Annotated in this window: 57 protein-coding genes and 1 tRNA gene (1 of these 58 running past the window's edge); 29 read left to right on the top strand and 29 right to left on the bottom strand. The window is 56.4% G+C overall.

Annotated features, from left to right (window positions below; translation table 11 throughout):
• Positions 1-4 precede the first annotated feature (4 nt).
• Positions 5-1,102: a GTP cyclohydrolase II gene (gene ribA, locus AAC621_RS05510; protein WP_340252947.1), complete on the bottom strand. Its 1,098-nt coding sequence runs from the start codon at positions 1,100-1,102 to the stop codon at positions 5-7.
• Positions 1,103-1,275: 173 nt separating this feature from the next.
• Here ribA and AAC621_RS05505 point away from each other — a divergent pair, with 173 nt between their 5' ends.
• From AAC621_RS05505 to AAC621_RS05485, 5 genes are all read left to right on the top strand, one after another.
• Complete coding sequence (locus tag AAC621_RS05505; protein ID WP_317656769.1) at positions 1,276-1,962, top strand: response regulator transcription factor; 687 nt, start codon at positions 1,276-1,278, stop codon at positions 1,960-1,962.
• Positions 1,963-2,158: 196 nt separating this feature from the next.
• Positions 2,159-2,947 carry an exodeoxyribonuclease III gene (locus tag AAC621_RS05500; RefSeq protein ID WP_340252945.1) on the top strand — a complete coding sequence of 263 codons (789 nt, stop codon included), beginning with the start codon at positions 2,159-2,161 and terminating at the stop codon, positions 2,945-2,947.
• A 71-nt stretch (positions 2,948-3,018) separates the two neighbouring features.
• Entirely contained in the window at positions 3,019-3,921 is a 903-nt protein-coding gene (locus AAC621_RS05495; RefSeq protein ID WP_340252943.1) for a co-chaperone YbbN, read from the top strand.
• 27 nt (positions 3,922-3,948) lie between these two features.
• Complete coding sequence (locus AAC621_RS05490) at positions 3,949-4,593, top strand: LON peptidase substrate-binding domain-containing protein (RefSeq protein ID WP_340252941.1); 645 nt, start codon at positions 3,949-3,951, stop codon at positions 4,591-4,593.
• Positions 4,590-4,778, top strand: a complete 189-nt coding sequence (locus AAC621_RS05485; protein WP_340252939.1) for a Trm112 family protein — start codon at positions 4,590-4,592, stop codon at positions 4,776-4,778. Before AAC621_RS05490 ends, AAC621_RS05485 begins: the two co-directional genes overlap by 4 nt.
• Here AAC621_RS05485 and AAC621_RS05480 read toward each other — a convergent pair.
• Complete coding sequence (locus tag AAC621_RS05480) at positions 4,775-6,001, bottom strand: UbiH/UbiF/VisC/COQ6 family ubiquinone biosynthesis hydroxylase (RefSeq protein WP_340252937.1); 1,227 nt, start codon at positions 5,999-6,001, stop codon at positions 4,775-4,777. The two genes, AAC621_RS05485 and AAC621_RS05480, sit on opposite strands and share 4 nt — an antisense overlap.
• Positions 6,002-6,092: 91 nt before the next feature.
• Between AAC621_RS05480 and AAC621_RS05475 the strand changes: the two genes are divergently transcribed.
• The 4 genes from AAC621_RS05475 (at position 6,093) to AAC621_RS05460 (ending at position 12,258) form a co-directional block, all read left to right on the top strand.
• On the top strand, positions 6,093-7,445 hold the full coding sequence (locus AAC621_RS05475) for an amidase (RefSeq protein ID WP_340252935.1): 1,353 nt from the start codon (positions 6,093-6,095) through the stop codon (positions 7,443-7,445).
• Positions 7,446-7,527: 82 nt separating this feature from the next.
• Positions 7,528-8,709: an aminotransferase class I/II-fold pyridoxal phosphate-dependent enzyme gene (locus AAC621_RS05470; RefSeq protein WP_340252933.1), complete on the top strand. Its 1,182-nt coding sequence runs from the start codon at positions 7,528-7,530 to the stop codon at positions 8,707-8,709.
• Between the two features lie 8 nt (positions 8,710-8,717).
• On the top strand, positions 8,718-11,603 hold the full coding sequence (locus tag AAC621_RS05465; RefSeq protein WP_340252931.1) for a DNA translocase FtsK: 2,886 nt from the start codon (positions 8,718-8,720) through the stop codon (positions 11,601-11,603).
• Positions 11,604-11,658: 55 nt separating this feature from the next.
• The gene (locus AAC621_RS05460) at positions 11,659-12,258 is read left to right on the top strand and encodes a LolA family protein (RefSeq protein ID WP_340252929.1); all 600 of its coding nucleotides are present in this window, start codon (positions 11,659-11,661) and stop codon (positions 12,256-12,258) included.
• Here AAC621_RS05460 and AAC621_RS05455 read toward each other — a convergent pair.
• The gene (locus AAC621_RS05455) at positions 12,255-12,839 is read right to left on the bottom strand and encodes a transglycosylase SLT domain-containing protein (protein ID WP_340252927.1); all 585 of its coding nucleotides are present in this window, start codon (positions 12,837-12,839) and stop codon (positions 12,255-12,257) included. The genes AAC621_RS05460 and AAC621_RS05455 overlap by 4 nt on opposite strands.
• A gap of 191 nt (positions 12,840-13,030) precedes the next feature.
• On the opposite strand from AAC621_RS05455, the gene hspQ reads away from it, so the two are divergent.
• Positions 13,031-13,357, top strand: a complete 327-nt coding sequence (gene hspQ / locus AAC621_RS05450) for a heat shock protein HspQ (protein ID WP_317656758.1) — start codon at positions 13,031-13,033, stop codon at positions 13,355-13,357.
• A 2-nt stretch (positions 13,358-13,359) separates the two neighbouring features.
• Here hspQ and AAC621_RS05445 read toward each other — a convergent pair whose 3' ends face one another.
• The 3 genes from AAC621_RS05445 to AAC621_RS05435 form a co-directional block, all read right to left on the bottom strand.
• The gene (locus tag AAC621_RS05445) at positions 13,360-14,940 is read right to left on the bottom strand and encodes a gamma-glutamyltransferase family protein (protein ID WP_340256352.1); all 1,581 of its coding nucleotides are present in this window, start codon (positions 14,938-14,940) and stop codon (positions 13,360-13,362) included.
• Between the two features lie 211 nt (positions 14,941-15,151).
• A complete protein-coding gene (locus AAC621_RS05440; RefSeq protein WP_340252925.1) occupies positions 15,152-15,604 on the bottom strand; it encodes an ATP-binding protein in 453 nt (150 codons plus the stop codon).
• Between the two features lie 40 nt (positions 15,605-15,644).
• Positions 15,645-15,989: an STAS domain-containing protein gene (locus AAC621_RS05435; protein ID WP_340252923.1), complete on the bottom strand. Its 345-nt coding sequence runs from the start codon at positions 15,987-15,989 to the stop codon at positions 15,645-15,647.
• Positions 15,990-16,118: 129 nt separating this feature from the next.
• Between AAC621_RS05435 and AAC621_RS05430 the strand changes: the two genes are divergently transcribed.
• On the top strand, positions 16,119-16,568 hold the full coding sequence (locus AAC621_RS05430) for a GAF domain-containing protein (RefSeq protein ID WP_340252921.1): 450 nt from the start codon (positions 16,119-16,121) through the stop codon (positions 16,566-16,568).
• Between the two features lies 1 nt (position 16,569).
• Here AAC621_RS05430 and AAC621_RS05425 read toward each other — a convergent pair whose 3' ends face one another.
• From AAC621_RS05425 to AAC621_RS05390, 8 genes are all read right to left on the bottom strand, one after another.
• A complete protein-coding gene (locus AAC621_RS05425) occupies positions 16,570-17,709 on the bottom strand; it encodes a DNA recombination protein RmuC (protein WP_340252919.1) in 1,140 nt (379 codons plus the stop codon).
• Between the two features lie 3 nt (positions 17,710-17,712).
• A complete protein-coding gene (gene mutL, locus AAC621_RS05420; RefSeq protein WP_340252917.1) occupies positions 17,713-19,584 on the bottom strand; it encodes a DNA mismatch repair endonuclease MutL in 1,872 nt (623 codons plus the stop codon).
• Between the two features lie 46 nt (positions 19,585-19,630).
• Positions 19,631-20,950 (bottom strand): M16 family metallopeptidase, encoded by a 1,320-nt coding sequence (locus tag AAC621_RS05415; protein WP_340252915.1) that lies wholly within the window; start codon positions 20,948-20,950, stop codon positions 19,631-19,633.
• A 2-nt stretch (positions 20,951-20,952) separates the two neighbouring features.
• A complete protein-coding gene (locus tag AAC621_RS05410; RefSeq protein WP_340252913.1) occupies positions 20,953-22,296 on the bottom strand; it encodes a M16 family metallopeptidase in 1,344 nt (447 codons plus the stop codon).
• Between the two features lie 107 nt (positions 22,297-22,403).
• Positions 22,404-22,919 carry a DUF3035 domain-containing protein gene (locus tag AAC621_RS05405; protein WP_340252911.1) on the bottom strand — a complete coding sequence of 172 codons (516 nt, stop codon included), beginning with the start codon at positions 22,917-22,919 and terminating at the stop codon, positions 22,404-22,406.
• A 45-nt stretch (positions 22,920-22,964) separates the two neighbouring features.
• On the bottom strand, positions 22,965-23,438 hold the full coding sequence (gene lspA, locus AAC621_RS05400) for a signal peptidase II (RefSeq protein WP_340252909.1): 474 nt from the start codon (positions 23,436-23,438) through the stop codon (positions 22,965-22,967).
• Between the two features lie 10 nt (positions 23,439-23,448).
• A complete protein-coding gene (purH, locus tag AAC621_RS05395; protein WP_340252907.1) occupies positions 23,449-25,038 on the bottom strand; it encodes a bifunctional phosphoribosylaminoimidazolecarboxamide formyltransferase/IMP cyclohydrolase in 1,590 nt (529 codons plus the stop codon).
• 352 nt (positions 25,039-25,390) lie between these two features.
• Complete coding sequence (locus AAC621_RS05390; RefSeq protein ID WP_340252905.1) at positions 25,391-26,674, bottom strand: RsmB/NOP family class I SAM-dependent RNA methyltransferase; 1,284 nt, start codon at positions 26,672-26,674, stop codon at positions 25,391-25,393.
• A 91-nt stretch (positions 26,675-26,765) separates the two neighbouring features.
• Between AAC621_RS05390 and AAC621_RS05385 the strand changes: the two genes are divergently transcribed.
• Positions 26,766-26,951 (top strand): DUF1674 domain-containing protein, encoded by a 186-nt coding sequence (locus AAC621_RS05385; protein WP_340252903.1) that lies wholly within the window; start codon positions 26,766-26,768, stop codon positions 26,949-26,951.
• A 15-nt stretch (positions 26,952-26,966) separates the two neighbouring features.
• Here AAC621_RS05385 and AAC621_RS05380 read toward each other — a convergent pair whose 3' ends face one another.
• Both AAC621_RS05380 and dapB read right to left on the bottom strand, forming a co-directional pair.
• Entirely contained in the window at positions 26,967-27,329 is a 363-nt protein-coding gene (locus AAC621_RS05380; protein WP_340252901.1) for a dihydrodipicolinate reductase, read from the bottom strand.
• 56 nt (positions 27,330-27,385) lie between these two features.
• Entirely contained in the window at positions 27,386-28,195 is an 810-nt protein-coding gene (dapB, locus tag AAC621_RS05375) for a 4-hydroxy-tetrahydrodipicolinate reductase (RefSeq protein WP_340252899.1), read from the bottom strand.
• A 112-nt stretch (positions 28,196-28,307) separates the two neighbouring features.
• On the opposite strand from dapB, the gene rbfA reads away from it, so the two are divergent.
• The 8 genes from rbfA (at position 28,308) to AAC621_RS05335 (ending at position 35,793) form a co-directional block, all read left to right on the top strand.
• The gene (gene rbfA, locus AAC621_RS05370; protein WP_340252897.1) at positions 28,308-28,727 is read left to right on the top strand and encodes a 30S ribosome-binding factor RbfA; all 420 of its coding nucleotides are present in this window, start codon (positions 28,308-28,310) and stop codon (positions 28,725-28,727) included.
• Positions 28,711-29,490, top strand: a complete 780-nt coding sequence (locus AAC621_RS05365; protein WP_340252895.1) for a phosphodiester glycosidase family protein — start codon at positions 28,711-28,713, stop codon at positions 29,488-29,490. Before rbfA ends, AAC621_RS05365 begins: the two co-directional genes overlap by 17 nt.
• A gap of 33 nt (positions 29,491-29,523) precedes the next feature.
• The gene (truB, locus tag AAC621_RS05360; RefSeq protein ID WP_340252893.1) at positions 29,524-30,429 is read left to right on the top strand and encodes a tRNA pseudouridine(55) synthase TruB; all 906 of its coding nucleotides are present in this window, start codon (positions 29,524-29,526) and stop codon (positions 30,427-30,429) included.
• Positions 30,426-30,932 carry a DUF1643 domain-containing protein gene (locus tag AAC621_RS05355; protein ID WP_340252891.1) on the top strand — a complete coding sequence of 169 codons (507 nt, stop codon included), beginning with the start codon at positions 30,426-30,428 and terminating at the stop codon, positions 30,930-30,932. The genes truB and AAC621_RS05355 overlap by 4 nt, the downstream gene beginning before the upstream one ends.
• Before the next feature lie 14 nt (positions 30,933-30,946).
• On the top strand, positions 30,947-31,840 hold the full coding sequence (locus AAC621_RS05350; protein WP_340252889.1) for an alpha/beta fold hydrolase: 894 nt from the start codon (positions 30,947-30,949) through the stop codon (positions 31,838-31,840).
• Between the two features lie 491 nt (positions 31,841-32,331).
• Positions 32,332-32,601, top strand: a complete 270-nt coding sequence (gene rpsO / locus AAC621_RS05345) for a 30S ribosomal protein S15 (RefSeq protein ID WP_340252887.1) — start codon at positions 32,332-32,334, stop codon at positions 32,599-32,601.
• 252 nt (positions 32,602-32,853) lie between these two features.
• A complete protein-coding gene (gene pnp, locus AAC621_RS05340) occupies positions 32,854-34,989 on the top strand; it encodes a polyribonucleotide nucleotidyltransferase (protein ID WP_340252885.1) in 2,136 nt (711 codons plus the stop codon).
• 168 nt (positions 34,990-35,157) lie between these two features.
• Positions 35,158-35,793 (top strand): L,D-transpeptidase, encoded by a 636-nt coding sequence (locus AAC621_RS05335; protein WP_340245036.1) that lies wholly within the window; start codon positions 35,158-35,160, stop codon positions 35,791-35,793.
• Between the two features lie 36 nt (positions 35,794-35,829).
• Here AAC621_RS05335 and AAC621_RS05330 read toward each other — a convergent pair whose 3' ends face one another.
• The 6 genes from AAC621_RS05330 to AAC621_RS05305 all read right to left on the bottom strand — a co-directional run bounded on the left by AAC621_RS05330 (position 35,830) and on the right by AAC621_RS05305 (position 39,574).
• Positions 35,830-36,483 (bottom strand): peroxiredoxin, encoded by a 654-nt coding sequence (locus AAC621_RS05330; RefSeq protein ID WP_340252883.1) that lies wholly within the window; start codon positions 36,481-36,483, stop codon positions 35,830-35,832.
• Positions 36,484-36,595: 112 nt separating this feature from the next.
• Positions 36,596-37,246, bottom strand: coding sequence for an RluA family pseudouridine synthase (locus AAC621_RS05325; protein WP_340252881.1), 651 nt, complete (start codon positions 37,244-37,246; stop codon positions 36,596-36,598).
• Positions 37,247-37,253: 7 nt separating this feature from the next.
• Positions 37,254-37,469, bottom strand: coding sequence for a hypothetical protein (locus tag AAC621_RS05320; RefSeq protein WP_340252879.1), 216 nt, complete (start codon positions 37,467-37,469; stop codon positions 37,254-37,256).
• Positions 37,466-38,332, bottom strand: coding sequence for an MBL fold metallo-hydrolase (locus tag AAC621_RS05315; protein WP_340252877.1), 867 nt, complete (start codon positions 38,330-38,332; stop codon positions 37,466-37,468). Before AAC621_RS05315 ends, AAC621_RS05320 begins: the two co-directional genes overlap by 4 nt.
• A 70-nt stretch (positions 38,333-38,402) precedes the next feature.
• Positions 38,403-39,062, bottom strand: coding sequence for a ChrR family anti-sigma-E factor (locus AAC621_RS05310; protein ID WP_340252875.1), 660 nt, complete (start codon positions 39,060-39,062; stop codon positions 38,403-38,405).
• Entirely contained in the window at positions 39,059-39,574 is a 516-nt protein-coding gene (locus tag AAC621_RS05305; protein ID WP_340256349.1) for a sigma-70 family RNA polymerase sigma factor, read from the bottom strand. Before AAC621_RS05305 ends, AAC621_RS05310 begins: the two co-directional genes overlap by 4 nt.
• Before the next feature lie 337 nt (positions 39,575-39,911).
• Between AAC621_RS05305 and AAC621_RS05300 the strand changes: the two genes are divergently transcribed.
• Genes AAC621_RS05300 through AAC621_RS05285 form a run of 4 tightly spaced genes read left to right on the top strand, consistent with a single transcriptional unit; the run spans position 39,912 to position 43,978 of the window.
• Positions 39,912-41,204, top strand: a complete 1,293-nt coding sequence (locus AAC621_RS05300) for an NAD(P)/FAD-dependent oxidoreductase (RefSeq protein ID WP_340252873.1) — start codon at positions 39,912-39,914, stop codon at positions 41,202-41,204.
• 12 nt (positions 41,205-41,216) lie between these two features.
• The gene (locus AAC621_RS05295) at positions 41,217-41,981 is read left to right on the top strand and encodes a DUF1365 domain-containing protein (protein ID WP_340252871.1); all 765 of its coding nucleotides are present in this window, start codon (positions 41,217-41,219) and stop codon (positions 41,979-41,981) included.
• Positions 41,981-43,219: an MFS transporter gene (locus AAC621_RS05290; protein WP_340252869.1), complete on the top strand. Its 1,239-nt coding sequence runs from the start codon at positions 41,981-41,983 to the stop codon at positions 43,217-43,219. The genes AAC621_RS05295 and AAC621_RS05290 overlap by 1 nt, the downstream gene beginning before the upstream one ends.
• A 30-nt stretch (positions 43,220-43,249) precedes the next feature.
• Complete coding sequence (locus tag AAC621_RS05285; protein ID WP_340252867.1) at positions 43,250-43,978, top strand: SDR family NAD(P)-dependent oxidoreductase; 729 nt, start codon at positions 43,250-43,252, stop codon at positions 43,976-43,978.
• Here the strand turns inward: AAC621_RS05285 and AAC621_RS05280 are convergent.
• Both AAC621_RS05280 and AAC621_RS05275 read right to left on the bottom strand, forming a co-directional pair.
• Positions 43,975-45,117 (bottom strand): saccharopine dehydrogenase family protein, encoded by a 1,143-nt coding sequence (locus AAC621_RS05280; protein ID WP_340252865.1) that lies wholly within the window; start codon positions 45,115-45,117, stop codon positions 43,975-43,977. The two genes, AAC621_RS05285 and AAC621_RS05280, sit on opposite strands and share 4 nt — an antisense overlap.
• A 13-nt stretch (positions 45,118-45,130) precedes the next feature.
• Complete coding sequence (locus AAC621_RS05275; RefSeq protein WP_340252863.1) at positions 45,131-46,174, bottom strand: saccharopine dehydrogenase; 1,044 nt, start codon at positions 46,172-46,174, stop codon at positions 45,131-45,133.
• Between the two features lie 267 nt (positions 46,175-46,441).
• Here AAC621_RS05275 and AAC621_RS05270 point away from each other — a divergent pair, with 267 nt between their 5' ends.
• On the top strand, positions 46,442-46,969 hold the full coding sequence (locus AAC621_RS05270) for a DUF4329 domain-containing protein (protein WP_340252861.1): 528 nt from the start codon (positions 46,442-46,444) through the stop codon (positions 46,967-46,969).
• A 69-nt stretch (positions 46,970-47,038) separates the two neighbouring features.
• Here the strand turns inward: AAC621_RS05270 and ykgO are convergent, their stop codons facing one another.
• Entirely contained in the window at positions 47,039-47,164 is a 126-nt protein-coding gene (gene ykgO, locus AAC621_RS05265) for a type B 50S ribosomal protein L36 (RefSeq protein WP_012177066.1), read from the bottom strand.
• A 63-nt stretch (positions 47,165-47,227) separates the two neighbouring features.
• Positions 47,228-47,302, bottom strand: a tRNA-Val gene (locus AAC621_RS05260).
• Between the two features lie 174 nt (positions 47,303-47,476).
• Between AAC621_RS05260 and AAC621_RS05255 the strand changes: the two genes are divergently transcribed.
• Complete coding sequence (locus tag AAC621_RS05255; protein WP_340252859.1) at positions 47,477-48,361, top strand: N-formylglutamate amidohydrolase; 885 nt, start codon at positions 47,477-47,479, stop codon at positions 48,359-48,361.
• Here the strand turns inward: AAC621_RS05255 and AAC621_RS05250 are convergent, their stop codons facing one another.
• A complete protein-coding gene (locus AAC621_RS05250; RefSeq protein ID WP_340252857.1) occupies positions 48,362-49,615 on the bottom strand; it encodes a DNA polymerase IV in 1,254 nt (417 codons plus the stop codon). It abuts the gene before it with no gap.
• 11 nt (positions 49,616-49,626) lie between these two features.
• Positions 49,627-50,322 (bottom strand): orotidine-5'-phosphate decarboxylase, encoded by a 696-nt coding sequence (gene pyrF, locus AAC621_RS05245; RefSeq protein WP_340252855.1) that lies wholly within the window; start codon positions 50,320-50,322, stop codon positions 49,627-49,629.
• A 144-nt stretch (positions 50,323-50,466) separates the two neighbouring features.
• On the opposite strand from pyrF, the gene AAC621_RS05240 reads away from it, so the two are divergent.
• Both AAC621_RS05240 and clpB read left to right on the top strand, forming a co-directional pair.
• A complete protein-coding gene (locus AAC621_RS05240; RefSeq protein WP_340252853.1) occupies positions 50,467-51,240 on the top strand; it encodes a hypothetical protein in 774 nt (257 codons plus the stop codon).
• Positions 51,241-51,357: 117 nt separating this feature from the next.
• A complete protein-coding gene (gene clpB / locus AAC621_RS05235) occupies positions 51,358-53,973 on the top strand; it encodes an ATP-dependent chaperone ClpB (protein ID WP_340252851.1) in 2,616 nt (871 codons plus the stop codon).
• Positions 53,974-54,031: 58 nt separating this feature from the next.
• Here the strand turns inward: clpB and AAC621_RS05230 are convergent, their stop codons facing one another.
• Positions 54,032-54,514, bottom strand: a complete 483-nt coding sequence (locus AAC621_RS05230) for a fasciclin domain-containing protein (RefSeq protein WP_340252849.1) — start codon at positions 54,512-54,514, stop codon at positions 54,032-54,034.
• Between the two features lie 304 nt (positions 54,515-54,818).
• Between AAC621_RS05230 and msrP the strand changes: the two genes are divergently transcribed.
• On the top strand, positions 54,819-55,446 hold the 5' portion of the coding sequence (msrP, locus tag AAC621_RS05225; protein ID WP_340256346.1) for a protein-methionine-sulfoxide reductase catalytic subunit MsrP. The gene runs 278 nt beyond the window's last position; 628 of the gene's 906 nt are visible here — the first part of the coding sequence; it begins with the start codon at positions 54,819-54,821; its stop codon lies off the right edge, out of view.

Raw genomic sequence — 55,446 nt, 5'->3', positions numbered from 1 at the left:
AGGGTCACAGCAAATGTCCTGATTTCGCGGCCTTGGTCGCCAAATAATGCGCGTTATGCGCGTTTTGGCCGACATGGAGCGCCACGCGTTCTGTGACCTCTATGCCTGATTGGCGCATCATCTCAACTTTTCGAGGGTTGTTGGTCATAAGGCGCACCGAGGCAAAACCCAATTTTTGCAGCAACTCTGCCCCAAGGCGAAAATCGCGCTCATCATCTTCAAACCCAAGACGATGGTTGGCTTCGACTGTGTCGAATCCTTGATCCTGAAGGCTATAGGCGCGCATTTTATTGGCCAGACCAATCCCGCGCCCCTCTTGATTGAGGTAGAGAAGGATACCTGCGCCGTCTTGGCCCATTTGCGCCAATGCTGCGTGAAGTTGGGGGCCGCAGTCACATTTGAGACTGCCCAACACATCGCCCGTAAAGCAGGCAGAGTGTAGACGCGCTAAGACGGGTTTGTCCCGATCTGGGCGACCAATTTCAATGGCGTAATGCTCGGCGCTGCCATCATCGGGGCGAAACACATGGAGGCGCCCCGCCTCCGAGGCAACCATCGGCAGACGCGCGGCGGCTACGGCGTGAAAGGGTTGGCTTTCTGCCAATTGTGACCGCGCCACCGAGAATGGCAGAACGGTCAGCCCATGTTCCCGCGCAATCGCCACGGCATCATCCCGAAACACGCAAAGCATCGCGGGCAAAAGCTGTGCCGACTTGGCGAAATGAATGGCGGTGCGCGCGTCATCCGCCGAGCCGTGCTCTGGCCCTTGCAGGCTTTGGAACGGGCCTTTCATCGGGCGATCCAAATCATCCTTCGGGTCGGCCAGTGCCTTTAGGATGCGGCTGCCTGCATCTTTGGGCAATGCGATACGCGCGATGTCGCCCTCATAAAGTGGCAGATTCAAGGTGCGCGCCCGCCAATCGGACAGCACGATAAAGGGCGCGCCAAGCGCGCGGAAATCTTCTACCCGATCCGTGCTTGCTGTCTCTGAGGCCAATGCGATCAACCCCCTTGCGCCATCGCTAAACACCACAGGCAAGCCTGCGCGCAAATCAGCGCGGGCGCGGGCGGCGATTTCGGTGGCGGTTGGCGCAAGGCTCATCTTGTCCGTCCTGATCTTATGGTCTGGGCATTAGCTTTAGCCCCGATTGTCAGAATTTGAAACAATTGGCCACAGAACAACACAGAGCCGTGAGGATATTTTTCACACCCTTTTCAAATAGGGTATATCACACCCATGTGAGACAGGCACAATTTTGCCTTTGGAGGGCTGACATGGCGAACCTGAAAAAAATCCTACTTGTCGATGATGACGAAGATATTCGCGAGGCGTTGTCAGAACAGCTCGTGATGACTGAGGATTTCGATGTGTTCGAGGCGGGCACGGGCGCGCAAGCGATGGAAAAGGCCAAGCAGGAAATTTACGATCTGGTGATCTTGGATGTGGGCCTGCCCGATACGGATGGCCGCGATTTGTGCCGCTTGATGCGCAAGCAAGGGATCAAATGCCCGATCATCATGCTCACAGGGCATGATAGCGATGCTGATACGATCTTGGGCCTCGATGCGGGCGCAAATGATTATGTCACCAAGCCGTTCAAGTTTTCGGTGTTGCAAGCGCGCATTCGCGCGCAACTGCGCCAACACGAACAATCTGAAGATGCGATTTTCCAACTTGGGCCATATACCTTTAAGCCCGCGATGAAGCTCTTGGAGACGGAAGATAAAAAGAAAATCCGCCTCACGGAGAAAGAAACGAATATCCTGAAATTTCTCTATCGCGCACAAGAGGGGGTTGTGGCCCGTGATGTGCTGCTGCACGAGGTTTGGGGGTATAATGCGGGGGTCACCACGCATACGTTGGAAACCCATATCTACCGCTTGCGTCAAAAGATTGAACCCGATCCCAGCAATGTGCAGCTTTTGGTCACTGAAGGTGGAGGTTATCGATTGGTTGCCTAACTTGGCATCAGATTTGCACCTGTGATGTCGCACGGGGAACCTTGCGGGATTGCCCAAGCCCCCGCGCGCGCCCCGTGGTTTCTCCCTGTTGGACAGGCCCCTGCATAAGCGGGGGCCTTTTTCAGTTGCCTTCGCATTGCACCATGCCCCTCAAGCCCTTAGGAGGGGGACAGGTTTCATCAAAGGGCATGGCAAAATGGCGTTCACACTTGCAACATGGAACATCAACTCGGTGCGGTTGCGTGAAGAATTGGTGCTGAAACTGCTGCGTGAAGAAGCGCCAGATGTTTTGTGCTTGCAAGAATGCAAAAGCCCCGTTGAAAAAATCCCTACCGAAGGCTTTGCGGCGCTGGGCTACACCCACATGGTCGCACGTGGTCAAAAAGGATATAATGGCGTAGCAATCCTGTCCAAGCTGCCGCTTGAAGAGGCGGGCGCGCGGGATTGGGCTGGGCTTGGTCATGCCCGCCATGTGGCGGCGCGCCTCCCCAATGGGATGGTTATCCATAATTTCTACATTCCCGCAGGGGGCGATATTGCCGATCGGGAGGTCAACGAAAAATTTGGCCAAAAGCTCGATTTTCTGACGGAGATGCGCGATGCCTTTCGTGCGGATGCCCCGCAAAAATCTATCCTTGTGGGCGACTTGAATATTGCGCCGCGTGAGGACGATGTTTGGAGCCACAAACAGCTGTTAAAGGTGGTCAGCCACACGCCAATTGAGGTGGATCATCTGGCCCAAGTGCAAGAGGCGGGGAATTGGGTGGATGTCACCCGCAAGGATATACCCGAGGGGTTGCTCTATAGTTGGTGGTCGTATCGCGCTCGTGATTGGGACGAGGCGGATAAAGGCCGCCGTTTGGATCACATCTGGGCCACCGCAGATATTGCCAATGCCGCGCATTCAAGCCGTATCCTGCGCGCCGCTCGCGGGTGGGAGCAGCCATCGGATCACGCCCCTGTTTTTGCGACAATTGATCTCTGACCCCTTGGAGAATGAGCCCGAAGCGCGCATATAGAAGGCGCGCGCAGATCTCATCAGTGACGGAGAAATAAATGTTGGAATTTGGTCAAGCACAGCCCGCCGGCGCGGATGTCATCAAAGATGTCACCGATCAGACCTTTATGGCCGATGTCGTTGAGGCCAGCCGCGAAGTTCCTGTCATCGTAGATTTCTGGGCGCCATGGTGCGGCCCTTGCAAGACGCTTGGGCCACAGCTTGAGGCGGCGGTGCAGGCCAAAAAGGGCGCGGTGCGCATGGCCAAGGTCAATGTTGATGAGAATCAGATGATCGCGGGCCAATTGCAGGTGCAGTCTATTCCTACCGTTTACGCGTTTTGGCAGGGCCAACCCGTGGACGGGTTCCAAGGGGCGCTTTCGCAAGGGGACGTGCAGCGCTTCGTTGAAAAAATCGCCGCCCTCGCAGGCGATGGTGGCTTGGGCGAGGCGCTTGAGGCCGCCGAAGAAATGCTGGCCCAAGGGGCCGTTGCCGATGCGGCGCAGACCTTTGCGGCGATTTTGGGCGAAGAACCTGAAAATGCAGCCGCCATGGGTGGCTTGGCGCGCGCTCATATCGCGATGGGCGATTTGGACACGGCGGAGGCCTTTCTGAACAACGCCGCCGCCGCAATCGCCGCCGCGCCCGAGATTGAGGCCGCACGCGCGCAGATTGCTCTGGCGCGCCAAGCCGATGAGGCAGGGCCCTTGGCCGAGTTGCAATCCGCCGTGGCGGCCAACCCTGATGATCTGCAAGCGCGGTTTGATTATTCAAAGGCGCTCTATGCGGCAGGGCAGGCGGAGGCGGCGATTGAAGAATTGCTTGATCTCTTCCGCCGTGATCGCGAATGGAATGACGGCGCTGCCAAGGCGCAGCTCTTTACAATCTTCGATGCGCTTAAGCCCACGGATCCTTTGGTGCAAAAGGGCCGCAGAAGATTGTCATCGATGATATTTGCCTGATCGCATTTGGCCGCTATTTCATAATTCATGATCCATCACAGCGACCTGCCTGATACGATACCGCTCTTTCCACTTCCCGGCGCGTTGCTGCTGCCGCGGGCGCGATTGCCTTTGCACATTTTTGAGCCACGCTATTTGGCCATGCTGCAAGATTGCATGCGCACTCCCGATAGATTGATTGGTATGATCCAACCGCTTGAGGTGCCCAAAGGCAGTGCTAAGCGGTTGCACAGCATAGGCTGTGCAGGCCGTCTGACCCAATTCTCGGAAACCGAGGATGGGCGGTATATGATCACGCTGACGGGAATTTCGCGCTTTCGCCTGCAACGCGAACAGTCAGGCTTTACCCCTTATCTCAAGGGTGATATCGATTGGGCAGGCTTTGAGAATGATTTGGGCAAGGTCGAGCAGGATCAGGGCTTTGATCGTCCTGTCTTTATGGATTTGTTGGAGCGCTATTTCGTGGCCATGTCACTGTCGACCGATTGGGACAGTATGAAAGATGCCGAAGACGAATTGCTGATCAATTCGCTGTCAATGCTATGCCCCTTTGATCCAGAAGAAAAGCAAGCCTTGCTTGAGGCGCCCTCCCTGTCTACGCGGCGCGAGACGCTTGTAACTTTGATCGAATTTGCCTTGCGGGGTGGATCATCCGATGAGGCCATGCAATGAGCGCAGACAGCCCCGTGTTTGACAGACATATGCTTGAGGCATTGGTGTGCCCTTTGACCAAGGGGAGCCTGCGCTATGATGCAGAGCGTCAAGAATTGATCTCTGAAAAAGCAAAATTGGCCTTTCCGATTAAGGAAGGCATTCCAATCATGCTAGAAAACGAAGCCCGCGAGATTGGGGGTTAAAGCGCCTCGCCCTGCAAGAGGCGTGGCAAATCCCCCGTTAGACCTGCCGCCTGCCGCATGAACCCACGCCGTAATGCGGGCGTTGCACTGACAAGGCCCATGCCGATATCGCGGATCAGCCGAAGGGCAGGGTTGTCATTTGAGAACAGGCGATTGACTGTGTCCATCCCAAGCGCAAGCGCGGTGGTGTCGAAGCGCCGCCATTGCTGATACCGCTCCAACACCAGTTCCGAGGCGATATCTTCGCCATGCAGTCGTGCCTCGTGGAGCACTTCGGTCAATGCGCCAATGTCCCGAAAGCCAAGGTTCAGCCCTTGACCTGCGATAGGATGCACGCCATGCGCCGCATCGCCAACAAGGGCAAGGCGCGGGGCAATGAACTGCTCGGCCAAGGTGAGCTTCAGCGGATAGCTAAACCGCACGCCCGCCAATTCGATCTCACCCAGAAAGTCACCGAATGCGGGGCGCAATGCCTTGAGAAACTCAGCGTCATTTGCGCGCGAAATTTGGGCAGCGTGGGCCGTTTTTTCGCTCCAGACAATAGAACAACGATTGTCCGGCAAAGGTAGGATCGCCAAAGGCCCCGATGGCATGAAGAACTGATGTGCAATGCCGTTATGGGGCAATTCATGTTTGACGGCACAGACAAGGGCGGTTTGCCCATAATCCCAACCTTGGCGGCGAATGCCTGCGCGTGCCGCCACACCTGACGCGCGACCATCCGCGCCAATCAAAATTCGCCCCTGCAAACGCTGACCATCGGCCAATGTGACCTCGGCCACAGCCCCATCGTTGGTTTGATCCACGACCATGCTGTCGCTGAGATGCGTGATCTTATCATTGGCCTCCATCGCCGCGATCAGCGCGCGGCGGAGGTAGCGGTCTTCAAGCATATAGCCCATGGGGCCTTCTTCCATCTCTGCCGCTTGGAAATGTAGGAAGTGTGGCGCTGCCCCGCGCCCTGCATGACCGTCTGAGGCTTTGATTTCAGAAATGGCCTGCGCCTGTTTTGCGACAGCGTCCCACAACCCCAAAGCCGCCAACATTTTTTGCGAGGCACGGGCCAAAGCATAGGCGCGGCCATCGAACGTATCCGCTTCGCGCTTAGGGCGGGAATTTGCGTCAATCACGATGCTTCGAACCCCTGACTGCGCGAGCGCAAGCGCAAGGGTCGGCCCGTTCAGCCCGCCACCTACAATCAAAATATCCGTGTCATATGTCATGCAGTTTATGATGGGCTAATTTATGGAATTGTCCACGCGGCATAGCGTCATTACTCTGCCCATGCGAGACAAAAGCGGCAAAGGGATGAAGATGCGCGAATGGTTGACACGCACGGCAAGTGAACAAGGGCGCGCGATTGGCGAAGGTGCGGTGGATCCAGTGGGTCTGACCGAAACCTATTTGAGCGCGATAAAAACGCATTCCGCAGGCGCGCGTATTTATGCCCGCCTAACCGAGGCCCGCGCCCTAGCCGAGGCCGAAGCAGCCCGATCTCGGGCGCGCAACGGAGTGCGGCGGGGCATTCTGGATGGGGTGCCTGTCTCGTGGAAAGATCTATTTGATAGCGCCAATGTCGCGACTGAGGCCAGTTCGCGCTTGCTTGCGGGGCGCGTTCCAACACGAGATGCCGATGTTTTGGCCCGCGCCACGCAGGCGGGGGGTGTATGTTTAGGCAAAACCCATATGTCAGAATTGGCGTTTTCTGGCCTTGGGTTGAACCCGATGTTTGGCGAAGGGCTTGATCCCTTGCCTGCAACGCCGCCCAACATCAATGACCCAGACACCGTGCCGGGTGGCTCAAGTTCTGGTGCCGCCGCTTCGGTGGCCTTTGGGTTGGCTGCGGTTGCCATTGGGTCTGACACGGGTGGTTCTGTGCGGGTGCCTGCTGCGTTCAACGATTTGGTTGGTTTGAAAACAAGCCATGGACGCCTGTCCAATCGTGGGGTTGTTCCGCTTTGCGCGAAATTCGACACAGTTGGCCCGCTTGCGCGCTCTGTCGAAGATTGCGCGGAGGTGTTCGCCGTTCTGGCGGGCGCGCGCGCCGTTGACCTCAAGAACGCAAGCCTTGCAGGGCGGCGGCTTTTGGTGATGTACCCATATGCAGAGGATGTGCGCGATGAGCCCGCCGCAGGGTTTGCACGCGCGCTTGAAGCCTTTGCTGCGGCGGGGGCGCAGATTGTGCGGCATAAATCGGCGGCACTTGACGCGGCGATGGCGCTTTCGCCCATTCTTTTTGCCGCTGAGGCCTATGCGACTTGGCGCGAAATGATTGAGGCCAATCCTGAAAAGATGTTTGGCCCCATATTGCAACGCTTCCGTGGCGGCGCGGATGTTTTGGTGAGTGATTATATCGCAGCTTGGCAAAAGCTTGAGGCTTTGCGCGAAGATTTCCATCGTGAGACGGCGGGGTATGACGCGGTGATTGTGCCCACTGTCGCGATTTTGCCGCCCATTATCGCGCGGTTGATGGTGGATGAGGAGTATTATGTCACCGAAAATCTACTGGCTTTGCGCAATACGCGAATTGGCAATTTGATGGGGTCTTGCGGCCTTACATTGCCCACTGGGGTGCCTTCTACGGGGGTAATGCTGCTCTGCCCCGCAGGTCAGGAAGAACGGCTTCTGCGTCTTGGGGCGGCGGCAGAGGCAGCATTGCAAGCTTGATCCTTTTTCTGGACGTTTGCGTCATAAGAGGTTAATTTGACTGTCAAAGGGGCGAAAACAGACCCCGATATTTGAGGCAGTCATGGTGTTTCCCGAGCGGTTTTCGAACCTGCCAGAATACGCGTTTCCGCGTTTGCGGAAATTGCTTGACGTCCATCAGGCGGGCGGCGATCCGATTAACATGTCTATCGGTGAGCCGCGTCATCCGTTCCCTGAGTTCATCGGACGCGCAATTTCTGAGGCGCTTGAGGGTTTTGGCCGTTACCCCCCCAATGAGGGGGGCGAAGATTTGCGCGCGGCGATTGTGGCTTGGATCGCGCGCCGCTACGGTGTTCACCTTAACGCAGACCAGCATATCCTCGCCCTGAACGGCACGCGTGAGGGGTTGTTCAATGCGGCTCTTGCGCTTGGGGTTGAGGAAAAGGCGAGGCAAAAACCCGCTGTTTTGATGCCAAACCCGTTTTATCAGGTTTATGCCGTGGCAAGCCTCGCGATTAATGCAGAGCCAATCTATGTGCCTGCAACCGCGGAAACGGGTGATTTGCCTGATTATGTCGCGCTGCCTGCGGCCCTTCTTGATCGCGTGACCATTGCCTATCTTTGTTCGCCTGCAAACCCGCAAGGTGCGGTTGCCACTGAGGCCTATTGGCGTGATCTGATTGCCTTGGCCGAGAGACATGATTTCCGAATTTTCGCGGATGAATGTTACAGCGAGATTTATCGCAACACCCCCCCTGTGGGTGCTTTGCAGGTGGCCCATGACATGGGTGCAGACCCTGATCGGGTTGTGGTGTTTCATTCGTTGTCGAAACGCTCAAACCTTCCAGGGTTACGGTCGGGCTTTGCCGCATCGGGTTCTGGCAATATCGCAGCGATGAAGCAGTTGAAGAATTACACAGGCGCCCCTTTGCCTTTGCCCCTGCAAGCGGCCGCTGCCCTTGCATGGCGCGATGAGGCCCATGTGGAAGAAAACCGCGCCATCTATCGCCGCAAATACCAAATGGCCGATGAGATTTTTGGCAATGTCGCAGGATATCAGCCGCTTGAGGCGGGGTTTTTCCTTTGGCTGCCTGTTGAGAATGATGAGGCCGCAGCCTTGAAACTGTGGCGCGAGGCGGGCGTGCGCTGCTTGCCTGGATCGTATTTGTCGCGCGCTGTTGCGGGTCAGGCCATAGGCCAAGACCGCCTGCGCGTGGCTTTGGTAGCAGAAGAACAGGAATTACAGCGCGGGCTTTTGCGCCTGCATGGCTGTTTGTATCAGTGAGGTGAAGAATGGCGTATCAAACCAGACAACGTGACCCCCTTCTGGACGCCCCGATGCAAGAGGCATTGGAACGGCGTGGCAAGGAACTGCTTGGCCTTATGTTGGTGCTTGCAGGGATTGCGGTCGGGGCCATGTTGGTCAGCTATACGCCAAATGACCCAAATTGGATGGTCGCCACGGACACGCCGCCACAAAACCTGCTTGGCCGCTTTGGAGCATCCATGTCTGCAATTTTGATCATGATTGTTGGCTATGCATCCTATTTGATGGCAGCGGGTTTGGTTGTTTGGGGTCTGCGCTTGACCCTGCACAAAGGCGAAGAGCGCGCGCTGTCGCGTTTGATTATGCTGCCATTTGCGATTGCTGCCTGTTCTGTGTTCATGGTCAGCTTCCCACCTAGTTCAGGATGGCAGCACAGCTTTAGCTTGGGCGGGCTGTTTGGCGACACTGTGATGGGGGTTTTGGTCAATATCCTGCCCGTTTCGATGACTATGTCTATCGCCGTTTTGGGTATCGCTATGGGTGCGGCAAGCCTTGGTTTGTCAGGCTATGCGCTTGGGGTGACGCGCTCTGAATTGCGCCTCTTTACCCGTGGTGGATTGATTGCGCTTTTCCACGCCAGCAATGGCGCTTCGGGAATGGCGGCAGGTATCGGTCGCGGCGTCAGCCAAATGAGTGGCCAAATCGGCGGGCGCATGCGCGCGCCAAGTCCGCGCAGCGCGGCGCAGTATTCCTCCAATGATCTGTTGGTGGATGACGATGATGCGCTGCAGGTGCCATTTTCGACCCCTCAAATCGCAGCGCCCGAAGCCCCTGCGCAACAAGGATTGTTTGACCGCGTGCCCATTTTGCGCGCCATTCGCGGTCGCGAAGATCGCACCGCAGATGTGGCGCAGCAACCGCCCCTTGTGACCGATGAGAATGCGCGCCTGCGCGAAAAAATCTCAAACGCGGTGCGCAATCGTGCGACCTCTGCGCAGCCTGAGGCGTTGCGGGTCACCGATGGCATTCCCAATCCTGCCAAGCGCGTGGCGCCACCATTGACCGCACAAAGCCCCTCGCAAATTGCAGGCGAGATTTATCGTGAGGTTCCTCTGCCTTCTACCTCTGCGCGTGTGGCGGATCCACAGATTGCGCAAGACTTTGACCCTTATGCCGATGAGGATGACAGCGACAATATTTTTGCCGATGGTTTTGACGATGATGAAAGCTTCAGCGTGTCGCCGCAAGATGAGGACTATTCGCCTGTTGCTTCGCATCCTGCCCGCACCGGGGCAGAAGCGCGGCGCGTGGTGCAGCACAGCCCCAAAAAGGCCGCCGCGCCCTCTCGTCAGGCTATTGCTGATGCGCAGCCCTCCTTGCCCTTAGAAGCGCGCGAGATGGAATATGAATTCCCGCCACTCTCTTTGTTGTCTAGCCCGACCACCATTGAACGCTTTCACTTGTCCGATGAGGCCCTCGAAGAAAACGCACGGATGTTGGAAAACGTGTTGGATGATTACGGCGTGAAAGGTGAGATTGTCAGCGTCCGCCCCGGCCCAGTTGTCACGATGTATGAGTTGGAGCCCGCACCAGGCCTAAAGGCCAGCCGCGTGATCGGTCTGGCTGATGATATTGCCCGCTCAATGTCGGCGCTCTCTGCGCGCGTCTCAACCGTTCCAGGTCGCTCTGTGATCGGGATCGAATTGCCCAATTCGCACCGCGAAAAAGTGGTGTTGCGCGAAATCTTGTCGAGCCGTGATTTTGGGGATGGCAATCACAAGCTGCCTTTGGCTTTGGGTAAGGAAATCGGCGGCGAACCTGTTGTGGCCAATCTGGCCAAGATGCCGCATTTGCTGATTGCGGGCACCACAGGCTCGGGGAAATCGGTGGCGATTAACACCATGATCCTCTCGCTGCTGTATAAACTGCGCCCTGAAGAATGTCGCATGATCATGATTGACCCCAAGATGTTGGAATTGTCGGTTTATGACGGCATCCCGCATCTTCTCAGCCCCGTTGTGACTGACCCCAAGAAGGCGGTTGTCGCTTTGAAATGGGTCGTGGGTGAGATGGAAGAGCGTTATCGCAAAATGTCGAAAATGGGGGTGCGCAATATCGAAGGCTATAATGGCCGCGTGCGCGATGCTCTGTCCAAAGGCGAAATGTTCAAGCGCACTGTCCAAACTGGCTTTGACGAGGATACCGGTGAGCCCATCTTCGAAACCGAAGAGTTCAAGCCCGAGGTTATGCCGTTCATTGTCGTGATCGTGGACGAAATGGCCGATTTGATGATGGTTGCAGGCAAAGAGATCGAAGCTTGCATTCAACGCCTTGCGCAAATGGCGCGGGCAAGCGGCATTCATTTGATAATGGCCACACAACGCCCTTCGGTGGATGTGATTACAGGCACGATCAAAGCCAATTTCCCTACGCGTATTTCCTTCCATGTGACCTCAAAAATCGACAGCCGCACCATTTTGGGCGAGATGGGCGCAGAGCAGCTTTTGGGTATGGGCGATATGCTTTACATGGCGGGGGGTTCCAAAATCACCCGGGTTCATGGCCCCTTTGTCAGTGACGAAGAGGTTGAGGAAATCGTGCGTCATCTTAAATCCTTTGGCCCTCCCGCCTATGCCGCCAGCGTTTTGGATGGCCCTGATGAGGACAAGGAAAGCGATATTGATCTGGTGCTTGGCCTTGGCGGCAATACGGATGGCGAAGATGCGCTGTATGATCAGGCTGTGGCCGTGGTGGTGCGCGATCGGAAATGCTCGACCTCCTACATCCAACGCAAGCTTGGAATTGGCTATAACAAGGCCGCACGCTTGGTCGAACAGATGGAGGAGGCTGGTCTTGTCTCAACCGCCAATCATGTCGGCAAGCGTGAGATTTTAGTGCCTGAACAGGGCTGAGCCCTCGCTGAAATGTGACGTGTCATTGGGGGTGCTTTCGCGCTATGGATGGGGCATGAAAAAACCATTTGCGACCATGGCCGTTTTGGCCGCGTTCTTTGCCCTGCCCGCGGCGGCGGCCCCGATTTCCTTGGCAGATTTGTCGGCTTATTTTGCAGGCATTCGCACAGCGGAAGCACCATTCACGCAGTATAACGCCGATGGCACCGAGGTGACGGGACGTCTCTTCATGCACCGCCCGGGGCGGGCGCGATTTGAGTATGATAATAGCGATGTTCTGGTCGTTGTGGGCGGCGGGCAAGTTGCAATTTTTGAAGACCTGACCGATGCGCAGCCCTTGCAATATCCGTTAAGCGTCACCCCGCTTGATTTGATTTTAGGTCGCAATGTGTCTCTCGCGACTTCGGATTTGGTGGTTGATCATCGAGAAGCCGAAGATGGCACCACCCGTGTGGTGGCCCGTGATCAAGACCGCCCAGAGGCGGGGGAATTGATGCTGGTCTTTGCGGATGCGCCTGTGCGCCTTGTGCAATGGATGACCCGCAATGAATATGGCGAGACTGTTGTGGTCGCGCTAGGTGATTTCATCTTTGGGCAGGATTATGCGAATTTTCTGTTCAGCCCGACCTTTGAGGCGGAACAGCGCAGCCGCTAGCCTTGGGTCGCGGTGCAGCTTGCCAATTGCCGATCATAGAGCGCGGCGCGTGCTTCAACACGATCTGCCACGCGCATAAGCCATGCTTTGTTGCGATAGGTGCCGCGTGAATAACCACGATGACCTTCATGATAGGCCAAATATTGGTTGCGCGCATCCGTCAGAGCGATGCCGTTTCGTTCGCGCGAGCGGTTCATATACCACCCCATGAAATCGGTCGCATCGGAGATATCGGTGCGTCTGGCAAACCGCCGACCTGTGTCATCGCGGTATTCATCCCATGTTCCATCAAGGGCTTGGCTGTAGCCGAACGCTGAGCTTTGCCGCCCTGCGGGGATGACCCCAAGCGCATAGCGGCGCGGGGTTCGTGCGTTGCTGACGAAACTACTTTCATGGTAGATCGTGGCCATCTGAACCGCGACAGGGACGCCCCAATTGGCCTCGGTGGCCTGCATGGCGCTTAGATAATATGGGCGTTCTTCGATGATTGCGCAGGCATTATCCACATTGCGTGGCGGGGTGGCTGATCCCACGCAGGCGCCGAGCGCCAACACCAGCGGAAGCAACGCAAAGCGGTTCATATGCCTGATCCTTTATTGGACTGCTCTCTTTTTATGACGAAATCATACGCTAGTTGCGCCGAAATGAAAATAAATTCCCGCATGATCCGCATCCTTTGTTTCAACAATCTGTTTCGCCTGATCTGCATTGCGGGTCATGGACAAACAAGGGCGACAGGATTACGTTGCGCGTTGGATCATAGGGGGTCTAGATGCTCAAACGGCACGCTAAATTCAATCTTGGGCAGGTCGTGCGCCACAAGAAGCACCCGTTTCGCGGGGTGATCTTTGATATCGACACCCAGTTTTCGAATACTGAGGAATGGTATAACTCTATCCCCGAAGATAAGCGGCCCATCAAGGAGCAGCCATTTTACCACCTTCTGGCGGAAAATGATCATAGCTACTACGTGGCCTATGTTTCCGAACAAAACCTTGAGATTGACGATACGGGCGAACCCGTGGATCACCCCGATCTGCCCGAATTGTTCGGTGAGTTTCAGAACGGGGCCTATCCTTTGGATTACCAGCTGAATTGATCTCAATACCCCAAGGCAAGACCGTCTTTACGGGGATCCGAACCTGCGATCAAAAGCCCTGAGCTTGCGTCAATTTTAATGGCTTGCGCGCCGCCAATGGCCCGATAGGGGTCGATCAGCTCATGGCCCAATTTGCGTAAATCATCGGCCACATGCGGGCTATATCCCCGCTCAAGCTGCAATTTGCCCTGATCCGCAAAGCTGCGCGCACCATCAATCGCAGTTTGAACATCCATCCCATAGTCGATGATATTGGTGATCAGACGCGCGTGGCCCGTGGCCTGATATGCGCCGCCCATGACCCCGAAGGGCATCAAACTTTGGTCAGGGTAGCGTAAGAAGGCGGGAATAATGGTATGCAAGGGACGCTTGGCGCCCATGGCCTCATTCGGGTGCCCCTCTTGTAGTGAGAAGCCCGCGCCGCGGTTTTGAAACAAAATACCAAACTTATCAGAAGCATAGCCCGAGCCAAAGGAATGGAAGATCGAATAGATCATTGAGACGGCCATGCGGTTTTTATCAACCACGCTGAGATATACCGTATCCTTATGCACTGCGCCCGAGGCCTGATGTGGGTCAGCCATCGCGCGCGTGGGATCAATCAAGTCTGCCAAGGCCTGTGCGGTTTGATCTGACAGCATATGATCCAAACGGGTCAGGTGATCAGGATCAGAGATAAAACGATTGCGTGCATCATAGGCCAGTTTGGTTGCTTCGGCCTCGATATGGGCGCGGGCCGCACCGAAAGGATCCATCGCGCCGAGGTCAAACTGGGAAAGGATATTGGCCAACAACAGCGCGGTTGCACCCTGACCATTGGGTGGCAATTCAATCAAGTCATGATCACGATAGCGGGTCGAGATTGGGGTGACGTAATCGCAGGCTGTGGCTGCGAAATCTTCTAGGCTGTGGCTGCCGCCAAGGGCACGCAGGGAGTTAACCAAATCCTCGGCCACTTCGCCTTCGTAGAACCCTGCACGACCTTCGCGCGCGATGCGGCGCAGCACCTCAGCCTGCCCCTTGGCCGTGAACAGCGCGCCAATTTGGGGCGGTTGGTCGTTCCACATATACATGTCGCGGGCCCGACCGCGGAGCGTATCGCGTGCCTCGTCCCAATCGAAAGCCACGCGCGGTGCAACGGGAATGCCATGTTCAGCGTAGAAGATCGAAGGGGCGAGGATGTCTTCAAGCGGCAATGTCCCGTGATCTTGGTGAAGGCGGCAAAACCCATCAACGGCCCCTGGCACGGTGACGGCATTGATATTGTCGAGCGGAATAGAGCGATGCCCTGCCGCACGCAGCGCTGCTGCGTCCAACGCCTTTGGCGCACGGCCCGATGCATTCAGGCCAATAATATCCTTCTGCCCCTCATAGGACACCATGGCGAATAAATCGCCGCCAAGCCCTGTTGATTGTGGCTCACAGAGCCCCAAGAGGATCGCTGTGGCAATGGCCGCATCCATAGCATTGCCGCCCTGTTCCAAGATTTGCACGCCCGTTTTGGCGGCGAGCGGGTGCGAGGTTGCAACCGCCCCTTGGGTGGTAATCAAGGCTGAGCGCCCTTGCTTCTGGAAATCACGCATCATTGTCCCTGCTCCTGCCGAAAGGATTTTAGCAAAACTAGCGGGAATGGGGGGCGCTGCAAGTGGTCAAGAACCCCGATGATGCGTAACAAGTGGGGGCGATAAAAACGCACCATCGGGGGAAGCATAAGCGCTACCCTGCTTTAATGGCTGCGAATTTGGCCGCGGCTATGATCAGACCAAGGTGATTTTGTGGCAGTGTTGGCTAAATTTAGACAAGCCCACAGGCCAATTGCGGGCTTTGTTCCAATTCAGCCGCAATGGTTAGGAAAAGATGATTTTCTAAATCGCGCCGTTCATATTGGACGTCTTGCGCAATCGCGCGGATCAGGCCCCAGCCAAATCCACCTTCGGGCAGGTCATCAAAGGCGAAGCTGTCAGGGTCGCGGAATCCACCAAGAGGGGGTGTCAGGTTCGGCATCGCGTGCCCTTTATCGGTGATATGACACTGCACCTCTGCGCCCCGACAGGAAATCGCCGTTAAAATGCGTCCGTCATCGGCCCCTGCATAAGCGTGTTCGCAAATATTGTTCAGCGCTTCCGCCAAGACCAACTCACCGTTTAGGCATTGGCCTTCATCAAGGTCGCATTCGCGCAGATAGGTGCAAATCTGTGCCAATGTTTGCCGCACCGACTGGGGATGGCTTGTCAAACTCCACATCATATCGTAGCGCCCCCGCATGCTTGAATATCTATCCCTGTTGTCATGCGCTATGGTTCAGCGCTGCGGTCTTATTTGGGTGAATTGCAAAGACTTTATCCATCGCCGTCAGGCGCAACACCTTATCGACCAATGGGGAGAGGCTTGTCAGTTCAAGTTGCCGATCCTGCCCAAGGGATTTGCGCATGGCAACAAGCGTGCCCAGACCGCTGGAATCTAGGAAGGTCACATCTTCCATATCTAAAATGACCCGCGCACCTTCGGTTTTTGCGGTGGCTTGTCGACAGGCATCACGGAAGGCCAAGGCAGCGGCAGCATCCACCCGACTGGCGCAAACCTTTACGATCAACCCGTTAGGGATGGGTTCAATATCCAGACGCACATCCATTTCATCACCTATGGAGAGGGTAACACAACCAAAAGGCTAGTCCGAATTCCTTGCTGAAAGGTTACCAAGCGCAGCTTTCTTCGCCGCCCAGGATGGCCTATATCGAGGCGAAGCATTAAGAGGCCCCCGATGGATTATCCGACCCTAGCCGCAACGATTGACAGCCTGACCCATGGTGAAACTGAACAAATCGCCCTGATGGCCACCATCGCCTGTGAGGTGTATCACGCCGATGCGCGGTTTGATTGGGTTGGGTTCTACCGCGTCACAGCGCCCGAAACTCTTAAAATTGGCCCCTATCAGGGGGGGCATGGGTGCTTGGTGATCCCGTTCTCGCGCGGGGTCTGCGGGGCCTGCGCGCGCAGTCGCGTCCCGCAATTGGTGGCAGATGTGAACGCGTTTCCAGATCACATTGCGTGTTCAAGCAGCACCTTGTCCGAACTGGTCTTGCCCGTTTTTGATGCCGAGGGCGCGTTAATCGCGGTTTTTGACATCGACAGCGATCAGGCGGATGCCTTTACCGAAACGGATGTGCAGGAATTAACCAAAATTCTCGCCGATGTTTTCGCGCGGAGTTGATCTACTTATCGGGAAGCGGTGGCATTGGGTCAGGGGCGATTTCCTCGAAATCGAAATTATCAAGCTTGATCGCCCGTTTGCCCGCGCGTTCTGCGGCGATTGAAATATCATCAATATCTTTGCGCGCCTGCCCGAAATGGGTGTTCAACTTATTCACCCGCTCGAACACCAGTTCCACGTCACGATGCAACAGGCCCAGTTGCTTGCGGATCGCGCCTGCTTGCTCGCGCATCCGTGCATCTTTGAGAACCGCCCGCATCGTGTTGAGCGTGGCCATGCAAGTGGTGGGGGATACAATCCAGACCCGTGCCGCGAACCCTTCGCGGACAATCTCAGGAAAATTGGCGTGCAATTCGGCATAAACCGCTTCGGATGGCAGGAACATCAGCGCGCCATCGGCAGTTTCACCCTCAAGAATGTAGCGCTCAGAAATTGCCTTGATATGGCCGCGCACAGATGTGCGAAAGGCGCGGGCGGCGTCTTGGGTTTCTTGTGCGGTCTTTGCTGCGCGCAATGCCTCATAGGCCTCTAGCGGGAATTTGCTGTCGATCACAATCGGGCCGGGGGGTTTAGGCAGATGAATCAAGCAATCGGCGCGCTTTCCGTTTGAGAGGGTCGCTTGGAACGCATAGCTGTCACTGGGCAGCGCCTTTGAGACAATATCATTGAGCTGGATCTCGCCAAATGCGCCGCGCGTTTGCTTGTTCGAAAGAATGTCCTGAAGGCCCAAAACATCGCCTGACAGTTTCTCAATCTTGGCCTGCGCCCGATCGATTTGTTCGAGCTTCTGCTGCAATTCCCCAAGACTGCGGGCGGTGCGCGTTGATGTGCCGTGCAGCGTCTCACTCATGCCCTTTTGCACTTCCTCAAGGCGGCGCTCCATGGCTTGCAACATCTGTGCTTGGGTCTTGGATTGCAGATCAACCACCTGCGCAAGTCCGCCCGATAGTTGCTGTTGCCCATCGGAAAGAGATTGCACCCGTGCTTCAAGACCGCCAAGGTTGCGGGCCAAGGGTTCCATCATTGCAGCCGATCGATTGGCCGCTTTCACCCCTACAAGGATCACCCAAAAAAGGGCGATGAGGATCACCCCTCCAATGAGTGCGCCAAGGATTATTGGATTGGACAGATCAAGTTGCATCACTCACCTGCGACCAAAAAGTTTTTCAATATCGCTCAAGGCAAGTTCCACATATGTGGGGCGGCCATGATTGCATTGACCGGAATGCGGGGTGGCCTCCATTTCGCGCAAAAGCGCGTTCATTTCTTCCACGCGCATTGCACGCCCCGAACGGATGGATCCGTGACAGGCCACGCGTGACAAGATCGCCTCAATCCGAGCCTGCACCATTTGGCTTTCGCCCATATCGGCAATCTCGTCCAAAATATCGCGCAGCAGTGCCTCGCTGTTGACCGCACCCAGAATGGCAGGGGTTTCGCGCACGGCAAGTGCGCCTTCGCCAAAGGGCTCAATGATCAGACCAAATTGTGCAAGACTGTCAGCGTGATCCAAAAGAATGGCGGCATCAGGCCCAAGGGTCACGATATCAGGGATCAGCAAAGCCTGCCGCGCCACGCCGTTGGTGGCCATCTGTTTTTTCAGCCGCTCATAAACCAAGCGTTCATGGGCGGCGTGTTGATCCACGATCACAAGGCCCGTGGCGGTTTGAGCGATGATGTAATTTTCATGCAGTTGCGCCGCGGCCGCCCCCAAAGGATGGCTCTTTTCGGCAAAAGAGGGCGCAGGATCAGGATCTGCTACGCGGTGGGATGGGGCGTCAAATCGGGGGGCTGTTTCAGCGAGGCCAACCTGTTCAGGCGCTTGAAACGCATAGGCGCTGCGATAGGTGCTGGGCCGCGTTTGTGGTGCCGAGTAGCCACCTTGATAGAGCTGCTGCGGCGCGCCACCCTCGGGACGCATGGCGCCCAAGGTTTCTGCGGCCACTGTGCTTGATGCGCGATGGCCCGCCTCGGCCAAGGCATGGCGCAAACTCGAGACAATCAACCCCCGCACGACACCCGCTTCACGGAACCGCACCTCCGCCTTTGCAGGATGCACATTCACATCCACCCGTTCAGGCGGGCATTCGATGAAGAGAGCCGCAGCAGGGTGGCGATCGCGGCTGAGGAAATCGGCATAAGCCCCACGCAGCGCCCCGATCAAAAGCTTGTCGCGCACTGGGCGACCATTGACGAAAAGATATTGGGCCACCGCAGAGCCGCGAGAATAGGTTGGCAGGGCTGCTAGACCGATGAGGTGGATTTCCTCGCGCGATGCGTCAATCTGAAGGGTGTTATCCACAAAATCGCGGCCCATTACTTGGCCCAATCGACTGGAAAGCGCATCAAAGAGATCCCCTATTTCGGGATCAACGGAAAACAGAGTGCGGCGGCCATCGCTGCAATCAATCAATTGGAACCCAACGCTGGGCTCGGCCATGGCGAGGCGTTTGATCACATCGGTGATTGCTTGGGTTTCGGCGCGTTCGGTTTTGAGGAATTTCAGTCGCGCGGGGGTTGCGAAAAACAGATCGCGCAACTCTACCACCGTGCCAAGTGACATGGAGGCGGGTTTGATCCGCTCTTGCCGTCCACCCGAGACAGAGATCTCATGACCATCCTCACCAGCTGCGCGGCTGGTGATGGTCAGGCGGCCAACCGCGCCCAAACTGGGCAGCGCCTCGCCACGAAAGCCGAAACTTTGAATATTCAACAGGTCTGAGCCGTCAATCTTAGATGTCGCATGGCGAGAGAGGGCCATGGGCAAATCTTCAGGCCCCATGCCGCAGCCATCATCACTAACGCGGATCAAGGTTTTGCCGCCATGTGCGATTTCTACTGTGATCCGCCGTGCCCCTGCATCGATCGCGTTTTCCACCAATTCCTTGACCGCGGAGGCGGGCCGCTCCACGACTTCGCCTGCCGCGATTCGGTTGATTGCCGCTTCATCAAGCTGGCGGATCACCGGGCGCGCTACGGCTTCATTGGCATTTATGTTGTGGTCAGGCTTTCCCATGCCACTATCAGTAGCACGCGCCTGCACGATTCGGAAATGGAACGCGTCAGGGGGCGGTGTTCAGTCCTTCGGGTTGCCCCACAACCACGGTTAGCATTTTATAAACATCCAAAAGCCGTTTTGCGACACGGGCGATGTCCTCAGATGTGACCGCCTCAACGAAGGCATTGCGGTTCGCGATATAGTCAATCGGCATCCCGCTTTGCTGCATCCCTGCCATGATCCCTGCAATGGATCCATTTCCGTCAAAGCGAAGGGGATAGGCCCCCGTCATATAGCGTTTGGCGCGCAGTAATTCCTCGTCAGTTACGCCATTTTCTGCGACATCGCGCAGGATTTGATCGACCAGTTCTAATGCTTGGCCAACGGTGGCGTTTGATGAGGAGAATTGTCCAAGCCACATGGGCTGCCAATCGGCTGTCGAGAGGCTTGTGCCAACCCCATAGGTCAACCCACGCTTCACGCGCAGTTCTTCCATCAGCCGCGCGCGGAACCCTCCCCCAATGATTTCATTCAACACGAAGGCAGGGAAAAAATCGGGGTCATCCATCGCAATCCCCTCCATCCCAAAAAGGATCACGGATTGCGGGCTTGGATAGTCAATCACGGCTTGGCGTGTGTTTGGTGAAAACCCTGCCATGCTCGGCAAAGCAGGCCCTGTCTGTGGCAGCCCCTCAAGAAGGCGGTCAATGAGATCGCCCAATTCCTCGGCAGTGATGTCGCCCGATGCGCCAACGGACACCCGTGATGTGACCAAAGCATTGCGATGGGCCGTGATCAGATCATCGCGAGTCAAGGACGCAATGCTGTCTGGGGTGCCTTCTTCGGCGGAAGCATAAGGGTGGTCGCCAAAGGCCAAGGCATTAAATGTCTGGCCTGCAATTGCATTTGGGTCTTGCGCTTGGCTTGCGAGTATTGACTGAATTTGCCCCCGCACCCGTTCAATGGCATCGGCATCAAAGCGAGGATTGCTTAACGCCTCGTGCAAAAGTGCTGCCGCCGCATCGCGATTTTCCGTCAGCATGCGTCCGCTGATGGCCACAGTATCGCGATAGGATGAAAATGAAAATTCTGCGGCCAAGCCCTGCACAGCCTCGGCAAAGCCCTGTGCCGTGAGATCACCTGCGCCTTCCTCAAGCAGGCCTGTCATCATATAGGTCGCCCCGCGTTTGCCAGGTTCATCCAAATTCGTGCCGCCCTCAAAGCGAATATCAAGCGCCACAAAGGGGATTGAATGATCTTCAACCAACCATGCGCTATGGCCATTGGGGCTGAGGACGGGCTGAATTTGAATTTCCGCACGCAGCGGTGTGACGAGGGAGATAACAGCAAAAAGTGTGGCAGAGATATGGTTGACGAAATGCATGATCAATTCTCCGCCGCCTGTGCTTGGGTCAAATAGCCAGTCACGCGTGGCGCATCTGCAAACAGTGCCCGCGCCGCATCCATAACATTGTCCATCGTGGTGGCCGCAATCACATCTGGCCAGTTTTGGACATCTTCCACTTCAAGCCCTGAGGTCAGGGCCATCCCGTAAAGCCGCGCAAGCCCCGAAGCATTATCGCGCGCATAGATATCCGAGGCCTCATATAGAAGTTTGATCCGTTCAAACTGGTTTGGATCAATCCCGCGCTCTAGAAACTCTGCAATGACGTGATCCAGATCGGCTTCCGCCTCTGCAAGGGTGACGCCCGCGCTTGGCATATTGATCAAGGTGAATTGCGTGTCGTCAAGGCTGAGGCCCGAGTAATAGGCAGTCGCAAAGACCGAGCGCTGTGTGTCGAATTGCAAGGCGCGCCCCAAGACGGAGGTAGAAGGGGCACCCCCCAAGATTTCAGCCAACAGGCTGAGGGCTGCGGCGTCTTCTTGCGCGCCATGGTCGCGCTCGGGCGCGCGATAGCTGCGCATCACATAAGGCTGCGCGACACGTTCATCGGCAAATTCAAATCGTTGATCTTGTGGAAGGGCGGTGTCTTCGACCCGTGCGCGGGCGGGCAATTCTGCAGAAGCGAGCGCGCCGTAATGGGTTTGCGCCAGTCTGCGCACCTCCTCAGGGGTCACATCACCTGCCACAACAAGGATGGCGTTATTTGGGGCGTAATAGGTTTCGTAAAAGGCCAACGCATCTTCGCGGCTGAGCGTCTCCATTTCCGTCCGCCACCCGATGACCGGAATGCCGTAAGGGTGGCTTGGATAGGCCAATTGGCGGAATTCTTCGTTAAACAGCGCGCCTGGATTGCTATCTGTGCGCTGTGCGCGTTCTTCTAATATCACGCTGCGCTCTGTCTCTACCTCATCAGGGTTGAGGCGCAGATTGGCCATGCGGTCGGCCTCAAGCTCCATCATCAAGGGCAAGCGGTCAGCGGCCACGCGTTGGAAATAGGCCGTATAATCCCACGAGGTGAACGCGTTATCATCGCCGCCATTTTCTTCGACAATGCGCGAAAACTCTCCGCTTTCGCGGGTTTCTGTTTCTTTGAACATCAAATGTTCAAGGAAATGCGCGATGCCTGATTTGCCTTCAGGTTCATCTGCCGCACCGGTGCGATACCAGACCATATGCACAACGGCGGGGCTGCGGTGATCTTCGATCACAACCACATCCATGCCATTGTCCAAGGTAAAGCTCGTCACATCGCCAGAGGTTTGCGCGTAGCCTGTGCCGATTGGCAGCAATGCAAGCCCCACTAAAGCCGCAATGATCCTGCGCATAACTCCTCCTAGGTTGGCCTATGTGCAAAAACAGATAGGCCGCCGCTGCACAGGGTTCAATCAGCCGCGCGCAAGGGCGCGGTCACAAAGTGATGATCAATGCGGGCTTACTGCGGCTGCGGCTCGGGGGGTGCGGCGGGGGTGCGAATGCCCGCACGGCGCAGACGCTCAAGTTCGGCATAACGATCCAAGGAGATCGGGCGATAGGCGCGGTAATAGACATTCACGCCAAAGACCCGCTCCAAGAGCCGCCCATCATTGTCACGGCGGAAGGCCAAATCTTCCGCAGCCAATTGGTCGCGGATGCCCTCTTCAATACCAAAGCGTGTCGCGTGGGCCAAAAGGCTGTTGGTTACACCACCGCCGCGCGCTGCATTTCCGCCAAGCGCGGCAATCGCATCTGACTCAGGGGTTGGGTCGGTGCGGTTTGTGCCACCGGGTGTTGGTTCAGGCAGCGCCGCCAAATCCGTTGGGATTTCAATGGGGCGTGTTGGCAAAATGGCAAATTCATCTGGGCCAGATTGATTGGCGCGCAAATTCATCAAAGATGGGTCGCCCTGTGAACAGGCGGCAAGGCCCATCAGGGCGCAAAAGGTCAGGAGAATATGCGGTTTGCGGCTCATAAAATCCTCCATGGCACAAAGCACCACGTCATGCCAAGGTTTCTCTCATACCTTGGGCTTTTCGTCATTCGAAAACAAGAGCAACCCGAACACACCCGCAAATATACCGATATCTGCGATATTAAACGTATAGGGGTTATTGATCCCGCAGCAGGACATGTTCAGGAAATCCACAACCGCCCCGTGATATAGGCGGTCAAACGCATTTCCCAAAGCCCCACCTGCCACTGAGCCCGCCGCAATCGCACTGAGTTTGCTCTGGCTGTTGCGGCCCAGCAGGATCATCCACGCGGAAACCGCAAGCGCCAAAGCAATCAAACCATAACGCAGAAGGTCGGGGCTGTTGGCGAAGAGGCCAAAATTTATCCCGCGGTTCCAACCCATGATGAAATTCAGATAGGGCGGCATGACCGAGACCTGTCCGACACGATCTAGATCAAGCACCAAAAGCATGATCCATTTGCTGGCCTGATCAAGGATGATCCAAAACAGTGCGGCAATAAGTGTTAAACGGGTCATCATGCCCCCCTTAGTGACGGAAATGGCGCATTCCTGTAAAGACCATCGCAAGGCCTGCCTCATCGGCGGCAGCGATCACCTCGTCATCGCGCATGGAGCCGCCCGGTTGGATTACCGCCGTGGCCCCTGCCTCTGCAGCCGAAAGCAGACCATCGGGGAAGGGGAAGAAAGCGTCAGAGGCCAAAACTGAACCAATCGCAGGGCTTTGCGCAAGACCAAGGATGTCGGCCATATCCTGCGCCTTGCGCGCGGCAATGCGCGAACTGTCGACACGGCTCATCTGGCCTGCGCCGATGCCAACAGTGGCGCCGTCGTTGACATAGACAATCGCGTTCGATTTGACGTGCTTGGCCACTTTCCATGCGAACAGCAAATCAGTGAGCTGCGCATCGGATGGTTTGAGTTTGGTCACGACTTTCAAATTGCTCAGATCAATTTGGCCATTGTCTTTATCTTGCACCAGATACCCGCCTGAAACTTGGCGGATGGTCATCGCGGCTGCTTTTGGGTCTGCAAGCGCATCTGTGGTCAAGAGGCGTAGATTTTTCTTTGCGGCGAAAATGGCGCGCGCTTCCTCATCTGCACCGGGGGCAATGACAACCTCGGTGAAGATCTTTGTGATTTCCTCTGCGGTCGCACCATCAAGCGGTTGGTTGAAGGCGATAATCCCCCCAAAGGCCGATGTGCGATCGCAGTCAAAGGCCCGCAAATAGGCCTCGGTCAGGCTTGCGCCGCGGGCAACGCCACAGGGATTGGCATGTTTGATAATCGCACAGGCAGGGCCGCCATCGGGCAAGAACTCGCTGACCAATTCAAAGGCTGCGTCTGTGTCGTTGATGTTATTGTAGGACAGCTCTTTGCCTTGGTGCTGTTTCGCGGTGGCAACGCCCGCGCGGCCTGTTCCATCGGTATAAAAGGCCGCCGCTTGATGTGGGTTTTCGCCGTAACGCAACGACTGCACCAAGCGCCCTGCCACAGCATGGCGGCGCGGTGCGGGATCCCCCAAAGCATCTGCCATCCAAGTTGAGACAGCCGCATCATAGGCGGCGGTGCGAGCATAGGCGGTCTGCGCCAAAGTTTGGCGGAAGCGCAGCGTGGTTTGGCCGCCTTGCGCATCCAACTCGGCCAGAAGGGCAGTATAATCTTCGGGATCGGTCACAACGCTGACAAAACCGTGGTTCTTTGCGGCAGCGCGGATCATCGCGGGCCCGCCGATGTCGATATTCTCAACGCAGTCTTCGTAGCTTGCCCCTTTGGCGACAGTCGCCTCGAACGGGTAGAGATTGACCACCAATAGATCGATCGGCGCGATGTTATGCTCGGCCATGGCGGCTTGGTGATCAGGATTGTCACGCAAAGCTAGCAAGCCGCCATGCACCATCGGGTGCAGGGTTTTGACGCGGCCATCCATCATTTCAGGAAATTTTGTAACCTCGGAAACATCACGCACCGCAAGACCTGCCTCGCGCAGGGCTTTGGCTGTGCCACCTGTCGACAAAAGATCAACCCCCCGTGCGGCCAAGGCCGTGGCAAACTCAATCAGACCTGTCTTGTCAGAAACAGAGATCAGGGCGCGGGAGAGGGGGGCGAGATCGGTCATGGGGTTTCCTTGGCATTTGCATCAATCACGGGGTCGCATGATGCCCCCGTGCTATTGGGCGCGCAGAAAACACCATCCGATGGCGCCCCCATAATCTGCCAGCGTGGAAAAGAGAACCACCTGTTTTGTCGCGCGCGGATTTCGATGGTCGGGGTCAAAGTAAACCGAAGGGCGCAAATCCGCGATGCTGAGCCTCAAATGAACACGGCCCGCAGCCTGATGAGGTTGCGACACGGATAGGGCAGGCACCGATTGCGATCCCCTGATCGGGAGCGGGAGTGATGTCATTATGCGTATAATTCAAGCAGCTGGCCAAGCGGTCTGTCTTGTGTAGCGGCTTGAACCTGCGCTGTCACCGCTTTTGCAAAAGCGCCATGTAAAATCCGTCTATTCCGCCACGATCTTGCCAGTAATGCGGTAAGATACGCAGACCGCCTTCGGCACTGATCCATGCGGGATCAACCCCAAGCGCCTTGGGAGCAAGTGGCAAGACGGCGAGATTAGCGTGTCGTTTCAGCGCGGCTTTGATTTGGTTTTCACCCTCATTGGGCAAGAGCGAGCAGGTGCAAAACACCATGCGCCCGCCTGTGTCTAAAAGCGATATAGCGTGATCAAGCATTTGCATTTGCAGCTTCGTCAGCGCTTCCACTTCACGGGCAGATTTAACGAAGGGCAGGTCAGGGTGACGTCTTATGGTGCCAGTGGCCGAGCAGGGCGCATCAAGCACGATGATAGGCCAAGGGCCGCTTTCGAATTCTAACGCATCAGCCGTCACCATATCCGCCGACAGGCCCGTGCGGCGCAGATTGACGCGCACGCGGCCCATACGGTGTTTTGACAAATCAAGTGCGGTGACCTTCGCCCCTGCTGCTGCAAGCTGCATGGTCTTGCCGCCAGGTGCTGCGCACAGATCAAGCACAGGTTGCCCTGACACATCGCCCAAGAGCTTCACAGGAAGGGCGGCGGCGGCATCTTGCACCCAAAACGCACCCGCCTCATAGCCGCCAAGCGTGGATATTTGGGTTTGGCGCGGCAATCGGATGCTGCCCGTGGGCAAGGGTTCACCTGCCTCGAAGGGGGTGCTTTGGTCGCGTAAGGTGATGTCAATTGGCGCACCTGCCTCATGCGCGGCTTCAATCGCGCGGGTTGCGGTTTCGCCCCATGCCCCCCCAACCGCTTTGCGCAACCAAACGGGCAAGGTTTGTGGGGCTAGTTGCGCCCATCTTGCGCGCCCTTCTTGATCGACCTTACGCAGGACAGCGTTGATCAAACCAGCCGCGCCGCCTGTTGCGCGGCCTTGTTTGGCGATGGCAACAGCCGCGTTGACCACGCCATAGGCTTCGGCTTCATCAAGCAACAATTCCGCAACCCCAAGACGCAAAATATTTTGGGCCAATGGGTGTGGGCGGCGCTCGAGATAGGCTGACAGCAAGGTGTCAATGCGGCCTGTGTGGCGCAGCACCGCTTGCGCCAAACGCTCGGCGCGGGCGCGATCCTCGGGGGCAAGACCGCGCGGTTGGTCGAGATGAGCAACCATCTGGCGGTCAAGATAAACCGCGCGCAAAATGGCCAATGCGGCCTTGCGGGGGCCTAAACCTTGGGTATCTTGGCGACCCTCTTCGCGTGTCCGCGCCATTTTCTATCCTTGTCTCTGGGTTTCGCTGCCGTATATCACGGGGGAGACAGAGATCAATCGCGCAGCCCTTTTGCTGTGCTATGAGGCCGCTATGAGTGAGACTAAGACGGACAAGCGCGACCTGCCCCCCGCTGCACAGCGGGCTTTGGCTGAGGCGGAAGCCCGCCGCGCTGAGGCGGAAGCGGTAAAATTGCCCAAGGAGCTTGGGGGGCGCGATGGCCCCGAACCCGTGCGCTATGGCGATTGGGAGAAAAAAGGCATCGCCATTGATTTTTGACGCGGGCCCTGCCGCCTAGCGCAGTGTCAGGTCAGCATAGATGCCCGCACCCTCATCAGCCGTAAATCGCAGGGTTCCCTCCCGCTCTTCCACCAATTGGCAATTATAGTCTAATGGCTTTGCGCCAAAGCTGAGATTGCGGCAGAAATAGCCATTTTGCCACGCCCAATCCCCCGTAACAGGGCGTCCAAAGGCGCGGCCCGTGATGTCGCCATCAGGCTCAACGGTTAAACGAATGCCAAAACGGGTGAGCTCGCGCCCTTCGATCAAAGAAACGAACCTTGCGCGATCCGTCACGGGCGTAAAGCCTTCTGCCGCTGCGGCATCCGCCAGAATCAAGACACTAAGCATTGAGCCGAGCGCCAATCTGTTCAGCATAATCTGCTCCGTAACCAACATATACTGCTGTGTTACGAAAGATAGAGCGGCTTAGATCACAGTCCAAGCACATCCAGCATAGAAAATTCACCTGGGCCTTGGTCTTGTGCCCAAATAGCGGCCTTGAGGGCGCCGCGCGCGAAAATGGCGCGATCCGTTGCAATATGGCGCAGGACAAGACGTTCCCCTGCGGCCGCAAAGATCACATCATGCTCGCCAACAATGTCGCCGCCTCGAATGGCGGAAAAGCCAATTGCGCCCGCCTCCCGCGCGCCCGTGATCCCGTCACGGCCTGCATCGCGGACATCTGCTAGGGAAACCCCGCGCCCCTCTGCGGCGGCTTCGCCGAGCATAATGGCCGTGCCAGAAGGGGCATCAACCTTGCGGTTGTGATGCGCCTCCACGATTTCAATGTCAAAATCCTCATCCAATGCAGCGGCCACCTGTTTGGTGATCTGCACAAGCAGGTTGACCCCAAGGCTCATATTGCCTGCGCGCACGATAGTGGCATGGCGGGCGGCGGCTTTGAGTTTTGCAAGCGCTGCATCATCCATGCCCGTTGTCCCAATGACATGGGCCACTCGGGCTTGGGCCGCCAAAACGGAATGCGCCACCGTGGCTTCAGGAGATGTGAAGTCGATGATCGCTTTGGCTTTGGGCAAAATTTCAAGAAGGTCGTCCATGACCGGCACACCCATCTCGCCGCGCCCCATCGCTGCGCCCAAATCCTGACCGATCCATGCATGGCCTGCGCGTTCGGTGACGCCGACCAAATGGGTGGCGGGGTTGGCCTCTACGGTTTCGATCAACATCCGCCCCATGCGGCCTGATGCGCCTGTAATGATGATCCCGATTGACTCGCTCATGCCATCCTCCTGTGTTCCATTCCCTCTACCCCAAGCGATGCAAATCGGAAAGCCCGCGCTTGCGAGACGGGCCATGATCGCCTAGATGCGAGAAAGACTTAGGAGAGTGCGGATGGCAAAGAACAAGTTCCATGATGGGCCAGGCCCGTCACAGCGCCAGTTGCGCGTGGGCGAATTGATCCGCCGCACTCTGTCCGATGTGCTGAACCGCGGCGAAGTGCATGATGCAGAGCTTAATCGCCTCTCAATCACAGTGGGCGAAGTGCGCGCGACCCCAGACCTCAAAGTGGCGCATGTTTACGTGATGCCGTTGGGCGGTGGTCAGCGCGAGGAAGCCCTGACAGCGCTGCGGCGCAACACGGGCGAATTACGCCGCGCCATCAGTCGTGAGATGACGCTGAAATATGCACCTGACCTGCGGTTTTTGATTGATGAAACCTTTGATCGCATGGACGAGACGCGCCGTATGCTTGCCGATGAAAAAGTGCGCCGCGATGTCGAGGCCCCAGATCGCGATGACGGGGAAGATTAAATCACTGCTTTTGGGCGCCTTATGTGCGCTGGGCGGAGGCGGGCCTGCAGTCCTATGGGCGGATCAGGCGCCTGTATCTTGCGCGGATTTTCGCTTTGAGGAAACGCCCTTTACCGCTTGTGAAATTGATCTGACCCGCGCTCAGATGCGGCTCTTTCTACGCGATGGTGCGGGCGAGATTTTTGGTTCCTTTCTAAATGTGGCAGACAGCTTACCTGAAAATCAGGTTTTGGCCTTTGCGATGAATGGCGGGATGTATCACCCTGATCGCCGACCTGTCGGTCTTTATGTTGAGCAAGGCCAAGAGGAGATGCGGATCATCACATCTGATGGGCCAGGTAATTTTGGCCTTCTGCCAAATGGCGTGTTCTGCCTAAATGCAGGGAAGGCCGCGGTGATTGAGGCGCGCAACTTTGAAGCCGCGCCACCCGTTTGCGAATATGCGACACAATCTGGCCCGATGTTGGTGATTGATGGTGCGTTGCATCCCGCCTTTTTGCCCGACAGCACATCTCGATATATTCGCAACGGCGTTGGCGTTCGGATGGAGGGGACATCTGTCGTGGCAGTGATTTCTGATGCGCCTGTCACATTCCACCAATTTGCCCGCGTGTTTCGGGATCATTTCGCCATCAACAACGCGCTGTTTTTGGACGGAAACGTATCCCGCTTCTATGCGCCGCAATTGGGGCGCGCGGATTTCGGTTTGCCCTTTGGGCCGATCTTAGGGGCTGTGGTTGACGCGCAAACAGGCCTAGAGTAACGCGACCCCTCTTGGATTTTGGAAGGATCACGCATGGCACGGCGCAAACGGGGACGCGACATCTCAGGCTGGTTGATTGTCGATAAACCTGCGGGGGTGAGTTCCAACTTTGTGGTGAACAAAGTGAAATGGGCGTTGGATGCGAATAAAGCGGGCCATGCAGGCACGCTTGATCCTGAGGCGACAGGTCTTTTGGCGGTGGCGCTTGGCGAAGCAACCAAGACAGTGCCTTACATCACCGATGCCCTCAAAGCCTATGAGTTTGAAGTCACCTTTGGCACTGCGACCAATACTGATGATGTCGAGGGCGAGGTGATCGCGCGCTCTGACCTGAGGCCGAGTGATGACGATATTCGTGCGAGCCTAGCCGCGTTTCGGGGGCATATCACGCAAATTCCGCCGCAATATTCAGCTGTGAAAATAGATGGCCAGCGCGCCTATGCCTTGGCGCGGGCGGGCGAAGATTTGGAACTATCCGCGCGACCGCTTTACGTTGAGACGCTTGATCTGGTTTCGCGCAAAAACCCTGGGTCTGCGGTCTTAGAGATGGTCTGCGGCAAGGGTGGTTATGTGCGCGCGATTGCGCGAGATTTGGGTGCCGCATTGGGCTGTTACGGCCATGTTGCGTGGTTGCGCCGTCTGTGGTCGGGGCCTTTTGACTTGGACGATGCTGTGAGCTTGGAACAGGTTGAATTGGCCGCAAAAACCACGGCGCTTGATGCGGCTCTCTTGCCACTCGAACATGCGTTGGACGGGTTGCCACATTTGCGCGCAACCTCAGAAGGCGCGCAGCGCCTGCGGGTTGGAAACCCTGGGCAGGTGATGGATGCTGCACCCAATTATGGTGATCAAGCATGGGCCAGTTTTGAGGGGCGGCCTGTTGCCATTGGGCGGTATATGGGGGGCGAGCTGCATCCAAGCCGCGTGTTCAACCTGTGATCCGCCGCGCGTTCCAAAAGGGTGATGCCGCGTCAGAGGCGGTCTATTCCGATTGCGAGGCCTATCGCTATAGCCTCACGCGCATTTGGGAAGGCGCAGGCCAGCGCGTGGGGTTTGTGATGCTGAACCCCTCCACCGCGACCGAGACGCAAAACGACCCCACAGTCGAGCGCTGCGAACGGCGTGCGCGCGCGCTTGGGTTTGGCAGCTTCACAGTGGTGAATATTTTCGCATGGCGCGACACAGACCCCCGCGCGATGCGTGCCGCCGCTGATCCGATTGGGCCTGCCAATGATGATGCCATTTTAGGATGTGCAACTGCGGCGCATCAGATCATCTGTGCGTGGGGGGCGCATGGTGCGTTTTTGGGGCGGGGGGCGCAGGTGGCGGCATTGCTGCGCCAAGTTGAAAAACCGCTTTACCATTTGGGATTGTCGAAGGAAGGTCATCCCAAACACCCGCTCTATATTCCCTATTCGACCACGCCAATTTTGTGGAATTGATCTTGGAGGCACCGATGGACAGCGCGACTTCAGGTTTTGTGAAAGAACAAATCAAAACCAACGGGATCACGCTTTCAGTGCATCACGGCGGTCATGGTGCGCCCTTGATTTTGCTGCATGGCTATCCTCAAAACCATATGTGCTGGTCAAAAGTCGCGCCCGATTTGGCCCGCGATTTTCATGTGATCATCCCTGATTTGCGCGGCTATGGTGAGAGTGAAGTTGTCGCCGCCGATGAAGAACATCGCATGTACTCCAAGCGTGAGATGGCCTTGGATGTGGCGGGAGTGATGGATCATTTCCGCATCGAAAAGGCCCATATTGCGGGGCATGATCGCGGCGCACGCGTGGCCTATCGCTTTGCTTTGGATCATCCTGATAGGCTTGAGCGTTTGGCGATTTTGGAAATCGTTCCGACCGTTGATTTTTGGGCGGCATGGGATGCGGAATTGGCGATGAAGGCCTATCACTGGACGTTCCTTGCGCAGCCCGCCCCTTTGCCCGAGCGGATGATCGCGACAGATGGGCCGGCCTATATGGATTGGACATTGGCCTCATGGACATATGCCAAAGATCTAAGCGCCTTTTCTGACGCGGCTTTGGCCGCCTATCGCGCCCAAGCGGCTGATCCTGCGCGCATTGCAGCAATGTGCAACGATTACCGCGCGGGCGCATTTTTTGATCGCGGATTGGATGCAGAAGATCGGGCGGCGGGTCGGATGATCACGGCGCCCCTCTGCTTTCTCTGGGCTGAGGCAGGCTTTCCCGCGCGCACGGGTGATCCTTTGGGGATCTGGCGGGCATGGGCGGAAAACGTGACGGGGCAGGCCGTGGCCAATACAGGCCATTTCATGCCCGAAGAACAGCCTGAGGCGGTTTTGGCCGCCTTACGGGCGCATTTTCTTTAGGACGTGCCTCCAATTGCGCGCGGATGGATATTGTCGGGATTTAGGCCCGTCTTCTGACTCATCCAATTGAAGATCAAACATACCTGCAGCGGCATAGCCCGCTGCGATCAAACTGATCAAACCCGTAAGCGCAAGCATCACCCACTCCCGCACATTATGCGATACCCTCAAACGATCACCGGATTTGCGTGAAGTGACGCGAACCTTGCCCTAATGGCAAAATCTGATGCTATGGCAGCAGCAGATGCGTGATGCCAAGCGCCGATGAACGGCGCATGGCGAGGCTGAAAGATGCCATAAATCGCCGAGGTTTGGATAAAAATTTGCGCTCAAGGTTAACAGACCTGTGCGGCACAGATCAAAAAAGCCTTTTCATTTTCGCGATTCCCCCCTATGTGGCCGCAATCCACGGTGCTAGCGCCGTGGGGAAATGGCCTTGCTGGACGACATCCCGGCCTGTGCTGCAACCCTCTAACGTAAAGGAGAGCCCGATGTCGATTACTGCTGAAGAAAAGAACCGTTTGGTCAAAGAATTTGCCACCAAAAAGGGCGACACTGGTTCCCCCGAGGTGCAGATCGCGATCCTGACATCGCGCATTACTACGCTGACTGAGCATTTTAAAACTCACGCCAAAGACAACCATTCGCGCCGTGGCTTGCTTAAGCTTGTTGCTCAGCGCCGTAAGTTGCTGGATTATGTGCGTGGGAAAGACGAAGCGCGTTACCAGTCGCTCCTCGAGCGTTTGGGCATCCGCCGCTAATCTTTGCCTTTATCAGTTTGAAGCGCCCGCTGATCCCGTCAGCGGGCGTTTTTCATTTGGTCATTGGATATTTCAGGCGCGATTTCTGTCTATGCTTTTCATATCGCACAATCTGCGCTATGTGGCGCGCATCTGAGACGTGACGCAACGACCCCGGCGCATGGGATGATGAAGGGGGTCGGCGGCAATGGGGCCGCCAATGAAACGGAAGACCCGAGAAGGCTTGGGAGTGCTTCCACACAGGAAATGATGATGTTCAACGAAGTGAAAAAATCGATTCAATGGGGCGAGGAAACCCTCACCCTAGAAACGGGCAAGGTTGCCCGTCAGGCAGATGGCACAGTGATCGCAACGCTTGGGGAAACCAGCGTTATGGCAAATGTGACCTTCGCCAAAGAAGCTAAGCCAGGTCAGGATTTCTTTCCGCTGACTGTGCATTACCAAGAGAAATACTACGCCGCAGGCAAGGTGCCTGGTGGCTTTTTCAAGCGCGAAGCGCGTCCTACCGAAAAAGAGACGCTGACCGCGCGCTTGATCGACCGACCCATTCGCCCTTTGTTTGTTTCGGGCTTCAAGCACGAAGTTCTCGTGATGTGTACGGTTCTCAGCCATGATTTGGTGAATGATCCCGACATCGTTGCGATGATCGCCGCGTCTGCAGCGTTGACGATTTCGGGCGTGCCTTTCATGGGGCCGATTGCAGGCTGCCGTGTGGGCTTTGAGGATGGGGAATACATCCTGAACCCGACTGTTGACGATATGCAGGGTCTGCGCAACAACCCCGACCAGCGTTTGGATCTGGTTGTGGCGGGCACCAAAGACGCCGTGATGATGGTTGAATCCGAGGCCTATGAGCTGACCGAGGATGAAATGCTCGGCGCGGTCACATTTGCCCATGAGCAAATGCAGCCCGTGCTTGATCTGATTATTGATCTGGCAGAAGTTGCGGCGAATGAGCCGTTTGATTTCACCCCACCTGATTACAGCGCGCTGTATGAAAAGGTGAAATCCTTGGGTGAAGCGCAGATGCGTGACGCCTATGCGATCCTTGATAAACAAGACCGCGTTGCCGCTGTATCCGCCGCAAAAGAAGCGATCAAAGCGCAGCTTTCCGAAGAAGAATTGGCAGATGAAAACCTTGGTTCGGCACTGAAGAAGCTGGAATCTTCGGTTCTGCGTGGTTCGGTTGTGAAAGACGGCAAGCGGATTGATGGCCGCGCCTTGGATGCGGTTCGTTCGATTGTCAGCGAAACGGGTCTTCTGCCCCGCACGCATGGCTCGGCGCTATTCACCCGTGGTGAAACTCAGGCCTTGGTTGTGACCACGCTTGGCACAGGCGATGATGAGCAATTCATTGATGCGCTGCATGGCAATTTCAAAGAAAACTTCCTGCTGCATTACAACTTCCCCCCCTATTCGGTGGGCGAGGTTGGGCGTGTTGGCTCACCTGGTCGCCGTGAAATCGGCCATGGTAAGTTGGCTTGGCGTGCGTTGCAGGCGGTTCTGCCTGCGCCAACCGATTTCCCCTACACGATCCGCGTGGTCTCTGAGATCACAGAGTCGAACGGGTCTTCCTCAATGGCTTCGGTCTGTGGTGGTTCCCTGTCAATGATGGATGCAGGCGTGCCGCTGAAAGCCCCTGTTGCGGGTGTGGCCATGGGTCTGGTCTTGGAAGACGATGGCTCCTACGCTGTTTTGACCGATATCCTTGGTGATGAAGATCACCTTGGCGACATGGATTTCAAAGTGGCAGGCACTGAAGCGGGGATTACCTCGCTGCAGATGGACATCAAGGTTGCAGGGATCACCCCTGAAATCATGAAAAAGGCGCTTGCGCAGGCGAAAGCAGGGCGGATGCATATCCTTGGCGAAATGGCCAAGGCATTGTCTTCGGCCAATGCGTTCTCGGCACATGCCCCACGCATTGAGACCATGCAAATCCCAACCGACAAGATCCGCGAAGTGATCGGGTCTGGCGGTAAAGTGATCCGCGAGATCGTGGAAACCTCAGGCGCCAAGGTTGATATCAATGATGATGGCATCATCAAGATCGCAAGTGCGAACCAAGACGCCATCAAAGCGGCCTATGATATGATCTATTCCATCGTGGCTGAGCCTGAAGAAGGCAAGGTATACAAAGGAAAAGTTGTCAAAATCGTTGATTTCGGTGCTTTCGTGAATTTCTTCGGCAAGCGCGATGGCCTCGTTCATGTCAGCCAGATCGAAAACCGCCGTCTGAACCATCCAAGCGATGTTCTTCAGGAGGGCCAAGAGGTCTGGGTAAAGCTCTTGGGCTTTGACGACCGCGGCAAAGTGCGTTTGGCCATGAAAATGGTTGACCAAGAGACTGGCGAAGAACGCAGCGAAGAAGAGGCATCGGCGGAGTAAGCCCCGCTTGAGACTAAGAGAACCCCCGCAGCCTTGGTTGCGGGGGTTTTTACCAAGGCGTCACTGACGCAAATGTTAACCGCCCCGCTGCGTGATGTTCTTGTGTCACTGGGGGCAGTTGCGGCATATTTCGGCCAGTAAATTGGCCCCATAATGATGGATTTTGCTATGGATCGCAGACATTTCCTTGCAGGCAGCGCCGCTTTTCTCGCGACCCCCGCCGTGGCACAAGATGCCGTAGGCTTTGACGAGACGATTGAGCGCCCCGAACCACAAGGCCCAAACCCGTGGGGGTTACATCCCCGGCTGATGCCGACACGGATTGTGCATAAGGCTGGCATGGTGCCAGGTCATGTGCATGTCGACCCGATTGCAAAATATCTATACCACATTCTCGATGATGGCACGGCTATGCGCTACGGCGTGGCTGTTGGCCGTTCGGGCCTACAAGCGCCTGGGCAATATACGATCCGCCGCAAGGTTGAATGGCCCAGTTGGCAACCGACAGCCGCGATGATTGCGCGCGAACCAGACCTTTATGCAGAATTTGCAAGCGGTGTCCCTGGTGGGCCAGAAAACCCATTGGGTGCACGCGCGCTTTATCTTTATGACGGGGATCGCGACACCTATTTGCGCATTCATGGCACGCCACAGCCTTGGTCAATCGGCACCAGCGCGTCATCGGGTTGTGTGCGTATGGTCAACGCGCATGTCATCGAGCTTTATGAAAAATTGCCAATTGGCACGGTCGTGCATCTGCACAGACCGAATTACGCCATCACAGGCAACGGCACTGCCGCGTAAAATAAAAGCCCCCAAATGTTGGGGGCTTTTTTCTGATTAGCTTGGCTGTTTCGTGGTGCGTAGGTAAGGCAATTTCACATCAATCTCGCCAAACTTTTCACGCGCTTGATCGTCATTGAGCGAGAGCGCCACAATCACATCTTGGCCATTTTGCCAATTTGCAGGTGTCGCAATTGGCTGCCCGAAGGTGGCTTGCAACGCATCCAGAGCGCGCAAAACTTCCGCAAAATTGCGCCCAACCGACATGGGGTAGGTCATGATCAATTGCACCTTCTTGTCAGGCGAAATGATGAAGACCGAGCGCACGCTTGCACTATCTGCGGCGGTGCGACCATCGGGCAGGTAGGCCTCGGCTGGCAGCATATCAAAGGCTTTGGACACGGTCAGATCAAGGTCTGCAATGATTGGAAATTCGACCTTGGCGGAAGCAAAGCTTTCAATGTCTGATTTCCATTTGCCATGCTCTTCCACGCTGTCCACGGAAAGGCCAATAACTTTGGTGCCGCGCTTGGCCCATTCTGCGCCAAGCTGCGAGACTGCGCCGAATTCCGTGGTGCAGACGGGTGTGAAATCTTTGGGGTGGGAGAATAAAATGGCCCATTGATCGCCAATCCAATCATGGAATTTAAAGGTGCCGTGATCGGTGGTCAGTTCAAGATTGGGGACAATGTCAGTGATACGTAGGCCCATGGGGGAGGTTCCTTTTTTTGCCGATACCCCCTTGATATAGGAAAGCTACCTCGCGCCTTACGAACCAATTTTAGAATTATTCTAATTTTGGCATGACAAAGCGCCGCAGTTCCTAGAACGGGTTTTTCGCACGAAAGGTCATGCCACGCCCGCCATCAGGGTGGCGCAGGCGCAGGGTTTCTGCGTGCAGCATGAGGCGCGGAAAGTCGCGTGCAGGCCCTTTAGCATAGAACGGATCGCCCAAAATTGGATGTCCCAATTCCCGCATATGGACGCGCAATTGGTGCGAGCGGCCCGTTTGGGGGAGCAGCCGCATCCTGGTGCTTGTCTCGTCATGACGCAAGACCTTCCATTCCGTCACGGCCGCGCGACCCGTCTCGTGGCAGACCTTTTGCAAGGGGCGGTTTGGCCAATCCACAATCAGGGGCAGATCAATCACGCCCTCTTTGCCGTCAACTTGGCCCCAGACCAAGGCGAGGTAGGATTTCTTCATCATCCGCTTTTCAAATTGCAGCCCCAAATGGCGCTGCGCGGCGGGGGTGCGCGCGAAGACAATCACGCCTGAGGTATCCATATCCAGCCGATGCACCAACAGGGCCTCAGGAAAGGCGGCTTGCAGGCGGGTGATCAGGCAATCCTTCAGATGTTCCCCCTTGCCTGGAACAGATAAAAGACCTGCGGGCTTATTGACGACCAGCAGTTCATGATCCTCATGGATCAATTCAAGAGGCGTGTTTGGGGGGCTGTAGACGAATTCGGTCATGGGAGGCTTAGGGATGATCGCGCGTGATCAAACGCCATGCTGACCAAATCGCGCTGCCCAAGAAAAACCCACCCGCAATGATGCCAATCTCCGCCATTGCGGGGCCAGATGGCAGGCCACGATACGCGACAGCACCGCCAAGCGCGGCCACACCCACCAAGGAAAAGCAGAAGCGAAACCAAAGCTCGGCACGATCTGGCCCGAATTTGCGCTTTTTGCTCATGAGTTTGGCCCCTCTATCACACATCCATCGTAACCGATGATGGTTTCGCCTGAAAACGCATCTGCACAGGCCGCGCGCCAGTGATCGGCGGTAATCTCAGGGTCATCTGCGGGCACAAGGTGGTGCAGGGCCAGACGCGGCACGCCAGCAGCTTGTGCAATTTTGGCAGCATCGCGGGCCTCTGTATGGGCGCGCACAATATGCGCTTTGAGTTTTGCGCCATCGCCCGTGGTGCGGGCGACCAAGCGATCCACCCCTGCCTCAAGCATGGCTTCGTGGATCAAGAGATCACATCCGCGGGCGAAATCGGCCAAAGGCGGGAAATACGCGGTATCGGCCGAAAAACAGACTGACCAGTCAGGGCTGTTAAAGCGTAGCGCAAAGCAATCAAGAATGGGGGGGTGATCAACCCGCAACGCGCGCACCACTAGGCCATTTTGCAGATTTGCCACGATGCCCTCATCATATTCGGTGATCGTCACCAACCCGCGCAAATCGGGGCGGCCCTCATCATCAATGCGTAGATCAATGTCGAAAGCGAGAGACGCAAGGAACCCCTCCCATACTGCGCCAATGCCTTTGGGGCCGTAAACATGGACAGGGGTGGCAAGGCCAGATGTCCAAGCGGTGTGGATCAATCCACCCAGTTCCAAAATATGGTCTGAATGAAGATGGGTGATGAAAATCAGATCAAGAGATTTGAGCGAAAGCCCTGTCTGCACAAGCCCCTTGGACACGCCAAGTCCGCAATCTACAACACAGCTGCGCCCTGCAATCTCCACTAAGCTAGAGGTGGGCATTGGGCCATTGGGGCGAATTGCAGGCCCGCCTTTTACACCCATAAGCACGACTTTGTTGGACATGAGAGCGCCCTTTCGCCTGTTCACGCCCCTGCCTAGCCAAGCAGGGCGTGAATGGAAAGCCGCCAGTTGATCAGATGCGCAGGAATGTTTGCGCGATACGCGGCAAGAGGCCTTCAAATTTCAGGCGCGCATCGGTGGCAATCAGACAGATGCAATCTTCGCCCGCCTCAGCCACGGGGGTGTGGTTCATGGTTTCATCGCCAATTTCGATGTCACCACGCCCGAAACGGTCGGTTTCATCACGATAGGCCCCTTGAAGCACCAAGGTCATTTCGGTTCCGCGATGTGTGTGGCGGGGCATCGCTTGGCCCGCTGGAATGAACAAAAGCCGCGCGGTGGCATCCTTGCCTTCGCTGATAATCGCTTGCTTGCAGCCCATCCCAATCGGGCGCCATTTCACATCTGCCAGATCGCACCCAATCATATCGCGCAGCGGGGCAGGGAAAATGCCATCTTCTGGCCGAGTTTGATTTTGCGGGCTGGCCGCCTCTGATGCGGCGTTTTCATTTATACGGCTCAGGGTTTTGGAAAGGCTGTCCTTTGCAAGGGGGGCCTCGTCCATCTCGTCTAGGACGCAGCCGCCAACCGCATCAAAGGCATGCAGCCTTGCGCGGGCGTCATCACTGAGCGAGACATGAGTGGCAACAACAAGGTCGAAAGCCGCAGGCAAACTGCCTGCTGCGTAGCCGATCAAAAAGTCGTCACTGATATGATGTTTTACTTCGGTCATTTGGTCGCTTGGCTCATGTTATGACGCAATCTCTCTAGCGCCAACCTAATTCGCGATTTGATCGTGCCAAGGGGCAGGCCTGTTTCTGTTGCAATCTCGCCATGGCTGAGATCCCCAAAATAGGCTTTTTCGATCAAAACTCTTTGTTTCTGAGGTAGTCTTTTGAGGGCTTCGGCCAGTTTGCGGCTCTCTTGTTGGAGGGCAAGAACATCTTCTTGGTCGGGTTCTGCCTCTGGCCCCCATGGTAAATCTTCTGGCTCTGGTCGTGCATATTTGCGCAACAGGTCAATCTTGCGGTTCCGCGCAATGGTGAAAATCCATGTCGCGACCGAGGCCCGCGCGGGATCAAACAGATGTGCTTTGCGCCACAAAGTGGCCATCACATCCTGCATACATTCTTCCGCGAGCGCCTCATCCGCGCCTGACTTGATCAAAAAGGCTTTCACGCGCGGGGCGAAATGCCGAAACAAAGCAGCAAAGGCCGCTTGATCACGATTTTGCGCAATCGCCATCACTTCGGCGATCCATTCGCAGGACTGCGCCTTGAGGGGGGGAGGGGTCAGCGGTGTTGACATCAGCGGCGCCGCATCAGCGGGGGCTGACTCATGCCGACCTTGCGCGCAATGTGCATCGCGAGGGTTACCTGCCGTCAAATTATGAACATCAAGGTCGAGCATATCACGGTTACGCGCAGGTTACAGGGTTGGATCAAAAAATTATCGTGAGGGCCGTCCGCCCTTCGAACTTTGGCGCACACTTAGAAAAAATTGAGGCAATTTTTAATCCAAGGCGCGACAGGGGGCGTAAACTTGGCTAGACAGAGAAAAAACACTAACAAGGGAAATATCCGTGCCATTTGAAACACCTCCCGCCCCCCCTCACACTTTGGCCGTCATCGGGGGAGGGATCTCAGGGATGGGGGCCGCCTATTACCTTGCGCCAAATGCCAATGTAACCTTGTTTGAAGCGGAGAACCGCCTTGGGGGGCATGCGCGCACTGTGGTTGCAGGCCGCCACTGCGATCAGCCTGTTGATACGGGGTTCATCGTATTCAACTACGTCAACTATCCCAATTTGGTGCGTCTGTTCGAAGAGCTGCAGGTTCCTGTTGTCGGGAGTGACATGAGTTTTGCGGCCTCAATCGGGGGCGGGGCGATTGAATATGGCCTGCATTCGCTCAAGGCCCTATTCGCGCAACGCAAAAACCTTATGCGGCCGCAATATCTGCGCATGTTGGCTGACATCATGCGCTTTAACGCGCAGGCGGCCAGTTTGGCCAATGACAGCTCGCAAACCTTGGGCGAGTTCATGGATGAGTTGGGTATGGGCGCGTGGTTTCGCGATTACTACCTGACCCCAATTTCTGGCGCGATTTGGTCGACCCCAAAAGAGGAGATCATGGATTTCCCCGCCCAGGCCCTTGTGCGGTTTTTCCAGAACCACAACTTGCTGCAAGCGTCAGGCCAACATCAATGGTGGACCGTGCACGGCGGCTCTATTGAATATGTCACGCGGCTTGAGCGCGCGTTGAGCGAGCGTGGGGTGACCATCGTCACCAATGCAGGCGTGGACAAGGTCAAGCGCGTGGCGGGCGGTGTTGAGATCCGCCGTGATGGCCAATGGCAGCGCTTTGACGATGTGGTCTTTGCAACACATTCTGATGACAGTTTGGCGCTCTTGGCGGACCCAACCGCGCAAGAACAAGCCGCCCTTGGTGCAGTCCGCTATCAGCCCAATGAAATGGTGTTGCACGCAGATCGCCGCGCGATGCCATTGCGCGAAGTCACATGGGCAAGTTGGAATTACACCGAGCGCGCAGGCTATAGCGGTGGCCCAATTGATCTGACCTATTGGATGAACCGCCTGCAACCCATCCCAAAATCTGACCCGCTGTTTGTGACATTGAACAGCCGTGGAGAGATTGCAGATGATTTGATCTATGACACAGCAACCTTCCGTCATCCCGTTTATGATTTGGCCGCATTAGCCGCACAAGGCACAGTGCGGGCCATGAATGGCACTGGAAACACTTGGTTCTGCGGGGCGTGGATGAAAAATGGGTTCCACGAGGATGGGTTGGCCAGTGCGATTGATGTGGTCAATGCCATGGCCGAACGGGATCGCATGGTTGCGGCGGCCTGACGGGAGAAAGCAGTGTCATCATCGGTGGATTATATCGCAGGCGAAACATTTCATGGCCGCAGGGGCGCTGTGGAAAATGCGTTTCGATATTCCATTGATTACGTGATGCTTGATGCAGAGGTGGATGATCTGATTGCCCCCGCATTGTTTGGCCGCAACAAGGGAAATCTTGCAGCCCTACGGGATCTTGACCACGGCGGTGCGCCCAAAAACGGAGCGGGGGCCAGTTGGGCACGCGCTGTTTTGGCCGCGCATGGATTGGCCGAGCAGACCCAAGGCAAGCTGATGCTTTTGGCGCAGCCGCGTCTCTTGGGCCATGTGTTCAACCCTGTCAGTTTTTGGTTGGCCTATGATACCCAAGCGCGCTTGCGCGTTGTCATTGCCGAAGTGTCTAATACTTTCGGTGATCGGCATTCCTATCTTTGCCATCGCGAAGATCTCGAGGAAATCACCCGTCACGATATTTTGCGGGCAAAAAAGATGTTCCACGTCTCGCCCTTCCAAGAAATTGAGGGCGCTTATGAATTCCGCTTTGATATTCGTGCGGATCGGGTAGGGATTTTCATTGATTACGCCACAGGCAATGAGGGGCTTTATGCCACGCTGACCGGCGCGCGCCGTCCGTTGCGCAATGGCGATATCTTGCGCGCCTTATGGCGGCGGCCTTTTGGGTCGCGCAGGGTTTTGGGCCTGATCCATTGGCAGGCGCTGAAATTATGGATCAAGGGCGCGCCCTATCGTCCGCGCCCTGAGCCGCCCGAACGCGAGGTGTCTTGATGGCTAAGCGCAGCGCGCCCTTGGCGGGCTACGCAGTTTTTGCCGCCATGCTGTCGAGCGCGGGCCTGCCCATTTATATCCATGCCCCGAAATTCTATGTCGATGAATATGGCTTGGGCCTTGCGGCGCTCGGGGGCATCCTTTTCGGCTTGCGGTTATTTGATGTGGTGCAAGACCCTGCTTTGGGATGGTTGGCACGCACCACCCGCGCCTATCGGAGGGGCATGGTGGCGGGGGCTGTGACGATTCTTGCTGCCTCCATGTATGGCCTCTTTGCCATTGCGCCGCCGATTGCCCCCGTGTGGTGGTTTGCGCTGACCTTAATCGGATTGTTCTCGTCTTTCTCCTTCCTCACGATCTGCTTTTACGCCGAGGGTGTGCAAACCGCCGAACGGCTTGGAACAGATGGTCATTTGCGCCTTGCCACATGGCGCGAAACGGGGGGGTTGTTGGGGGTATGCTTGGCGTCAGTTGCCCCAATTGCATTGGCAAGCTTCTTGCCCAACCCGTTTACAGGTTTTGCGATTGGCTTTGTGGGTCTTTGCGCCCTTGCCTATGTGTTGATGCGCCCTGACTGGGGGCAGGGGGCGGCGACACCGCCAACCGCCTTTGGCACAATCTTGCGCGATCAGACGGCGCGGCGTTTGTTGGGCATTGCTTTGATCAATGCCGCCCCAGTCGCGGTGACCTCCACCCTTTTCCTGTTCTACGTTGAAGGGGTGTTGCAGGCCCTTGGATGGGAGGGGCCGCTTTTGTTGCTGTTCTTTCTCGCTGCCGCCCTGTCCGCGCCATTTTGGACACGGGCCGCCACGCGCTTTGGGGCCAAGCCTGTATTGCTGTTTGGCATGGCTTTGTCGATTTTGGCCTTCGCCTTCACCCTCGCTTTGGGGGCGGGCGATGTGGTCGCTTTTGCTTTGATCTGTTTGGCTTCGGGAATGGCGCTTGGGGCAGATTTGACGATCCTGCCTGCCATTTTCTCGCATCATTTGTCCAAAATCGCACCCGAGGCGGGCGCAGCCTTCGGATTGTGGTCCTTCGCGACCAAATTCACCTTGGCCTTCGCCGCCGTCACCCTATTGCCCCTGTTGGAGGCCGCAGGGTTTGAGGCGGGCGCGGCCAATCCCGAAGCGGCATTGTCGCGCTTGGTGTTGCTCTATGCGGCGGTTCCATGCGCGCTCAAGCTGCTTGCGATCACGATTCTGAGTATCACACCTTTGCCACAAGAACGCGCGCGCTAGGTTTACTTTCGCGAGAGAGATGGGGTTTTTATGCGAGATTTTGCAGGAAAGACATATTGGCTTGTCGGCGCATCCGAAGGGTTGGGTGCAGCCTTGGCTGAGAAATTATCTGGCGCAGGCGCGGAGGTGATCTTATCCGCCCGATCTGAGGCGCGGCTTAACGAGGTTGCGACACGCCTAAACGGCCCATCTCGGGTTGTGCCCATGGATGTCAGTGATGCGCAAAGCGTGGCCAAAGCCGCTCGGGATGTCGGCGATATAGATGGGATGGTCTATCTTGCAGGCGTTTATTGGCCGATGCATGCCAGTGCTTGGGATAGTGACCAAGTCTTGGCGATGATGGATATCAATGTCATGGGTGCGGCGCGCGTCTTGGGCCATGTCGTGCCGCAATTCGTGGCAAAGGATGCAGGTCATATCGTCATCACGGGCAGTCTGTCGGGCTTTCGTGGCCTCCCTTCGGCCACGGGCTATGGCCCATCGAAGGCAGCGGTGATGCATATGGCGGAATCCCTGCGTGTGGATATGCGGCGCAGCAATGTCGCGGTGCAACTGGTCAACCCTGGTTTCATCCGCACGAGGCTGACCGATAAGAACAATTTTGCCATGCCGTTCATCATGGATCCCGCCCCTGCGGCAGATATTTTCTTGCGCCATATGCGGCGCAAGAAATTCAGTTGCAGTTTTCCATGGGGCTTTGGGGCGTTTTTCAGGGTCAGTCAGTTCTTCCCCGATTGGCTCTACTACCGCATTTTCTAGGCGAGATGGTCCACCACAGACAGGCTTTGGGCAAGGGTTCCCACAACCTCCATCCAGTCGCGGACAAGCCCGATATCATGCGGCGCAGCGGACACGCCCGCAGGCACGGCCCCTGTGATTGCCGCTTTGACGGCCAGTGCGACAGGGGTTGAGACAAGCCGCGCCATCGCTGTGCCGCGCGCATCGCCCCATGCATCCATCACATAGGTTTTGTGCCACCGCGCAGTCCCCGCGACCTCCGCCTTGAGAGAGACGCATAAAACAACGCGGTCTGGCTCATCGGCCTCATAGGAATTTTCGCGCCAGAATTGGTCAGACATCACGCGCAGCCGCGCATCGCCCGCCGCCCCCTCGAGGGTTTCGATTTCGCGGAACACGGGCGCCCATGCCTCAGACCACCCAGCAAGACGCAAAGTGCCGCGCACAAACCGCTGCACATTCCAATCGGCTTCAAACCCGTATTCGGCCATAAAAGGCAGACTGTCGCGGTTTGGATAGACCTCAAATTCCTCTGGCGTTTCAAGGGGTGCGGTGTAGTGCGAAATCGCATCCCAAGGCCGCGAGACGTTTAATTCTTTGCCATTGGCAATGGAACGCGAAGGCGACCGCAGTGCTTTGAGAACGCCAAGCGGCGACCAGCTGAATTTGTAGCGAAACGAGTTCGCGATTTTGGGAATTCCACCGCAGTAAGAGATGAAATCATGGGCATTTTTCGGGTCAAAAGCAGCACTGTTGCGATAGTCATGCATGAGGGCATGAGCCATCAAATGGTCGATGCCCGGGTCAAGGCCCACCTCATTGACAACGCAAACCCCAGCCTTGCGTGCCGCCTCATCCAATGCGCGCATCTCAGGTGCGATATAGGAGGAGGAGACAAAATGTGCCCCTGCCGCAATCGCCATTGTGGCAAGCGGCACATGCATATCGGCAGGCAGCATTGAGATAACCACATCGCCCTTTTTTGTGGCTTCGGTGAGGGCTGCCATATCAAACGCGCGGATGTCTTTTGCGATATCCCCCACAGCTGCCTTGGCTTTGTCGACACTGCGGTTCCACACGACCACATCGCCTTCGGTTTCAATCAGATGGCGCAGGCCTGGAATGGAGGACAGACCTGTTCCACACCAATGAATTGTCATGATCTAAACTCCCTTAAACTTGTGCGATATGGTGGTCAAAGCGGGCCTTGGCGCGGCCCCACACGCCTTGGGTCAAATCCCCCAACCCGTGCAAAGATGGCAAAAGCTGCGCGGCGTAATCTTCCGAACTTTCTAGCGGCAAGAGAGAGGGCAGATTGTCAATCGCCATGACATCTAATGGTGGCACATCATGCACCCGCAACGCAGGTTCCCCCCATGTGGTGACATGATCATAGACCTTGATTGGCGAGAAATCGGAACTTGGATCGCAGGCAATATCCCCAATCACGCGCAACGCGCGCGGGGCCTCTTTGGCGCTTCGCGGCACAAATACGGGCACAGAAGGATCCGCGAGAATGCAGTTGAGAAACATTTCATGATCCAGAATTTCTGGGAATGGCCCGCCTGAGCCCGTTTCTGCGATGTCCCAAGCAGTCACTGGAATGCCAAGTGCCGCGCAAAGATCGCGCGCGCCTGTCCCGACCCGCCCCAAGGCGCCGATGATGATGGCGCGGGGCAGATCAATGGCTGTCATCTCACGCTGCAATTCGGCAATCAAAGCGTCTTTGTTGGGATAGCCTTGGATCGGCCCCATGAGTTTGGGTTGTGCAATAAGCGCCTTAAGCGACAACGCCGCGCCCGCGAACCCCGCCCAATATCCAAAGGCGGCTACACGGCGGCCATTTTCATCGACCAGATATTCCAAATCGTAAAGCGTGCCGCCGCCCGCCTTGAATCGTTTCAACAACCTTTGTCCTGCAGGCTGTCCCTTATAGGCATGTCCGAACATGATGTGGCGATGGTGCAGGGGGTGATCGGTTTCTGGCAATTCTTTGAGGCCAAAGATGATCGCATCCTGGGGTGCATCTGCCCATGAGGCAAAGGGTGCGGTTGCACAGCCTGCCTTGATATACCCCTCAACAGGGATCACGCGCGCAGGGCTTTTTTCAACCGTAATTTTCATGCCTTTGGCGATCAGTGCGGCAGCGCCTTCTGGGGTTAGTCCCACCCGCTCCTCGCTTTCGCGTTCTTCTGCGCGCAGCCAGATATGTGTCATGCCCTCTTCCTTCCAAATGCGGGTCTGTCTTTAGGCGAGCCAGCATTTTGCGACAACCGCGCTTTTGGCACAAAAGCGCATATGCGCGGGCGAGTTGCAAGACGGCGCAGCATCGTATCTGCGGCGCTCTTGTTGTGTTTTTTATGCCTCTTTGTGGGGAATTGTGAGGCCTTTTGGTGTGCCGTGTCGCAGAAAACTTGCCCAATTTTGGCGCGGGCCGCAGATTTGCGACAAGAGGGGTTTCTTGGGATTTTATGAAAAATGAAGATGCGGCACATAGTGATGCTTGGGGCTTTTGGCCTTTGTCCGATCATGGCCACGGCCCAACCTGCGGGCGAGATGGAGGCGGCGCGCGAGATATTGTTAGAACTGCAAAGCCGATCTTTCGCAGAGAATCGTGAATATTGCGGCTATATTGGCCTGATGCCCGATGGCACCTATATGGCGACCGAGGTGACACGGGGGACATCGGATTCCTTTTTGTCGCGTGGGGATGAAAGCCGCTTTGTTGAAGTTACGGCATCCTTCCACACCCATGCAGGCTATGATCCTGATGCCGATAGTGAGGTGCCGTCCGTTGAGGATCTCGCGGGCGACATAGACGAAGGCGTCAATGGATATGTCGCCACACCGGGGGGGCGGCTATGGTTCAATGACGGGGGGGATTGGGTTGCCTATCTGATCTGTGGGCCGAATTGCATGGGCCAAGATCCGCGTTATCGTGAGGATGTCTCGGATCAAATCCAAGACAGCTATAGTTTGGACGAATTAGAAGATCGCCAATCTGGTTGGTAGGCCCAAAGAAAAAAGCCGCCCCAAAAGAGGGCGGCGTTTTTCATTGGATCATAAGCTCTTGCGCTTGGATCAGCCCTGACGGGCTTTGAAGCGGCGCTGCGTCTTGTTGATCACATAGACGCGGCCCTTGCGGCGCACGACGCGGCAATCGCGGTGACGCTGCTTGAGCGAACGGAGCGAATTCTTGACCTTCATGGGTCTTCTCCTTCTCGCGGCGCGGCGGTGCGCCTTTGTTCGTTTGGCACGGGATTGTGCCGATGGTGGGCGGTACTGGGATCGAACCAGTGACCCCTACGATGTCAACGTAGTGCTCTACCGCTGAGCTAACCGCCCGATGTCGTTACGGATCGCACCGCTTTTTCCACGCGGCCTTAAGGTAAAGCCAAATGAAACAGAAAAACGGACGTCACGAGCCAAGCCCGTTCCGCAGTAGCGCGGTCTTTAAAAGGAATCGCGGGGCGGTTCAAGGGCTTTTGGTATTTTCCAGAACTGGGCTATATCCAACACATGAGAAACGCACAAAATAGCAGTCCCGCCTATGATTTGACCTTGCCAGAGGTGCATCTGGCCCCTGTTGTTGTGGCTTCACCGCATTCTGGTGATGTCTATCCCGCAGAGTTTCTGGGCGCGATTGATATTGACCCTCACCAAATCCGCAGTTCCGAAGATGCGTTTGTGCATCTATTGGCAGAACGCACTGCTGAATTTGGGGTTCCGTTTTTAAAGGCTCGATTCCCGCGTGCCTATGTTGATCTCAATCGCAATGCGGATGAATTGGATCCCGCTGTCATATTTGGGGTGGCGCGGGGGGCGGCATCGCCACGCATTGCGGCAGGGCTTGGGGTGATTCCGCGCGTGGTGGCCAATGGGTGCAGCATTTATCGCGGTAAGATCACCCGCGCTGAGGCTGAGGCGCGTCTGGCCCGTGTTTGGCATCCCTATCACGCCTGTCTGAGTGATTTGATGGATGCGGCGCGCGCGCAATTCGGCCGCGCTATTTTGCTGGATATGCATTCCATGCCCCATGACGCCTTAGGCGCCGCTTTGGTGGGTAGCAAAAGTAAGCGCCCCGATCTCATTCTAGGGGATCGGTTTGGTGGTGCCGCAGATCGTGAGATTGTTGACCTTGTCCACACCGCCTTTGAAGAGCAAGGGTTCACTGTGGCGCGCAACACGCCCTTTGCAGGGGCGTATATCGCCCAAGCCTATGGCAAGCCGAACCGCGGGCTTCATGCTGTGCAAATCGAAATTGACCGTGCTCTTTATATGGATGAGGCTGTGATTGCCCAAAATGGTGGGTTCGAAGATACCCGTATGCGGGTCACAGCGGCTTTGGCGAAGGTCATTGAGGCCTTTAAGGAAACTGACGCGCAGCCCCTCGCCGCTGAGTGATCACCGCAGCGCGCGGCCCTTTACGATCGCTTGATCGCCAAATTTTTTACGAATTTCATCCGAGGCGCGTTCCGCTTGGAGGCGTTTGGCCTCTTGTGGGTCAAGCAGATTGCCTGCGCGATCCCCCTGAGCTTCGGGGATCAAATCCCCCAGCCCCAAACCGATCAGTCGAAAGGGCGCAAATTTCAGATTAGCCGCAAGCAATTGCGCGGCTTGCGCATAAATGCGGTCTGCCATTTTCGTAGCATCAGGCAGAGCGGTCTGGCGGGTCAGCGTTTTGAAATCGTGAGTTTTCAATTTCAATACCACAACACGCCCTGCAAGCCCCTGCGCCTTTGCGCGTGCCGATAGCTTTTCTGCCAGACGCCAGATATGTCCATCGAGCAAATCAGGATCACGAAGATCATTGGGAAAGGTGGTTTCGTTTGAGATTGATTTCACCTCGCGCGTGGCCGAGATTTTGCGGTTGTCCCGTCCGAAAGACAAATCATGCAGCCGCGCGCCCCATGCGCCGAAACGCGCGACCAATTCATCTTTGGGCCAACGCCGCAGATCACCGATTTTGTGAATGCCCGCCGCCTGCAAATTCGCCTGTGCGGCTGCGCCAATTCCCCATAGCATCGACACGGGCTTTTGAGTCAGGAAATCCTGTGTTTCCGCTTGGCCAATCACCGCAAAGCCCTGTGGCTTGTCGAGGTCAGAGGCGATTTTGGCCAGAAATTTATTATGGCTGAGGCCAATCGACCCTGTCAGTCCCAATTCGGTTTTCATTCGTTTGACCAAGCGCGCTAACATCACAGCGGGCGGGTGACCATGCAATTTGCCTGTGCCCGAGAGATCCAAAAAGGCCTCGTCAAGCGATAACGGCTCAATCGCGGGGGTCAGTTCGTTCATCAATGCGCGAATTTCGCGCGAGACTGCCGCGTAATGCGACATCCGCCCGCGCAGCACCACCGCGTCAGGGCAAAGTTTAAGAGCCTGAAACATCGGCATGGCAGAGCGCACGCCACGGATGCGGGCAATATAACAGGCAGTCGAGACGACACCACGCCGCCCGCCTCCGATGATTAGGGGTTTATCTGCTAAATCGGGATTGTCCCGTTTTTCCACCGAAGCGTAAAATGCGTCACAATCCATATGCGCAATGGATAGATTGAACAGTTCAGGATGGGAGATCACATTTGGCCGCCCGCAGTCGGGGCAGCGGCTGCCTGCCTCAAACTCGCTCAGACAATCGCGGCAGAGGGCGGGCATGGGCGGCGCCCTTAGCCAATCTCTGCCAACACGGCGCGGGCGGCTGCAGCGGGGTCGGCGGCTTGCCAGATTGGGCGCCCCACCACGATGTGATCGGCACCATCCGCGATGGCTTGGGCTGGTGTGGCAACGCGCTTTTGATCGCCAAGCGCGCTGCCTGCGGGGCGCACACCTGGGGTGACGATGAGGCGTCCTGCGGCCTCGGGCAGGGCGCGGATCATTGCGGCCTCCTGTGGTGAGGCGATAACCCCATCTGCCCCCGCTTCAAAGGCACGCGCAGCGCGGGTTGTGACCAGATCGGGAATGTCGCCTGCGGTGATCAGGCTTGCGTCTAAATCCGCGCGATCCAATGAGGTGAGGATGGTCACAGCCAGAATCTTGGTCTTGTGTCCAGAAGCCCCTTCTTTTGCCGCGCGCACGACATGGGGATCACCATGCACAGTCAGAAAATCGAGGTCGAATTGCGCAAGCCCGCGCACCGCCGCTTCGACTGTTACGCCGATATCGAATAGCTTCATGTCAAGGAAGATGCGCTTGCCGTGTTCGTCTTTCAGCTCTTGCGCCAAGGCAAGCCCGCCGCCCGTCAGCATCCCCAAGCCGATTTTGTAAAAGCTGACTGCATTGCCGAGCTTGGCGGCCAACTCTAAACCCGCCACCGCATGGGGCACATCAAGGGCAACAATCAAGCGGTCAGATGCAGCGGTCATTGGACGTCCTTATTCATGGGTTGGGGTCGCGTCCCGTGGTAGCGATGGTTGGCCCGTGGGTCAATTGCCCGACCAAGGCAGCATTGACGCGCCCTTCGGCAACCTGCATTCTCAAACTAGCTAAACTGGATGTAACGTCAGATCATGAGTTTGTCGATTGAAGTGTCGCGTGACGAGGCAAAGCCCGAACAGGGCCCTGCGCGTGTGGGGTGGTTTTTGACCGAAGAAAAAGGGGCAGTGCTTTTTGAGGCGCCTGAACGCGTGGCCGCTCGTGGGGCCAACCGTGCGCATGCAAAATCAGCAACGCGCTGCCCTGCGGTGGTGCAGATGGAAAGCCGCTACTTTATGGTGCGCTGTCCCTATGATCTGCATTTAGGATTTGGGCGTGACAAAGACGGGAAGGCCGTGTTGATCAATCGCGCAGGCACAAGCAGCACAATCCGTGGCAATAAGATTGCCCAAGTGGTGACCTTGGTGTCCGAGGCGGAATGGCGCTATGCTGATCGCCCGAGCATTCAGCTTGCTCTTCCCTACTGCTTCATTGCGGATGAGCCGATCTATCTGACCCAACTGGCCGCGTTTGCCCACTACCGCACAGACCCCCTTCCAGGCACGATTTTTGGGGGGCGGTTTCCGCTGCATATTTGGCCGCGTCCGCTGATGTGGGCGTTCGAATGGCACCAAACGGAGAAAGATTTGGTGCTGAGGCGGGGGGAGCCTTTATTTTATGTCCAGTTTGAAACCCATGACCCCGCCCGTGCAGTGCAATTGGTTGAGGCGGCCCGCACAGCCGAATTGATGGGGTATATGAATGAGCGGTCCGCAGTGACAAATTACGTCAACCAAACATTCTCGCTCTTTGAGGCGGCGGAGCGATTGAGGCCCGCAAAACTTTTGTCAGAACGCATTCGCGATTGAGCCTTAACCCTTGAACAAAGCGCGCTGACCTCCCAAGTTTAAAGAGAAGGCCCGAAAGATGCATCATGCCGCAAAGCGGGTGGTGCGAGACGGGTGCTTAGATGAAGGAGACAGACGATGAACTTTGAAAAGTTCACAGACCGTGCGCGCGGGTTCATTCAGGCCGCTCAAACAGTGGCGCAGCGCGAAGATCACCAAAAATTGGCACCAGAGCATATGCTGAAAGCCTTGCTTGACGATGAGCAGGGTATGGCAGGCAATCTGATCACTAAGGCCGGGGGCGATGCGCGCGAAGTGCGCGCCGCTAATGATGCCGCCATGGCCAAATTACCCAAAGTCACAGGGGATGCGGGGCAGGTCTATATAGACAGCCAAACCTTAAAGGTTTTGGACGAAGCCGAAAAGCTTGCCACCAAAGCGGGCGATAGTTTCGTGCCTGTTGAGCGGATTTTGACCGCGTTGGCCCTTGTGAAATCGCCAGCGAAATCTGCGCTTGAGGCGGGCGGGGTCAATGCTCAATCCCTGAACGCTGCGATCAATGACATCCGTCAGGGTCGCACGGCTGATACCGCCTCGGCTGAAGATGGCTATCAGGCTCTCAAGAAATATGCGCGGGATCTGACGCAAGCCGCGCGGGACGGGAAGATTGACCCGATCATCGGGCGCGATGAGGAAATCCGCCGCGCGATGCAGGTTCTCAGCCGCCGCACTAAGAATAACCCCGTTCTGATTGGAGAGCCGGGTGTCGGGAAAACCGCGATTGCCGAAGGCCTTGCCTTGCGCATCATCAATGGTGACGTTCCCGAAAGCCTGCGCGACAAGCGTTTGATGGCTTTGGATATGGGGGCGCTGATCGCAGGCGCAAAATATCGCGGCGAATTCGAGGAACGGCTGAAGGCGATTTTGAAAGAAATCGAGGCTGCATCTGGTGAAATCATCCTCTTTATTGACGAGATGCACGTTTTGGTGGGGGCGGGCAAATCTGATGGCGCCATGGATGCGGCCAACCTGATCAAGCCTGCGCTCGCCCGTGGCGAACTTCATTGCGTGGGTGCAACCACGCTTGATGAATATCGCAAATATGTCGAGAAAGATGCCGCGCTTGCGCGGCGGTTCCAACCTTTGATGGTCGAAGAACCCGGGGTGGAAGATACAATCTCTATCCTGCGCGGGATCAAGGAGAAGTATGAACTTCACCACGGGGTGCGGATCTCAGATGCGGCGCTTGTGTCCGCGGCGACCTTGTCGAACCGCTATATCACGGATCGATTCTTGCCCGATAAGGCGATTGACCTTGTTGATGAGGCAGCAAGCCGTCTGCGGATGGAGGTCGACAGTAAGCCCGAAGAATTAGACGCGCTTGATCGTCAAATCCTGCAAATGCAGATCGAAGCTGAGGCGCTCAAGAAAGAAGAAGACAGCGCTAGCCGTGAACGGTTGGAAAAGCTTGAGAAAGAATTGGCCAATTTGCAGGAGCAATCTGCGCAAATGACGGCGCAGTGGCAGGGCGAGCGCGACAAGCTTGATGCAGCGCGCAAGCTGAAAGAGGCGCTTGATCAGGCGCGGGCTGAATTAGATCAGGCCAAACGGCGGGGCGATTTGGGTCGTGCAGGTGAATTGTCCTATGGGGTGATCCCTGATCTCGATCGGCAATTGGCCGAGGCTGAGAATGCCGAAGAAGATGTCATGGTCGAAGAGGCTGTGCGCCCCGAGCAAATTGCCGCCGTGGTTGAGCGTTGGACGGGGATCCCCATGTCCAAAATGTTGGAAGGGGAGCGGGAAAAGCTTTTGCGGATGGAGGAGGAGCTTGGCCGCCGCGTCATCGGCCAGCGCGAGGCGGTTTCTGCCGTCAGTCGTGCGGTGCGCCGCGCGCGCGCAGGGCTTCAGGATGAAAATCGCCCGCTTGGGTCATTCCTATTCCTTGGGCCAACGGGTGTAGGGAAAACCGAATTGACCAAAGCCTTGGCTGAATATCTCTTTGACGATGATCAGGCCATGGTGCGGATTGATATGTCCGAATTCATGGAGAAACACGCGGTTGCCCGTTTGATCGGCGCGCCTCCGGGCTATGTCGGATATGACGAAGGCGGTGTTCTGACCGAAGCCGTGCGGCGCAGACCTTATCAGGTGATCCTCTTTGATGAGGTCGAAAAAGCACATCCCGAGGTGTTCAATGTCCTGTTGCAGGTCTTGGATGACGGTATCCTGACTGACGGCCAAGGGCGGCGCGTTGATTTCAAACAAACCTTGATTGTGTTGACGTCAAATTTGGGGGCGCAAGCGCTCAGTCAGTTGCCAGATGGTGGGGACATTGCAGGCGCCAAGCGCGATGTGATGGATGCGGTGCGGGCACATTTCCGCCCCGAGTTCTTAAACCGCCTAGACGATATGATTGTGTTTGATCGCTTGGGCCGCGCAGATATGGGTGGGATTGTTGAAATCCAGCTTGGGCTTTTGGCGAAACGCCTCGCTGCGCGTAAAATCACCGTTGATCTGGATTATGCGGCCAAGGATTGGTTGGCCTCCGAAGGATATGATCCTGTCTTTGGAGCGCGGCCCTTGAAGCGGGTCATCCAACGTAGCCTGCAAGACCCGTTGGCAGAGATGATCTTGGCCGGTGAGGTCAAGGATGGCGCGCGGGTTGGTGTCAGTGCAGGCGCGGATGGGCTGATCATCGGTGACAGGGTGGCGGCCACAAATCGCCCCAAACCTGATGATGCCGTGGTGCATTAAGATCGAAAAAGGCCCCGCATCTTGCGGGGCCTTCTTTATGCGCAATCCGTGCTGCGGATTACATTGGAGGCATGATCACCTTGTCGATGACGTGGATCACGCCGTTTGACGCTTCGATATCGGCGGTAACAACATTGGCGTCATTGACCATCACACCATTATCGAGGTCGATGGTGATATCAGCGCCCTGAACGGTTGCGGCAGTCATGTCATCAGAAAGATCCCCAGACATCACCGCGCCTGCGATCACGTGATAGGTCAGGATTGCGACAAGCTGATCGCGGTTTTCTGGCAAGAGCAGGGTTTCAACTGTGCCTTCGGGCAGGGCGGCAAACGCCTCGTCCGTTGGTGCGAAAACGGTGAGAGGGCCTTCGCCTTTCAGCGTCTCAACCAGACCCGCGGCTTCGGCAGCAGCCAGAAGCGTGGCAAAGCTGCCTGCGGCTGCGGCCGTGTCTACGATATCCTTCGAGTGACCCATCGCAAAAGCCGAAGTGGCAAAAGCTGCGGTTGTGGCAAGTGCAAGTGCAGTGCGTTTGAACATGGTTAGCCTCGTAATCAATGTGGGGTTAAAATTCAGCTTGCCGTCTCGCTAAGAAATATATGTAAAAATAGAGATAAAAATAGTGCAGATGTGAATGCGCGTGACTTGACGCGCGGCGTATCGCGCCTAAGCGCGGCGCATTTTGATCTTCCAATAAATTTGATGTGATTGCGTGTGAGCCTATGTGAATGAAATTGCGATCACGCGTTGCAAACAGTTTCGTGAGATCGTGCAACAAGGCTTGGGAAATGGCGCATCTGCGGCCATGTTCCTCGCAAAACGTGACGACAGAAAGGGTAAGTTGATGGCAAGACGTTGGACAAATGATCTGAGCATTGCAGATGCCACGCCTTATGCGGCCTATATCAACCGCCGCCAAATCATGGCAGGTGCGGCAGGTTTGATTGGTGCAACCGCCCTTGGCCTTGGTCGGGCAAACGCGCAGGAGCTTGTCCCGAATTCTTGGGAAGAGATTACTTCTTATAACAATTACTACGAATTCGGCACAGGCAAAGAGGATCCCGCTAATAATGCAGGCAGCCTAACAACATCGCCTTGGACGATTGAGGTGGATGGGTTGGTCGACAACCCTGGAATCTATGATCTGGCCGAGTTGATTGATGGTCTTGAGGTTGAGGAACGTATCTATCGCTTTCGCTGTGTCGAGGCGTGGTCGATGGTCATTCCATGGAATGGGATCGAACTTGCGGATATTCTGACACGGGTCGGTGTTCAGGAGGGCGCAAATCATGTGGCGTTTGAAACTGTCATGCGACCAGACGAGATGCCTGGCCTGCGCTACCCTGTTTTGGATTGGCCGTATCGCGAGGGTTTGCGCCTAGACGAGGCAATGCATCCGCTGACGATTATGGCCACGGGCATTTATGGCCGCCCTATCCCCAATCAGAACGGCGCGCCGATCCGTTTGGTGG

The sequence above is a fragment of the Roseobacter sp. HKCC-CH-9208 genome, assembly GCF_037805125.1.
In the GTDB taxonomy this organism is placed as follows: Bacteria; Pseudomonadota; Alphaproteobacteria; order Rhodobacterales; family Rhodobacteraceae; genus M30B80.
The sequence above is the reverse complement of the archived record's forward strand: the minus strand, read 5'-3'. Positions and strand labels throughout refer to the sequence as shown.

Bases quoted from the DNA above. Each gene is read 5' to 3' on its own strand.
- ribA (WP_340252947.1), bottom strand. From the start codon at position 1,102: ATGAGCCTTGCGCCAACCGCCACCGAAATCGCCGCCCGCGCCCGCGCT.
- AAC621_RS05505 (WP_317656769.1), top strand. From the start codon at position 1,276: ATGGCGAACCTGAAAAAAATCCTACTTGTCGATGATGACGAAGATATT.
- AAC621_RS05500 (WP_340252945.1), top strand. From the start codon at position 2,159: ATGGCGTTCACACTTGCAACATGGAACATCAACTCGGTGCGGTTGCGT.
- AAC621_RS05495 (WP_340252943.1), top strand. From the start codon at position 3,019: ATGTTGGAATTTGGTCAAGCACAGCCCGCCGGCGCGGATGTCATCAAA.
- AAC621_RS05490 (WP_340252941.1), top strand. From the start codon at position 3,949: ATGATCCATCACAGCGACCTGCCTGATACGATACCGCTCTTTCCACTT.
- AAC621_RS05485 (WP_340252939.1), top strand. From the start codon at position 4,590: ATGAGCGCAGACAGCCCCGTGTTTGACAGACATATGCTTGAGGCATTG.
- AAC621_RS05480 (WP_340252937.1), bottom strand. From the start codon at position 6,001: ATGACATATGACACGGATATTTTGATTGTAGGTGGCGGGCTGAACGGG.
- AAC621_RS05475 (WP_340252935.1), top strand. From the start codon at position 6,093: ATGCGCGAATGGTTGACACGCACGGCAAGTGAACAAGGGCGCGCGATT.
- AAC621_RS05470 (WP_340252933.1), top strand. From the start codon at position 7,528: ATGGTGTTTCCCGAGCGGTTTTCGAACCTGCCAGAATACGCGTTTCCG.
- AAC621_RS05465 (WP_340252931.1), top strand. From the start codon at position 8,718: ATGGCGTATCAAACCAGACAACGTGACCCCCTTCTGGACGCCCCGATG.
- AAC621_RS05460 (WP_340252929.1), top strand. From the start codon at position 11,659: ATGAAAAAACCATTTGCGACCATGGCCGTTTTGGCCGCGTTCTTTGCC.
- AAC621_RS05455 (WP_340252927.1), bottom strand. From the start codon at position 12,839: ATGAACCGCTTTGCGTTGCTTCCGCTGGTGTTGGCGCTCGGCGCCTGC.
- hspQ (WP_317656758.1), top strand. From the start codon at position 13,031: ATGCTCAAACGGCACGCTAAATTCAATCTTGGGCAGGTCGTGCGCCAC.
- AAC621_RS05445 (WP_340256352.1), bottom strand. From the start codon at position 14,940: ATGCGTGATTTCCAGAAGCAAGGGCGCTCAGCCTTGATTACCACCCAA.
- AAC621_RS05440 (WP_340252925.1), bottom strand. From the start codon at position 15,604: ATGATGTGGAGTTTGACAAGCCATCCCCAGTCGGTGCGGCAAACATTG.
- AAC621_RS05435 (WP_340252923.1), bottom strand. From the start codon at position 15,989: ATGGATGTGCGTCTGGATATTGAACCCATCCCTAACGGGTTGATCGTA.
- AAC621_RS05430 (WP_340252921.1), top strand. From the start codon at position 16,119: ATGGATTATCCGACCCTAGCCGCAACGATTGACAGCCTGACCCATGGT.
- AAC621_RS05425 (WP_340252919.1), bottom strand. From the start codon at position 17,709: ATGCAACTTGATCTGTCCAATCCAATAATCCTTGGCGCACTCATTGGA.
- mutL (WP_340252917.1), bottom strand. From the start codon at position 19,584: ATGGGAAAGCCTGACCACAACATAAATGCCAATGAAGCCGTAGCGCGC.
- AAC621_RS05415 (WP_340252915.1), bottom strand. From the start codon at position 20,950: ATGCATTTCGTCAACCATATCTCTGCCACACTTTTTGCTGTTATCTCC.
- AAC621_RS05410 (WP_340252913.1), bottom strand. From the start codon at position 22,296: ATGCGCAGGATCATTGCGGCTTTAGTGGGGCTTGCATTGCTGCCAATC.
- AAC621_RS05405 (WP_340252911.1), bottom strand. From the start codon at position 22,919: ATGAGCCGCAAACCGCATATTCTCCTGACCTTTTGCGCCCTGATGGGC.
- lspA (WP_340252909.1), bottom strand. From the start codon at position 23,438: ATGACCCGTTTAACACTTATTGCCGCACTGTTTTGGATCATCCTTGAT.
- purH (WP_340252907.1), bottom strand. From the start codon at position 25,038: ATGACCGATCTCGCCCCCCTCTCCCGCGCCCTGATCTCTGTTTCTGAC.
- AAC621_RS05390 (WP_340252905.1), bottom strand. From the start codon at position 26,674: ATGGCGCGGACACGCGAAGAGGGTCGCCAAGATACCCAAGGTTTAGGC.
- AAC621_RS05385 (WP_340252903.1), top strand. From the start codon at position 26,766: ATGAGTGAGACTAAGACGGACAAGCGCGACCTGCCCCCCGCTGCACAG.
- AAC621_RS05380 (WP_340252901.1), bottom strand. From the start codon at position 27,329: ATGCTGAACAGATTGGCGCTCGGCTCAATGCTTAGTGTCTTGATTCTG.
- dapB (WP_340252899.1), bottom strand. From the start codon at position 28,195: ATGAGCGAGTCAATCGGGATCATCATTACAGGCGCATCAGGCCGCATG.
- rbfA (WP_340252897.1), top strand. From the start codon at position 28,308: ATGGCAAAGAACAAGTTCCATGATGGGCCAGGCCCGTCACAGCGCCAG.
- AAC621_RS05365 (WP_340252895.1), top strand. From the start codon at position 28,711: ATGACGGGGAAGATTAAATCACTGCTTTTGGGCGCCTTATGTGCGCTG.
- truB (WP_340252893.1), top strand. From the start codon at position 29,524: ATGGCACGGCGCAAACGGGGACGCGACATCTCAGGCTGGTTGATTGTC.
- AAC621_RS05350 (WP_340252889.1), top strand. From the start codon at position 30,947: ATGGACAGCGCGACTTCAGGTTTTGTGAAAGAACAAATCAAAACCAAC.
- rpsO (WP_340252887.1), top strand. From the start codon at position 32,332: ATGTCGATTACTGCTGAAGAAAAGAACCGTTTGGTCAAAGAATTTGCC.
- pnp (WP_340252885.1), top strand. From the start codon at position 32,854: ATGTTCAACGAAGTGAAAAAATCGATTCAATGGGGCGAGGAAACCCTC.
- AAC621_RS05335 (WP_340245036.1), top strand. From the start codon at position 35,158: ATGGATCGCAGACATTTCCTTGCAGGCAGCGCCGCTTTTCTCGCGACC.
- AAC621_RS05330 (WP_340252883.1), bottom strand. From the start codon at position 36,483: ATGGGCCTACGTATCACTGACATTGTCCCCAATCTTGAACTGACCACC.
- AAC621_RS05325 (WP_340252881.1), bottom strand. From the start codon at position 37,246: ATGACCGAATTCGTCTACAGCCCCCCAAACACGCCTCTTGAATTGATC.
- AAC621_RS05320 (WP_340252879.1), bottom strand. From the start codon at position 37,469: ATGAGCAAAAAGCGCAAATTCGGGCCAGATCGTGCCGAGCTTTGGTTT.
- AAC621_RS05315 (WP_340252877.1), bottom strand. From the start codon at position 38,332: ATGTCCAACAAAGTCGTGCTTATGGGTGTAAAAGGCGGGCCTGCAATT.
- AAC621_RS05310 (WP_340252875.1), bottom strand. From the start codon at position 39,062: ATGACCGAAGTAAAACATCATATCAGTGACGACTTTTTGATCGGCTAC.
- AAC621_RS05305 (WP_340256349.1), bottom strand. From the start codon at position 39,574: ATGGCGATTGCGCAAAATCGTGATCAAGCGGCCTTTGCTGCTTTGTTT.
- AAC621_RS05290 (WP_340252869.1), top strand. From the start codon at position 41,981: ATGGCTAAGCGCAGCGCGCCCTTGGCGGGCTACGCAGTTTTTGCCGCC.
- AAC621_RS05285 (WP_340252867.1), top strand. From the start codon at position 43,250: ATGCGAGATTTTGCAGGAAAGACATATTGGCTTGTCGGCGCATCCGAA.
- AAC621_RS05280 (WP_340252865.1), bottom strand. From the start codon at position 45,117: ATGACAATTCATTGGTGTGGAACAGGTCTGTCCTCCATTCCAGGCCTG.
- AAC621_RS05275 (WP_340252863.1), bottom strand. From the start codon at position 46,174: ATGACACATATCTGGCTGCGCGCAGAAGAACGCGAAAGCGAGGAGCGG.
- AAC621_RS05270 (WP_340252861.1), top strand. From the start codon at position 46,442: ATGCGGCACATAGTGATGCTTGGGGCTTTTGGCCTTTGTCCGATCATG.
- ykgO (WP_012177066.1), bottom strand. From the start codon at position 47,164: ATGAAGGTCAAGAATTCGCTCCGTTCGCTCAAGCAGCGTCACCGCGAT.
- AAC621_RS05255 (WP_340252859.1), top strand. From the start codon at position 47,477: ATGAGAAACGCACAAAATAGCAGTCCCGCCTATGATTTGACCTTGCCA.
- AAC621_RS05250 (WP_340252857.1), bottom strand. From the start codon at position 49,615: ATGCCCGCCCTCTGCCGCGATTGTCTGAGCGAGTTTGAGGCAGGCAGC.
- pyrF (WP_340252855.1), bottom strand. From the start codon at position 50,322: ATGACCGCTGCATCTGACCGCTTGATTGTTGCCCTTGATGTGCCCCAT.
- AAC621_RS05240 (WP_340252853.1), top strand. From the start codon at position 50,467: ATGAGTTTGTCGATTGAAGTGTCGCGTGACGAGGCAAAGCCCGAACAG.
- clpB (WP_340252851.1), top strand. From the start codon at position 51,358: ATGAACTTTGAAAAGTTCACAGACCGTGCGCGCGGGTTCATTCAGGCC.
- AAC621_RS05230 (WP_340252849.1), bottom strand. From the start codon at position 54,514: ATGTTCAAACGCACTGCACTTGCACTTGCCACAACCGCAGCTTTTGCC.